The organism is Photobacterium damselae (genome assembly GCF_003026815.1).
Taxonomy (GTDB): Bacteria; Pseudomonadota; Gammaproteobacteria; order Enterobacterales; family Vibrionaceae; genus Photobacterium; species Photobacterium damselae.
This window is the reverse complement of sequence record NZ_PYOG01000001.1, coordinates 115,344-173,014: the sequence shown is the minus strand read 5'-3', so window position 1 is coordinate 173,014 and position 57,671 is coordinate 115,344. Positions and strand designations below refer to the sequence as shown.

Annotated in this window: 47 protein-coding genes, 1 pseudogene and 1 other annotated feature (2 of these 49 cut by a window edge); of the genes and pseudogenes, 20 read left to right on the top strand and 28 right to left on the bottom strand. The window is 40.9% G+C overall.

Features of this window, described 5'->3' with window-relative positions; all coding sequences use genetic code 11:
• Positions 1 to 1,105, bottom strand: the beginning of a protein-coding gene (ebgA, locus tag CTN07_RS00740) for a beta-galactosidase subunit alpha (RefSeq protein ID WP_005300038.1). The gene continues 1,997 nt to the left of window position 1, outside the view; only the first 1,105 of its 3,102 coding nucleotides appear in the window; it begins with the start codon at positions 1,103 to 1,105; its stop codon lies off the left edge, out of view.
• 309 nt (positions 1,106 to 1,414) lie between these two features.
• Entirely contained in the window at positions 1,415 to 2,401 is a 987-nt protein-coding gene (gene ebgR / locus CTN07_RS00735; protein ID WP_005300036.1) for a transcriptional regulator EbgR, read from the bottom strand.
• A 335-nt stretch (positions 2,402 to 2,736) separates the two neighbouring features.
• Here ebgR and CTN07_RS00730 point away from each other — a divergent pair, with 335 nt between their 5' ends.
• Positions 2,737 to 3,069: a tRNA-binding protein gene (locus CTN07_RS00730; RefSeq protein WP_005300034.1), complete on the top strand. Its 333-nt coding sequence runs from the start codon at positions 2,737 to 2,739 to the stop codon at positions 3,067 to 3,069.
• A 103-nt stretch (positions 3,070 to 3,172) separates the two neighbouring features.
• On the opposite strand, the gene CTN07_RS00725 is transcribed toward CTN07_RS00730, so the two are convergent.
• Positions 3,173 to 4,798 (bottom strand): methyl-accepting chemotaxis protein, encoded by a 1,626-nt coding sequence (locus CTN07_RS00725; RefSeq protein WP_005300032.1) that lies wholly within the window; start codon positions 4,796 to 4,798, stop codon positions 3,173 to 3,175.
• Positions 4,799 to 5,221: 423 nt separating this feature from the next.
• Here CTN07_RS00725 and yiaY point away from each other — a divergent pair, with 423 nt between their 5' ends.
• Positions 5,222 to 6,370 carry an L-threonine dehydrogenase gene (yiaY, locus tag CTN07_RS00720; protein ID WP_005300031.1) on the top strand — a complete coding sequence of 383 codons (1,149 nt, stop codon included), beginning with the start codon at positions 5,222 to 5,224 and terminating at the stop codon, positions 6,368 to 6,370.
• A gap of 98 nt (positions 6,371 to 6,468) precedes the next feature.
• Here the strand turns inward: yiaY and CTN07_RS00715 are convergent, their stop codons facing one another.
• The 4 genes from CTN07_RS00715 to cls all read right to left on the bottom strand — a co-directional run bounded on the left by CTN07_RS00715 (position 6,469) and on the right by cls (position 9,985).
• Positions 6,469 to 6,666: a hypothetical protein gene (locus CTN07_RS00715; protein ID WP_129382683.1), complete on the bottom strand. Its 198-nt coding sequence runs from the start codon at positions 6,664 to 6,666 to the stop codon at positions 6,469 to 6,471.
• Between the two features lie 51 nt (positions 6,667 to 6,717).
• A complete protein-coding gene (locus CTN07_RS00710) occupies positions 6,718 to 7,791 on the bottom strand; it encodes a GGDEF domain-containing protein (protein ID WP_050787769.1) in 1,074 nt (357 codons plus the stop codon).
• A gap of 50 nt (positions 7,792 to 7,841) precedes the next feature.
• Positions 7,842 to 8,333 (bottom strand): putative pterin-binding protein, encoded by a 492-nt coding sequence (locus CTN07_RS00705; RefSeq protein WP_036764096.1) that lies wholly within the window; start codon positions 8,331 to 8,333, stop codon positions 7,842 to 7,844.
• Between the two features lie 188 nt (positions 8,334 to 8,521).
• Positions 8,522 to 9,985, bottom strand: coding sequence for a cardiolipin synthase (gene cls, locus CTN07_RS00700; protein ID WP_005300027.1), 1,464 nt, complete (start codon positions 9,983 to 9,985; stop codon positions 8,522 to 8,524).
• Between the two features lie 513 nt (positions 9,986 to 10,498).
• Between cls and CTN07_RS00695 the strand changes: the two genes are divergently transcribed.
• From CTN07_RS00695 to CTN07_RS00680, 4 genes are all read left to right on the top strand, one after another.
• A complete protein-coding gene (locus CTN07_RS00695) occupies positions 10,499 to 11,833 on the top strand; it encodes a sodium-dependent transporter (protein WP_005300026.1) in 1,335 nt (444 codons plus the stop codon).
• A 150-nt stretch (positions 11,834 to 11,983) separates the two neighbouring features.
• Entirely contained in the window at positions 11,984 to 12,667 is a 684-nt protein-coding gene (locus CTN07_RS00690; RefSeq protein ID WP_036764094.1) for a TIGR01621 family pseudouridine synthase, read from the top strand.
• 197 nt (positions 12,668 to 12,864) lie between these two features.
• Positions 12,865 to 13,071: a hypothetical protein gene (locus tag CTN07_RS00685; protein ID WP_080551731.1), complete on the top strand. Its 207-nt coding sequence runs from the start codon at positions 12,865 to 12,867 to the stop codon at positions 13,069 to 13,071.
• Positions 13,072 to 13,196: 125 nt separating this feature from the next.
• Positions 13,197 to 14,135 (top strand): class I SAM-dependent methyltransferase, encoded by a 939-nt coding sequence (locus CTN07_RS00680; protein ID WP_005300023.1) that lies wholly within the window; start codon positions 13,197 to 13,199, stop codon positions 14,133 to 14,135.
• A 161-nt stretch (positions 14,136 to 14,296) separates the two neighbouring features.
• Here the strand turns inward: CTN07_RS00680 and gspS2 are convergent, their stop codons facing one another.
• From gspS2 to aroF, 11 genes are all read right to left on the bottom strand, one after another.
• Entirely contained in the window at positions 14,297 to 14,683 is a 387-nt protein-coding gene (gspS2, locus tag CTN07_RS00675) for a type II secretion system pilot lipoprotein GspS-beta (protein ID WP_036764092.1), read from the bottom strand.
• Positions 14,684 to 14,700: 17 nt separating this feature from the next.
• A complete protein-coding gene (locus CTN07_RS00670) occupies positions 14,701 to 15,000 on the bottom strand; it encodes a YciI family protein (RefSeq protein WP_005300022.1) in 300 nt (99 codons plus the stop codon).
• A 133-nt stretch (positions 15,001 to 15,133) separates the two neighbouring features.
• A complete protein-coding gene (gene yciA, locus CTN07_RS00665) occupies positions 15,134 to 15,532 on the bottom strand; it encodes an acyl-CoA thioester hydrolase YciA (protein WP_036764090.1) in 399 nt (132 codons plus the stop codon).
• A gap of 12 nt (positions 15,533 to 15,544) precedes the next feature.
• The gene (locus tag CTN07_RS00660) at positions 15,545 to 16,084 is read right to left on the bottom strand and encodes a septation protein A (protein WP_036764088.1); all 540 of its coding nucleotides are present in this window, start codon (positions 16,082 to 16,084) and stop codon (positions 15,545 to 15,547) included.
• Between the two features lie 114 nt (positions 16,085 to 16,198).
• On the bottom strand, positions 16,199 to 17,011 hold the full coding sequence (gene trpA, locus CTN07_RS00655; protein WP_005300020.1) for a tryptophan synthase subunit alpha: 813 nt from the start codon (positions 17,009 to 17,011) through the stop codon (positions 16,199 to 16,201).
• A complete protein-coding gene (gene trpB / locus CTN07_RS00650; protein WP_005300019.1) occupies positions 17,011 to 18,201 on the bottom strand; it encodes a tryptophan synthase subunit beta in 1,191 nt (396 codons plus the stop codon). The genes trpA and trpB overlap by 1 nt, the downstream gene beginning before the upstream one ends.
• Positions 18,194 to 19,603, bottom strand: a complete 1,410-nt coding sequence (trpCF, locus tag CTN07_RS00645) for a bifunctional indole-3-glycerol-phosphate synthase TrpC/phosphoribosylanthranilate isomerase TrpF (protein WP_036765087.1) — start codon at positions 19,601 to 19,603, stop codon at positions 18,194 to 18,196. The genes trpB and trpCF overlap by 8 nt, the downstream gene beginning before the upstream one ends.
• A gap of 9 nt (positions 19,604 to 19,612) precedes the next feature.
• Positions 19,613 to 20,620 carry an anthranilate phosphoribosyltransferase gene (gene trpD, locus CTN07_RS00640; protein WP_005300017.1) on the bottom strand — a complete coding sequence of 336 codons (1,008 nt, stop codon included), beginning with the start codon at positions 20,618 to 20,620 and terminating at the stop codon, positions 19,613 to 19,615.
• A 4-nt stretch (positions 20,621 to 20,624) separates the two neighbouring features.
• Positions 20,625 to 21,254, bottom strand: a complete 630-nt coding sequence (locus tag CTN07_RS00635; protein ID WP_005300016.1) for an aminodeoxychorismate/anthranilate synthase component II — start codon at positions 21,252 to 21,254, stop codon at positions 20,625 to 20,627.
• Complete coding sequence (locus CTN07_RS00630; protein ID WP_005300015.1) at positions 21,247 to 22,905, bottom strand: anthranilate synthase component 1; 1,659 nt, start codon at positions 22,903 to 22,905, stop codon at positions 21,247 to 21,249. The genes CTN07_RS00635 and CTN07_RS00630 overlap by 8 nt, the downstream gene beginning before the upstream one ends.
• Positions 22,905 to 23,918, bottom strand: coding sequence for a 3-deoxy-7-phosphoheptulonate synthase (gene aroF / locus CTN07_RS00625; RefSeq protein ID WP_005300014.1), 1,014 nt, complete (start codon positions 23,916 to 23,918; stop codon positions 22,905 to 22,907). The genes CTN07_RS00630 and aroF overlap by 1 nt, the downstream gene beginning before the upstream one ends.
• Before the next feature lie 71 nt (positions 23,919 to 23,989).
• Positions 23,990 to 24,077: a sequence feature (Trp leader region), on the bottom strand.
• Positions 24,078 to 24,213: 136 nt separating this feature from the next.
• On the opposite strand from aroF, the gene rnm reads away from it, so the two are divergent.
• The 3 genes from rnm (at position 24,214) to rluB (ending at position 27,243) form a co-directional block, all read left to right on the top strand.
• A complete protein-coding gene (gene rnm / locus CTN07_RS00620; RefSeq protein WP_005300013.1) occupies positions 24,214 to 25,083 on the top strand; it encodes an RNase RNM in 870 nt (289 codons plus the stop codon).
• Between the two features lie 19 nt (positions 25,084 to 25,102).
• Positions 25,103 to 25,726: an L-threonylcarbamoyladenylate synthase gene (locus tag CTN07_RS00615; protein ID WP_036764086.1), complete on the top strand. Its 624-nt coding sequence runs from the start codon at positions 25,103 to 25,105 to the stop codon at positions 25,724 to 25,726.
• Positions 25,727 to 26,085: 359 nt separating this feature from the next.
• On the top strand, positions 26,086 to 27,243 hold the full coding sequence (gene rluB / locus CTN07_RS00610; protein WP_005300008.1) for a 23S rRNA pseudouridine(2605) synthase RluB: 1,158 nt from the start codon (positions 26,086 to 26,088) through the stop codon (positions 27,241 to 27,243).
• Positions 27,244 to 27,326: 83 nt separating this feature from the next.
• Here the strand turns inward: rluB and CTN07_RS00605 are convergent, their stop codons facing one another.
• A complete protein-coding gene (locus CTN07_RS00605; RefSeq protein WP_005300005.1) occupies positions 27,327 to 28,088 on the bottom strand; it encodes a YciK family oxidoreductase in 762 nt (253 codons plus the stop codon).
• A 276-nt stretch (positions 28,089 to 28,364) separates the two neighbouring features.
• Here CTN07_RS00605 and sohB point away from each other — a divergent pair, with 276 nt between their 5' ends.
• Positions 28,365 to 29,426: a protease SohB gene (gene sohB, locus CTN07_RS00600; protein ID WP_036764084.1), complete on the top strand. Its 1,062-nt coding sequence runs from the start codon at positions 28,365 to 28,367 to the stop codon at positions 29,424 to 29,426.
• Positions 29,427 to 29,508: 82 nt separating this feature from the next.
• Here sohB and CTN07_RS00595 read toward each other — a convergent pair whose 3' ends face one another.
• Complete coding sequence (locus CTN07_RS00595) at positions 29,509 to 29,757, bottom strand: YciN family protein (RefSeq protein ID WP_036765086.1); 249 nt, start codon at positions 29,755 to 29,757, stop codon at positions 29,509 to 29,511.
• Positions 29,758 to 30,341: 584 nt separating this feature from the next.
• On the opposite strand from CTN07_RS00595, the gene topA reads away from it, so the two are divergent.
• A complete protein-coding gene (gene topA / locus CTN07_RS00590) occupies positions 30,342 to 32,990 on the top strand; it encodes a type I DNA topoisomerase (RefSeq protein ID WP_036764082.1) in 2,649 nt (882 codons plus the stop codon).
• Positions 32,991 to 33,098: 108 nt separating this feature from the next.
• Here the strand turns inward: topA and miaE are convergent, their stop codons facing one another.
• On the bottom strand, positions 33,099 to 33,884 hold the full coding sequence (gene miaE / locus CTN07_RS00585) for a tRNA isopentenyl-2-thiomethyl-A-37 hydroxylase MiaE (protein WP_005299996.1): 786 nt from the start codon (positions 33,882 to 33,884) through the stop codon (positions 33,099 to 33,101).
• A 75-nt stretch (positions 33,885 to 33,959) separates the two neighbouring features.
• On the bottom strand, positions 33,960 to 34,721 hold the full coding sequence (locus CTN07_RS00580; protein WP_005299994.1) for a hypothetical protein: 762 nt from the start codon (positions 34,719 to 34,721) through the stop codon (positions 33,960 to 33,962).
• A gap of 300 nt (positions 34,722 to 35,021) precedes the next feature.
• On the opposite strand from CTN07_RS00580, the gene cysB reads away from it, so the two are divergent.
• Both cysB and CTN07_RS00570 read left to right on the top strand, forming a co-directional pair.
• Positions 35,022 to 35,996: an HTH-type transcriptional regulator CysB gene (gene cysB, locus CTN07_RS00575; RefSeq protein WP_005299992.1), complete on the top strand. Its 975-nt coding sequence runs from the start codon at positions 35,022 to 35,024 to the stop codon at positions 35,994 to 35,996.
• A gap of 177 nt (positions 35,997 to 36,173) precedes the next feature.
• Positions 36,174 to 37,370 carry a methyltransferase gene (locus tag CTN07_RS00570; RefSeq protein ID WP_005299991.1) on the top strand — a complete coding sequence of 399 codons (1,197 nt, stop codon included), beginning with the start codon at positions 36,174 to 36,176 and terminating at the stop codon, positions 37,368 to 37,370.
• 141 nt (positions 37,371 to 37,511) lie between these two features.
• Here the strand turns inward: CTN07_RS00570 and CTN07_RS00565 are convergent, their stop codons facing one another.
• Positions 37,512 to 39,488 (bottom strand): putative bifunctional diguanylate cyclase/phosphodiesterase, encoded by a 1,977-nt coding sequence (locus CTN07_RS00565; RefSeq protein WP_005299989.1) that lies wholly within the window; start codon positions 39,486 to 39,488, stop codon positions 37,512 to 37,514.
• Between the two features lie 236 nt (positions 39,489 to 39,724).
• Positions 39,725 to 40,948 (bottom strand): annotated as a pseudogene (locus CTN07_RS00560) (aromatic amino acid transport family protein); the annotation flags it as partial.
• Positions 40,949 to 41,285: 337 nt separating this feature from the next.
• Between CTN07_RS00560 and CTN07_RS00555 the strand changes: the two are divergent.
• The 4 genes from CTN07_RS00555 to adiA all read left to right on the top strand — a co-directional run bounded on the left by CTN07_RS00555 (position 41,286) and on the right by adiA (position 47,662).
• The gene (locus CTN07_RS00555) at positions 41,286 to 42,500 is read left to right on the top strand and encodes a CinA family nicotinamide mononucleotide deamidase-related protein (RefSeq protein ID WP_005299986.1); all 1,215 of its coding nucleotides are present in this window, start codon (positions 41,286 to 41,288) and stop codon (positions 42,498 to 42,500) included.
• Positions 42,501 to 42,786: 286 nt separating this feature from the next.
• Positions 42,787 to 43,662: an META domain-containing protein gene (locus tag CTN07_RS00550; protein WP_005299984.1), complete on the top strand. Its 876-nt coding sequence runs from the start codon at positions 42,787 to 42,789 to the stop codon at positions 43,660 to 43,662.
• 297 nt (positions 43,663 to 43,959) lie between these two features.
• On the top strand, positions 43,960 to 45,300 hold the full coding sequence (potE, locus tag CTN07_RS00545; RefSeq protein WP_050787768.1) for a putrescine-ornithine antiporter: 1,341 nt from the start codon (positions 43,960 to 43,962) through the stop codon (positions 45,298 to 45,300).
• A gap of 70 nt (positions 45,301 to 45,370) precedes the next feature.
• Positions 45,371 to 47,662, top strand: coding sequence for an arginine decarboxylase (gene adiA, locus CTN07_RS00540; RefSeq protein ID WP_005299980.1), 2,292 nt, complete (start codon positions 45,371 to 45,373; stop codon positions 47,660 to 47,662).
• A 47-nt stretch (positions 47,663 to 47,709) separates the two neighbouring features.
• Here the strand turns inward: adiA and yfaE are convergent, their stop codons facing one another.
• From yfaE to ubiG, 4 genes are all read right to left on the bottom strand, one after another.
• Positions 47,710 to 48,000: a class I ribonucleotide reductase maintenance protein YfaE gene (gene yfaE / locus CTN07_RS00535; RefSeq protein WP_036764080.1), complete on the bottom strand. Its 291-nt coding sequence runs from the start codon at positions 47,998 to 48,000 to the stop codon at positions 47,710 to 47,712.
• Positions 47,997 to 49,130 carry a class Ia ribonucleoside-diphosphate reductase subunit beta gene (gene nrdB, locus CTN07_RS00530; protein ID WP_005299979.1) on the bottom strand — a complete coding sequence of 378 codons (1,134 nt, stop codon included), beginning with the start codon at positions 49,128 to 49,130 and terminating at the stop codon, positions 47,997 to 47,999. Before nrdB ends, yfaE begins: the two co-directional genes overlap by 4 nt.
• Positions 49,131 to 49,176: 46 nt before the next feature.
• Positions 49,177 to 51,444, bottom strand: coding sequence for a class 1a ribonucleoside-diphosphate reductase subunit alpha (gene nrdA, locus CTN07_RS00525; protein ID WP_005299977.1), 2,268 nt, complete (start codon positions 51,442 to 51,444; stop codon positions 49,177 to 49,179).
• A gap of 485 nt (positions 51,445 to 51,929) precedes the next feature.
• Positions 51,930 to 52,640, bottom strand: coding sequence for a bifunctional 2-polyprenyl-6-hydroxyphenol methylase/3-demethylubiquinol 3-O-methyltransferase UbiG (gene ubiG / locus CTN07_RS00520; RefSeq protein ID WP_005299976.1), 711 nt, complete (start codon positions 52,638 to 52,640; stop codon positions 51,930 to 51,932).
• 660 nt (positions 52,641 to 53,300) lie between these two features.
• Here ubiG and gyrA point away from each other — a divergent pair.
• The 3 genes from gyrA to CTN07_RS00505 all read left to right on the top strand — a co-directional run.
• Positions 53,301 to 55,922 carry a DNA topoisomerase (ATP-hydrolyzing) subunit A gene (gene gyrA / locus CTN07_RS00515; RefSeq protein ID WP_005299973.1) on the top strand — a complete coding sequence of 874 codons (2,622 nt, stop codon included), beginning with the start codon at positions 53,301 to 53,303 and terminating at the stop codon, positions 55,920 to 55,922.
• A 214-nt stretch (positions 55,923 to 56,136) separates the two neighbouring features.
• Complete coding sequence (gene serC, locus CTN07_RS00510; RefSeq protein ID WP_005299971.1) at positions 56,137 to 57,219, top strand: 3-phosphoserine/phosphohydroxythreonine transaminase; 1,083 nt, start codon at positions 56,137 to 56,139, stop codon at positions 57,217 to 57,219.
• A gap of 143 nt (positions 57,220 to 57,362) precedes the next feature.
• Positions 57,363 to 57,671 carry the start of an ABC transporter ATP-binding protein/permease gene (locus CTN07_RS00505; RefSeq protein ID WP_005299969.1) on the top strand. It continues 1,440 nt past the right edge of the window, so 309 of the gene's 1,749 nt are visible here — the first part of the coding sequence; it begins with the start codon at positions 57,363 to 57,365; its stop codon lies off the right edge, out of view.

Genomic DNA, 57,671 nt, shown 5'->3' with positions numbered 1-57,671 from the left:
TGTGCTGCTTCATCAAAATCAGATCTTTTTCAACGCGATCCATACCCACAGCACGACCTTTAAGATGATCGTTATCGTGGCGGTTTACACCGTGTAGCATGACGTATTGGTTGTTGATGTAGAACAGGCCATCACGAACTTTAATATCACGGAAACCAACACGTTGTGGAATCACTTCAAGGATTTGACCTTGGCTATTTTTAAGAGTGATAAACAACTGATACAGATATGGATTTTCTGCATTCCACTGCTGTGGGTTGTTCATATCAATGGCAAACTGTACTTGATGGTTAGCATCAATATCATCGATAGAGCAGTTACCTTGAGCCACTTCTACGCCGTTATCTTGTAAGCTGTACTCTAACTGGTAACCGGTTGCTACTGCATGGGTTAGGTTCTCAAGTTCAACAGAGCAAGATAGTGTGGCACTTTGGTAATCGTCAGCAAAATCTGTACGAACAGTGAAATCTTGTACGTGAACCGCTTCTTTACCAACTAGGTAAACATCACGGAAGATACCCGCAGTCCACCACATGTCCTGATCTTCAATATAGGTTGAGTCAGCCCACTGCATAACACGAACAGAAAGTAGGTTCTCACCCTGTTGAACATAAGCTGAGATATCAAATTCTGCTGTTAGACGGCTACCTTTGCTAAAGCCAACGTATTGACCATTAACATACAGCTCAAAATAGGTTTCAACACCATCAAATTTAATGATGGTTTGTTTGTCGTTCCACTGCTCACCCAAAGTAAAGGTACGTTGGTATGCGCCTGTTGGGTTATCGGTTGGAACAAAAGGTACATCGATTGGGAAAGGGAAGCCTTCATCTGTGTACTGAAGATCGCCATGACCTTCCATCTGCCACATGTTTGGCACTGTGATGTGACCCCAATCGGTCATTTTTTGTGAATAGAATTCTTCTGGTACTAACAAAGGGTTAGTGAAAAAGTTAAAAGTCCATTGACCGCTTAGGAGCATAAAACGGTTGCTGAGCTCGCGTTGGAATGATTTTGCGCTCTGAACTGAGTCGTATGAGAAAAAGTAAGCACGTGGTGCCATGCGGTTCTCATGTAGGTGAAGGAAGTTTTCCCAGTTGTTCACGTTTGTTCTCCCCTCGGCTTATTGGTGTGTCACCGTGCCGACGTACTATGAATAAAAACTTGATGTGTTATCTGAGGATAGATATTAGTAAAACTTTTACTAAAATAAACTAGTGAAAACGTTTTACTTTAACTTGGTCACGTTTTAAACGGGGGAACAATTTCAAGATGTGATCGCGGTAGAATTCTATTCGAAGTGAAAAAAACGTAGGAGATAAAACTCAGCGTTGTGGATTAATAAAGAAAAAGCACTGAAGAGTTTCAGTGCTTTATAAAATAAGGGGAAGTATTTAAATTCTTTACTTATTAACTACTTAGTTGTTCCTCGAAGTTTGAGTTTACTCGGTACAAAGACTTGTAATGGCAGTGCTCGACCATCGCGATATTTTTCAACTAGTAGATTAACGCCTTGGATTCCCATCATTTCTGAGTGAATGCGTACTGTCGATAGAGGAGGGAAGGTAAAACGTGCTGTGGGAATATCGTTTACACTGATCAAGGCAATATCATCAGGGATCGTGAGTTTGAACTCATGAATGGCGCGTAAAACACCAATGGCAATAGAGTCAGAAGCAATAAAGAGAGCTTTTGGGTAATTGCCTTTTTCCAGCATGTCTTTTGCTAAGTTGTAGCCCGACTGACTAGAAAAATCTCCTCGATAGATATCTTGCTCTGAGACCACACCTTTTAAGTTACCATATTCAACAAAAGCATTTTCACGGATATCGGGTGTATTAGGCTCATCATGTCCGCCGATAAAGCCGATACGTTCGTACCCTTGTTCAACAAAGAAATCGATGATCTGTTTACTGATTCGAACAAGATCGATATCAACACAATCATAACCACTATTATTATCGGTAAAATCGATATAACAGATATGGTCACTAAGACGTTTAGGTATTTTTTTGATGATGGAACCGTGCATGCGACCAACGAGAAGAACGCCTGTAACTTTGTTTAATTCGACGTCTATTTCGCTGTTATAACAATTGGTTAAGGTAACACCTAATTTATCACATTGGGTTTCAACGCCGTGGCGAATGGAAAGATAATAGGGGTCATTGACCTCTGCTTCTTGTTTGTAGTTATACAGAGCAAGAAAATGGTGGTTAATCTTTTTATCTAGGGTTGATTTTTTTGCACTACTGGTTCGGTATTCGAGCTTTTCTGCAATCTCAAAAATTCGGTGTTTAGTCTCTTCTTTAACACTTAAGGTTGGATCATCATTGAGCACGCGAGATACGGTTGCCAATGATACTCCAGCCTCTGTAGCGATATCTTTTAAAGTCGCCATGTTCTATTTCCCACTGGCAAAGTTCATAATTTCAAAATGTTAGCAGATATTGTAAACGCCAATCTATGTGCGAAACAAATTTTTAGTAAAACTTTGAGATCAGTGTTGGAAGTTAGCAACAAAGCTGATAATAAACTGTAAACAGAATGATGGCCTGAATAACCAGAATAAGGGGATTGATGAGTCTAAGTAACACACTATGCGTATAATTTATGTAGTTCAGACATGGCACACTATTAAGACATAAACTTGTTGTGTGAAATGAGATCTGGCGCACTTGTGTTTCTAATTCGCTACGCTTAACCTTTTAGTAAAATTTTACTAAGGTGATTATTGTGGAAACTATAGCGTATTCAGATTTTGCAAAACTTGATATCCGTGTGGGTAAAATCATTGAAGTTAAACGTCATGATAATGCAGATAAGCTTTATATTGTGCAGATTGATGTTGGTGAAAAAACACTGCAAACGGTAACAAGCCTTGTTCCTTATTACACAGAAGAGGAACTCATGGGTAAACAAGTTGTGGTGTTGTGTAATCTGGCAAAAGCGAAAATGCGTGGTGAGACTTCTGAGTGTATGCTGCTGTGTGCTGAAACAGAAGATGAATCCGAAAGTGTACTGCTAACACCTGAACGTTTAATGCCTGCTGGGGTTAAGATCGTTTAATTTGACCCATCGTCATTACTAGTATTAGCCATTATTTTAAAGGCCGCTAAATAAGCAATCATCTAGCGGCCTTTTAATATCTAAAGCTTTTGTCTTTTATGTTTTAGCTTTTGACCTTAAATTTATGAGCCCAAGTTTCCAGTTCATTCGCTAGAGTTGATAGCTTCTGTGTACTGTTATTGCTCTCATTAACCGCATGGTTTAGCTGATTGCTATTATCTTCAATCAGATGGATACGGTGCGCAATATCATTACTAACTTGAGTTTGCTCTGCTGCAGCCGTTGCGATCTGTTGGCTCATTGCTGAAATAGATTCAAGTGCAATGACTATCTGCTCTAACGCCACTGCTGCTGATTGGGATTCATCTTCGGTTTTACGACTGGTTTCTGCGCACATTCCCATGGTTTCAATTGCATTGCGAGAGCCATTTTGCAGATTAGTGATCATCTGTTGAATTTCAATGGTGCTATCTTTAGTTCGACCTGCCAGATTACGGACTTCATCGGCAACCACGGCAAAACCACGGCCTTGTTCACCCGCACGAGCCGCTTCAATGGCCGCATTGAGAGCCAGTAGATTTGTTTGCTCTGCAATGCCACCAATCACATCTAAGATCTTGACGATATTATTGACATCTTGATCCAGATCTTCAACGGCTTTACTCGCCATACCAAGTTGAGTTGCTAAGCCTTGAACATTTTCAACCGTGGCATAAAGAGTGTGTTGAGTCTGTTTGCTTTGGCTATCTGCTTCATCAGTATAACGTGCTGTGTCGCTGGCTGAATCAGAGACATTTTGCGCAGATGAAACCATTTCGGTGACCGCTGTTGCAATCATAGAGGTGGATTGCTGCTGCTCATTGGTGAGCTGATTAATACCATCGGAGAAACTTTCAACATCAGCCAACTCTTTACGTAGCCCAGAGATAGACTGCTCTAGGTTATTGACCAATTGTGCTAAAGAGAGACTCATATTTTGCACCGCATGGTAAATACTGCCTTGTGGAGCACTTTCAGCAAAATATGTCTGGATTTCACCATTTGCCACCGCTTGAACTGCGGCGCAAACTTCGACAGGTTCACCGCCAACTAAAGCAATAATACGACGTACTGAGAAGATTAGGAGAGCAAGGATACTGCCTGCAATGGCTAAACATAGGAGTAACTGAAACTGTGCTGTTGACCAGAAGCGGGCATTAACCTCATTAAACCCAATACCTGTACCGACAACCCAGCCCCAAACGTGTGTTTTTTCTGCAATAGACAGTTTCTCTTCTACAGAGCCATCGGGTTGGCGCTGATCCCAAGTGTACTCAATTAACTGACCAGTACGTCCTGCCAATTTCTGTTGGATCAATTGACCAACGCTATCCCCATCACTGGTTTTAAAATCGTTAAAACTGGTGCCATGAAGTTGAGGGTCAAGAGGGGCCGCAATAAAAATCATATTATTGTCAGCAACATAAACATATTCATTATCTTTATATATGTTATTACGCAGCATACGAGTTGCCATTTCCTTGGCCGTTGTTTCTGGTAATACGCCATCCTGAACCATTTTTTCAATTTCGGTCAGCATGTTATAGGTCGAGGTGAAAATCTCAGTAACACGCGACTTATTATCTAAATTACTGGCTACGCGAAGCGTCCATAATCCAGTTGCCGTAAGTGCTAAAAAGCCCACCAATGTAATGAGGGCTAAGACGTAAGCTTGTGTTTTTAATTTCATAGCAGTGCTTGTTATGTGATGAGCGATAACTTAATTCACGGCATGAAATAAAAAAACTTAAGGCGGTTGGATCAATAATGCGACAGGCTTCTCATTTTTTAAAGCCAGTAAAAAAAGCAAATTCAGATGGTTTTATGAACAAATTTTGCCTGATAAATAACAGTATGTTTCTGGTGGTAAACAATAATAAATATAAAATATGAAGAATAGTGATCTAATTCATATTTCCATTTCAAATTCATCAATCTTTTTTCATAACTTGTTTGAGATCAATTTGACGCACATTCACTTGGTGGTACAACTATGTTCGTTTGGAATAATCGCAAAAAAAGAAAACCCATTAACCTCTGCTTTTTATTGCCTCTTATTGTTAAGACTGAGAAAGTTTAGGTAATGAGTTTTTGAAAAATAAGGAAATATAGTATGGCTAGTGCATTTTTTATCCCTACAGTAAACTACATGGGTGCCGATTGTTTAACGGATGCGGCTGATGCTATTAAAGCACACGGTTTTAAGAAAGCCTTAATCGTTACTGATAAAATTCTTAGTCAAATTGGTATGGTGAAGCAAGTTGCTGATCTTTTGGCTGAGCGTGGCGTTGAATCTGTTGTTTTTGATGGTACACAACCAAACCCAACTATTGGCAACGTAGAAGCAGGTCTTGCGCTACTGAAAGACAACCAATGTGACTTTGTTATCTCTCTTGGTGGTGGTTCTCCACACGACTGCGCAAAAGGTATTGCACTAGTTGCGGCTAATGGTGGTCAAGTTGCTGACTACGAAGGTGTTGACCGTTCTGAAAAACCTCAGATGCCACTGATTGCGATTAATACAACTGCGGGTACGGCATCTGAAATGACCCGTTTTTGCATTATTACAGACGAAGCGCGTCACATTAAGATGGCGATTGTAGATAAGCACACTACGCCACTTATGTCTGTTAACGATCCAAAGCTTATGTTAGCTAAGCCTGCTTCATTAACTGCTGCAACAGGTATGGACGCACTGACTCACGCTATCGAAGCGTACGTATCTATTGCTGCAACACCAGTAACAGATGCTGTTGCAATTAAAGCTATTGAGTTAATTCAAGAGAATCTTCGCACTGCAGTTAAAGACGGCCAAAACCTGCATGCTCGTGAACAAATGGCCTATGCTCAGTTTATGGCTGGTATGGCATTTAACAACGCATCATTAGGTTATGTACACGCGATGGCACACCAGCTAGGTGGCTTCTATGATTTACCTCATGGTGTATGTAACGCTATTCTATTACCACATGTTCAGCGTTATAACGCACAAGTTAGTGCTGATCGTCTACGCGATGTGGCAAAAGCGATGGGCGTAAATGTAGAAGGCATGACAGCAGAGCAGGGTGCTGAAGCTGCGATTGAAGCGATTGTTACTCTTGCAAAAGATGTTGGTATCCCAGCGGGTATTAAAGAATTGGGCGCAAAAGCAGAAGACGTAGCAATTCTTGCTGATAACGCTCTAAAAGATGCTTGTGGTTTTACTAACCCTAAACAAGCAACACATGAAGAGATCTGTGAAATCTTCATGGCAGCAATGTAAGACGACTTTACCTAGTGAAATCCGTTAATACTTAAGTCATTTTGTATCTTGAAATGACTTGAGTAGATAGGTAAAGAAAATTAAAGCGATACTGTTGATTAGTATCGCTTTTTTATTTGAAGTAATTCATCATAAAGCAAATCAAACTGATCTTGGTACTGAGCCAATTCAGAATACAAAGCATCCAATTTTTCTGTATGTTCGTCGGTAATGGCATATCGTATTTGTTGCAGTATATGATTAAGTTGTGCTCTTTTCTGATCTAATCGCTGCTCTATATCCATCTGTCTACTCACATCGTCACCTGATATAACAAGATTTAGTTGATATTTTTAGTGCTGATGCAATTACTGCTCCATTTTGTGAGTCGATGGGGTATTTTTTGTTTGGCTGCTCTGTTCTGTTGCAAAAAAAATGTTATTTTTACCCTTTTGTTTAGCTTCATACATCGCAAAATCTGCTTGTTGCAGTAAGTCATAGATTGTATTGCTTTGCTGCGGATAATCACTAACACCGACACTTCCAGCAATATGACAAAACCCGTGCTGATATTGGACTGGTTTACTTATACAGTTAATAATCTGTTGATTTAAGTATTTATTATTATCTGATTGAGTAGAGATAAGGCAAAACTCATCACCTCCCATTCTGGCAACAAAACAGGATTTTCCTTCTAACTGTTGTAAGCGCTTAGCAACCGTTTTTAATACAATATCGCCAACCTGATGCCCTAACGAATCATTAATTTTTTTAAAGCCATCAAGATCAATTAAATAAAATCGAAAAGGCTGTTTTTTCTGTGCCATGCTAGCTAATTGTTTATTTAACCATAACCGGTTATTGATTTCGGTTAATGCGTCTTGCATTGCTAATTGATGATGATAAAGACTTTCATAGTAGAGTAGAACAATAACAATTAGGCAGAGTAGAAAAGTGACAACAAGCAATACTTGAAAGTGGTTTTGTAGCGTATTAATTTCATCTAATTGTTTATCGATGGTTCCTTCATGAAGTTGTAGAGTTTGACTAAAGGTTTTTTGTAGTCGCTCATAATCATTTTTTAATGCGCGTGTTAGTTGAGTTGGATTATCAATATGATCCGGTGTGATCCGTGAATCAACACTTTGTAGAAAGCTAAAATGGTGCTCTAATTCATGAAGTAATGCTGCCAGATTATTATGGTAATTAATTTTACTGTTACTGAGTATCGCACTATATCGACTCCACAAAACTTCATATTGCAGGGCGATTTGTTGGCTTTCTATTTGGTTTAATTCAAATTTTTGTAACAAATAAATTATTTCACCATATTCTTTATTGAGTTCAAGAATGTACCAAATAGCTTCATTCTGTTGTCGTGAAATATTTTCTGACGTGAGTTTAAAATGATTTGCGCTGATAAAAATGGCAAAAACTAACACAGTAATTATGCCATACAATAACCGCTTAAAATTTATGACAAAATGTCCCATTATTTTTCAACCTGTATTGTTTTTATCTGCCATATCATACGAGCATGATATTTTGGCGTGTTGAGTTCTGGATACTTAGACATGGGGTAAATTAACCAATAAGGGCCATAATTTCGAATTTTTAATGGCTTTTGGTTTTGGGTAATAGCAATAATTGGGTTGTAGCGATAAATATCTAAATAGGGAATCGTAACGCTATAATCATTGAGAGCCGTTAAATGAACCTGACTACCAAATAGTTGGTAATGGCTTAATATATCTTTTAATCTGGCTCCTGAAAAAGTTGCATAATTATTTATCCAGGGTAATTCTGTGGTTATTTTGTACGTGGGAAATTGGGTTTTAATCTCATTAGGATTGAGTTCGATCGAGATAAATTTTTGTTCAGCAGTGTGCCCTTTAATCGTGAGATTTGGGGTGAGCACATCAGCATAAGCTTGAAGGCTAAATAGAAGAGGAAATAGACTGAGCCAGAGAGAAATTTTATTCATTTATGCAAATCCTTTGCTATTTCTTATTTATATACAATTAGCTCAAATAATTGACATGTCAAATAAATGTCGGATTTGTACAGAATGATAGACGAATTATGATAATGTGCTGAATATAATAAAAAAGAATAGAAAAACCCTAAGCTACTTTGTGCATAGCTTAGGGTGAATGGTCTTGGTTGGATTATTTAAAGTAAAGGGCTGAACATATAGAAAAACTGTTCGATAAGTTTATGGGTCATTGGACGCCGTTCCCATTCTCTACGATCAATTTGTTCTGAGTCAGCAATATATTGTTGCTGTAGCCAACTCAACTGTTTGGTGAACTCTAAATTATCGACCGCCATAGTGACTTCAAAATTAAGCCATAGACTGCGCATATCAAGGTTTACTGTGCCGATCAGACAGTGCGTATCATCAATTACTACAGATTTAGTATGGAGTAAACCACCATGGAAACGGTGGATTCTTACCCCAGAGTCAAGCAATTCATTAAAGAAAGAGCGACTTGCCCATTCAACCATAGTGGAGTCATTTTTATTAGGAATTACGATATGAACGGCAATTCCTCGTTCCGCTGCACCTTTTAATGCATGGAGCAGATGTTCACTTGGTACAAAATAAGGCGTGGTAATAACCACACTCTCTTTGGCTTGATAGATACTCAGTAGTAGCACTTGATGGATAATATCATCGGGCATACCAGGACCTGATGGAATAACCTGAACGGTATCTACTTCATGGTTTGGTATCTGAGGTGGTATTGCACAAACCGGTAAAGGAGGGAGGTGACGTTCCCCTGTTTCTACTTCCCAATCCCACGACTGAATACAGTTAAGTAAAGGAACTGTCGGTCCGGTAATTCGAACCATAACATCGACCCATTGACCGACCCCGGCATCTTGTTTGAAAAAGGCAGGATCAACCAAGTTCATTGAACCGGTATAAGCAACGAGATTATCGATAACCACAATTTTACGATGCAAACGCAAATCTAAGCGTCGGAAGAACATTCGAAATGGCGAAACAGCTAAGGCTTCGACCACATCGATTCCTGAATTACGCATCAGCTTTGGCCAGTGAGAACGGAAAAATCGCATACTACCGGCAGAATCAAGTAGCAATTTTACTTTGACGCCACGTTTGGCAGCCTGAACCATAGCAACAGCAACTTCATCTGCCATGCCTCCTGGATTCCAGATGTAAAACTCCATGTGAATTGCATGCTCAGCATGATTAATATCATCAATAATAGAGCGCAATATGGTCTGCGGTGAGTTTTGCAATGATAGAGAGTTTTCCGTTAAGCCTGGAATACCCAAACGGTTTTCACACAGATCAGAAATGGGGCGTGCGTTACTACTCATATTCTGAGGCTGGTGGCCTGGACAATCATTGAGACGCTGGAACCATTCGGCAAAAGGGTCGAGCATTTCTTTGGCGCGCTCTGCTCGCTTACTGCCAAGGTTGAGCTCACCAAATAAAATGTAAGCGAAGACACCACCAATTGGGATGATGTAAATGATCATTAGCCATGCTAGAGCGACACCAACTGCACGACGTTTAAAAATTACACGTACAGTTACACCAGCAATGATGAGCCAATAGAGGAAAACGCCAAGCCAAGCGAGTATTTGATAAAATTGTTCCATGTATTTGACTTAACTAAATAGAGTTTAAAAATATATAAAAAACGTTAACAAAAAAGAATCATAACGTATTTAGTGAGTGAGATGGGGCGGTCGTTCTCTTTTGTTTACATGAGTATGTAAAATTGTGAACAAGCCAAAGGTTTATCTACTTTTCTCTAATATTCAGCTTGTTATTCACGGTTTTACTATAGTGTTTTTTTTCTAAAAAGGAATCTAAATATTGCTTTTTAGGATAAGAAATCACGACCTCAGTCAGTATTAATTGATAGTTTATGAAAATTAAGCCGCTTTGATTATGGCTATCACTTATGGTTTAAACGTAGAGCCTAGCTAGTAATGGTTTTTGTTGACAAAAGGTTAAAAAATGGTTGTTATTGTAATGTTTTACAATGTAACAGCAAAGTTTATTCTTTATTGCAACCTTTGGCTATCACATCATGTTGAATACTTTCTGTCACAATTGTAATTAAATCTTTACATTAACAATAACGAACGACAAGGAAGCGTAACGTTATGGCAGGACAATCTCGTGCTCAATTTAGCTCCCGTCTTGGATTTATCTTAGCCGCTGCAGGTTCCGCAGTTGGGTTAGGTAATATTTGGGGGTTTCCAACTCAAGCAGCCAGTAATGGTGGAGCTGTATTTCTCTTAGTTTATTTAGTGATGGTTTTTGCTCTGGCTTACCCTTTATTAGTCGCAGAGCTCACTATTGGCCGTTATGGTCACGCAAATCCGATTAAGTCCATTCGAGCTATCTGGCCTAAACAACCTGTGATTGCCGCTGTTCTCGGTATTGCTGGGATGGTTGCGGTATCCATGATTCTCAGTTTCTACGCCATCGTTGCTGGATGGTTATTTGGGTATCTTGTTGGGCCAATAGCCAATTATGTCGGGCTCACCAGTGTCGGTGATTGGTTAGAGAACTTCAGCACATCTCGTAATTTAGTGTTGATGATACTCTTTATGCTGCTGACTATTTTGGTTGTACGAAATGGTGTTGCTGATGGCATTGAACGTTGGTCGACTCGTTTAATGCCTGTGCTGTTTGTCTTATTTTTGCTGTTGGTTGGGTATATATTTACTCAACATGGCGCAATGGAAGGGCTTAAGATGTATCTGGTTCCCGATATGTCTCACTTTAGTTCCGATCTGGTAGTGAGTGCGATGGGACAGGCATTTTTCTCATTGTCATTAGGTGTTTGTTCTATGATGGTGTATGGCTCTTATCTGAAAAAAGAGGTGAATCTGCCAAAAACTGCCGCCCAAGTTGCTTTGTTAGATACATCGGTTGCTTTTGTGGCTGGACTTCTTATTCTGCCCGCGATGTTTGTGGCATCAAATAATGGTGTAGAAATTTATAATGATGCCGGTGAATTATTAAGTTCTGATACGTTGGTTTTTAGCGTGCTGCCGGCAATGTTCGATACCATGGGGACGGTCGGTTTTATTGTTGGTATTTTATTTTTTGTCTTAATGGTTATTGCGGCACTAACATCATCTATTTCTATGCTTGAAGTTCCTGTTTCCTGTGCCACAGAGGAGCTTAAACAAGACCGTCATATTGCAGTATGGTGGATAGGCGGTTTAATTACCTTATTCTCCGCGATTATTGTGTTTAATTTTGGTGACTTGTTTGGTTTAGTTATTTCGCTGACCACAGAATACGCACAACCGATTCTAGGGATGCTATTTGCTCTGCTTGTAGGATGGGTCTGGAAACGCGACCAAGTTTTGCAAGAGATTAAATCCGGTTACCCAGACCTAGAACACAGCCTATTTTGGAAAATCTGGCCATGGTATGTTCGGGTTGTCTGCCCATTATTGATGTTGTGGGTCTTTTTTGCCTAATTAAATAATAAGGTCATTATCTGGTGACCTTATTTTTTATTTTCCGCTTAAGGGAGTATATACTCCGCCTCCTGTATTTTTATACTAACTTGCGCTGTTGATAGGTTGAGTTTGTTGGTGCGAGTTAGTTTTATCACATTGAGAAAGCCCATGTTTACTTTAGTCCATGAACATCCTGACTTTATTCTTATTCATAAACATCCAGGAGTGAGTGTTCATAAAGATGATAATGACCAACCACTGTTGGCGGCGGTTGCGGCACAAACTGGTGATGAGAAACTCTATTTGATCCATCGTTTGGATAAAATGACATCAGGACTATTGTTACTTGGACGAAATAAAGAGGCGGCGGCTGAACTTTCAGGCAATTTTGCTAATCGAGTGGTTGAAAAATTCTATGTGGCGATCGGTTCTAAAAAGCCTAAGAAAAAACAAGGTATTGTTATTGGTGATATGACTCGTTCTCGCCGCAGTAGCTGGAAATTAGAAAGCAGTAAACACAATCCAGCGATTACACAATTTTTTTCTACCGCAGCAGGTAATGGACGTCGACTGTTTCTTTGTAAACCGCATACAGGAAAAACGCATCAGATCCGTGTTGCGCTTAAAAGTGTAGGGTCTGGCATTACTGGCGATGATATTTACGGTAATGAGGCTGCAGATCGTGGCTATCTTCATGCGTATGCGTTGAGTTTTCCTTATCAAGGTGAGCAGTATCGTTTCCTTTGTGTGCCAACTTTTGGTCAATTATGGCAAGAGGCTGATACGGTGGCAGGTCTAGAACAATGGCAACAACCTTGGCTATTAGATTGGCCTAAAATAGGTTCTAAATAGATTTGTTCCTATTTGAATTGAATCTGTGATTGCAATCTACCTTCTTCCTTTTGTGATTATTGGGATAGATATGCATAAACTTGCCTGAATTGCTGATAATTCGGGCAAAAAAATCGATTGTTTGCGGATCAATTCGCATCTAAATCAAGAGTTGCGTATACTAGCCGCCTAGGATTTCACCCTAGATGAGGATTACCATGCGCCATACCCGTAGTGCTGCATTTCGTATGCGATTAAAGAAGAAAAAGAGTGTAACTCGATTTTGGGGACTGGCATCACATCGACGTAATCGACTGAAAATAAAATCTCATCTTAAACGCCGCCGCCAAATCCGTATTACTGCTGAATACGTCCTCCTTGCTGATTCCCGCAAAAATGAACCCGAATTAAAACTTGTCGCTTAATAGTTAAAGCATCTTGCTATCTAAAGTCTCTTAAGGTTACTTAGGTATATCAATATTGCCTATTTTCTGTCAGTCGCGATTTAGGTTAAAATTTCTATCCAGTTTAGTAAAAGTTGAATAAAAATATGGAAACCAGTGCTCTACCTAGCTTAGAAGCTCATTTATTATCATCCTTAGCAACACCACCATCAGAGGTTCGTCGTCTCTTTCATGGCCGTGGTCGTTGTTGGCAGGGGTTAGAGCAAATCACCGTTGACTACCTACAAGGTCAAGTTTTGGTGTCATTATTTAAAGAGCCTGAACCTGAGTTTCTGCAAGGCCTTTATGCGATGCTTGAAAATCTAGTATCACAACCACAATGGCAGCAAAGTGGCGCAACCTCTTTACTACTGCAACATCGAGACCGTCAAGGTTCACCGCTAGAAGTGATCTGGGGTGATCTGCGTGAATATCAAGATGTAATCGAAAGTGGTTTAACCTATAAACTCGATCTAGGACGTAATCAGAATAACGGCCTGTTTTTGGATATGCGTTATGGTCGTGATTGGGTTCGTGAACAAGCCAATGGTAAACGTGTACTCAATTTGTTTGCCTATACTTGTGGCTTTTCGGTTGCTGCGATTGCAGGTGGTGCCGAGCATGTGGTGAATCTAGATATGGCAAAGTCGGCATTAAGTCGAGGTCGTGATAATCATCATTTAAACCAACACGACTTAAAGAAGGTCTCTTTTTTAGGTCATGAGTTGTTTAAATCTTGGGGTAAGGTGCGTAAATTGGGGCCTTATGACTTGATCATTATCGATCCACCATCATTCCAAAAGGGCAGTTTTGCACTTACGAAAGATTATCAAAAAATTCTCCGCCGTTTGCCTGAATTGCTGACTGAGAAGGGGACTGTTTTGGCGTGTGTGAATGACCCATCTATTTCATCTCAGTTTTTAATTGATGGCATGGCTCAAGAAGCCCCAAGCCTACAGTTTATTGAGCGTCTTGATAATCCACCTGAGTTTAAGGATATTGATCCAGAAGGCGGTCTGAAGGCGTTAGTATTTAAATCAGCGTAATAGCACATGACTCTGATGGCCAAATAACTATACCCAAGTAACTATCCCCAAGTAATCTCACATCTTGAAGCCTTTTGGGTATATAAATGAGTATATAAGTTAGCGACCATAAAGAAACCCCAGCATCTTGAATTAACTATCAAGCCGGCTGGGGTTTTTTATTAAAGTGTCTGTTGCTTACAATAAGCTTCTGAAATTGGTTGCTGGACAAGTTTGCGGCCCTGCATGTCCATGATCGCGATATTGTAATTAACGCCTTGGGCAAAAAATGGCGTTAGCTCATCATTATTACAATAACTTCTTGCGGCACTCTTTGCAGCCTGCGTTGGGCTAATCGTACTGTTGCCTCCATACAGAATGGTGATTTCAACTGTATGGCCTTTAGCTTGTGCTCGTACGATTTGGTAAGCATCTATTTTAGGGTAAGGCGCTTTACTATTGATGCTTGCAGCGCGACTCTTTGCCATCGCATTAGCCACATCAGCATCAGAGGATGCACACCCCCCAAGAATCAATAACGCACCGACAGCAATAACTTTCTTTAACATGACTGACTCGTTATTGGTTATGGCAGAACTTTCTTAAATGGTTTTACGATAACTTTTTCGTAAACACCTGCATCAATGTATGGGTCAGCATCAGCCCACGCTTGAGCATCTTCCAGAGAGGCAAAATCTGCAATGACAGTTGATCCTGTAAAGCCCGCTTCACCTGGATTTTCATCATCGATCGCTGGCATTGGCCCGGCAACAAGTAAACGACCTTCGTTTTGTAGATCTTTAAGGCGCGCAAGGTGTTTTTCGCGAACGCTCATACGGCGCTCTAAGCTGTTCTCAACATCCTGAGAAAAAATCACATACCACATGTAAGGACTCCCTTGTTGTTATCATGATGATGTTATCCCCAAATCATATCAGGGGGAGATACCATAACCAATAAAAAAAGCACCCACCAGAGGAGAGTGCTTTTTCTTCGAATTTTGACCGATTTTTAACGTATTATGCTTTTTTGATCGGACGAGGGCGACCTTCAGAGTTGATCGCAACATAGTTAAAGGTCGCTTGACACACACGGTAGCGTTCGCCTACTTCTTCTTGAGCAACAGGCTTAACCCACACTTCCAGTGCAACACTCATCGATGTGTTACCGATACGTTTGCATTCACCGTAACAACACACAACGTCACCCACACCAACCGGTGCTTTAAATTCAATACTTTCTACAGAGACAGTAACAACACGGCCTCCTGAGATTTCTTTGGCTAAAATGGCACCAGCTAGATCAAGTTGAGACATGATCCATCCACCAAAGATGTCACCATTGGCATTGGTATCGGCAGGCATGGCAAGCGTACGAAGCAGTAGCTGTCCGCAAGGGATATTGTTGTCAGGGTTCATCGAGTTTTGCATCTATTCTGAGTCGGTTGTTTTAGGAATATGGCGGTAGATATAACCACCAGTGAGAGCGGTAAAGAGCAAAGTTAAGATCAGTAAACCAAAGACTTTGAAATCTACCCATACTTCCAGCGGTAATGTGAAAGCAATATAGACGTTTAAAACGGCAAGGACAACAAAAAACAGGCTCCAAGCCAAATTGATTCTTTTCCAGACCGGTTCTGGCAGGGTTAATTCTTTACCAAGCATACTTTTAATTAGGGGCTTGCCCATCATTTGACTGATAGCAAGGCCAGCAGCAAAGAGCACATAGATGATAGTCACTTTCCATTTTATGAAATTTTCATCGTGCATAAACAGGGTTAAGCTGCCGAAAATTAATACCATAAAGAAGGTCGCAAGCTGCATTTTTTCGACCTTTTTATACATAAACCAAGTCACCGCAAGTTGAATTGTTGTTGCGATGATTAAAGCGCCTGTTGCCACAAAGATGTCAAACATTTTGAATAAGACGAAAAAGACGACAAGTGGGATAAAATCAAGAATTTGTTTCATTGAATGTGCTCAATCAATACTGATACTGGCGCTAGTATACCTTGTTGGCCCGATGAAACCAAAAATCCTCCAGAGACGGAGGACTTTTGATGTTATTCCCAAGCAGAGTCTGTGCTATTGACTGTTTTTAGTCGCCGCTTTCATGGTTTGAATAAAGTGGCTCATTGCCTTGAGTAATTCCTCTGGTTGCTCTAAATGGGTTTCAATAATTTTTACAACGGCAGAGCCAGATATCGCACCAGCAGACCCTGCTTTTATTGCATCGGAAACTTGTTCTGGACTGGAGATGCCAAAGCCAAGTAAAGCCGGTGGCGCATGGTGATCTTTTAAGCTTTTTAGTAGATGGTCAACGGGCATTCCGGCTTTGGTTTCTGCTCCTGTTACCCCCGCCCGTGAGAGTAAATAGGTATAACCAGAACCGTACTCTGCCACCATTTTTAATGTTTCTTCATCAGCATTGGGTGGGGCAATGAAAATAGCATCGATGCCATGTTTCTTTGCTGCCTGACGAAATTCTGCTGAGGCGTGTAGCGGTACATCTGCAATTAAAACGGAGTCAATTCCAGCTTCTGCGCACTGATGATAGAAATTATCTAGGCCTGCCGCAAAAACTAAGTTGGCATACATTAAGAGACCAATTGGCAGTTCTGGATATTTAAGACGAATTTGTTTTAGCGATTCAAAACAGACAGGTGGTGTTGTACCCGCAGTAAGTGCTCGAATTGTAGCGCCTTGAATTGTAGGACCGTCTGCAAGTGGATCGGAAAAAGGAATGCCTAACTCCAGAGCATCAGCACCAGATTCAACCAAAGTATCGATAATCTGAAGAGATAAAGTTGGATTTGGATCGCCAATGGTAACAAAAGGAACAAAAGCGCCTTCGTTGCGAGCACCTAATCGGTCAAATAAAAGAGAATAACGATCCATTATAGCGCTCCTTGTGCTGTTAAGATGTCGTGAACGGTGAAGATATCTTTATCACCACGGCCAGATAAGTTCACCACCAACAATTGTTCTTTGTCTGGATTTTCCTGAATCAGTTTAAGTGCATAGGCAAGGGCATGGGCCGATTCAAGAGCTGGAATAATACCTTCATTTCGAGCCAGTAATTGAAACGCTTCAAGGGCTTCATCATCGGTAACAGAGCCATATTCAGCACGACCAATTGCATTTAAATGAGCGTGTTGAGGACCAACGGATGGAAAATCTAGGCCAGCAGAAACAGAATAAGATTCTTCGACTTGACCGTATTGATCTTGCATTAGCGGGGCTTTCATACCAAAGAAAATGCCGAGTTTGCCATGTTTAAGTGGTGCGCCGTGCATATTGGTATCAAGACCTTTACCAGCAGGCTCAACACCAATGAGTCCGACACTGGTTTCTTCGATAAAATCAGCAAACATACCTATTGCATTAGAGCCGCCGCCAACACATGCGATTACTGCATCGGGTAGGCGACCTTCTTTGGCTAATATTTGGGCTTTTGTCTCTTCGCCAATAACACGTTGAAACTCTCTTACTATGGTTGGAAATGGATGTGGACCTGCAGCGGTACCAAGCAAGTAGTGTGCTTTATCATAGCTAGCAGACCAATCACGCATCGCTTCATTACAGGCATCTTTAAGTGTGGCAGATCCCGAATGAACTGGAATTACCGTTGCGCCCATCAGCTTCATTCGAAAGACGTTTGGGCTTTGGCGCTCGACATCTTTTGCCCCCATGTAAATACGGCATTTCAGCCCAAGCAGCGCACAGGCAAGAGCGGTTGCGACCCCATGTTGTCCAGCCCCTGTTTCTGCAATAATTTCAGCTTTACCCATGCGTTTTGCAAGTAGTGCCTGACCTAATACTTGATTGGTTTTATGGGCTCCACCATGAAGGAGATCTTCTCGCTTAAGATAGAGCTTTGTTTTACTCCCTTTAGTGAGGTTTTGGCATAAAGTCAGTGCCGTTGGACGACCAGCATATTCTTTTAGTAACTCAATAAATTGTTGTGAAAACTCAGGATCTTGTTGGGCATCAATAAAGGCTTGCTCAAGTTGATCTAAAGCAGGAACGAGGATCTGCGGCACATATTGACCACCAAATTCTCCGAAGTAGGGATCTAATTTACTCATAATGACGGTTTTCCTTAATTTGTCTGATTGCCGCAAATGCTGCTTGTAATTTTTGAGGATCTTTCTGTCCCGGTTTGATCTCAACGCCTGAGTTAAGATCTAAGCCAGCACAGTGAATCTGAATTGCTATAAAAGCATTACTTGGGTTGATACCACCTGCGATCATTAACTGGGATTTTTGTTGTTCGGATAATGAATCTAGTAATGACCAGTCAAATCGCTGTCCAGTACCACCCAGTTGCTGGCCGACTTTACAATCGAGTAAATGGCGATCAACATCAGGAAGAAAGTCTGGAAGTTGCTCTCCTGCGATGCCATAGGCTTTCCATAGTTGACAAGTAATCTGGCTTTCTTGCAGCTGTTTGGTTAGCTCAGCAATATAAGCGGTATCTTCTTGCCCATGCAGCTGTACGCCATAAAGACCCAGAGCTTTAACAGTCTGAACAATTTCTTCACTAGTTTGGTTTTGGAATACCCCGATATACTTAAGAGGGGCACCACTTATCACCATTCTTGCTTGTTCATTACTGATGGCACGAGGTGATGCTTTCGCAAAAATTAAGCCACCATAATAAGCGCCTGATTGGTACGCATAACTGGCATCATCAGAGTGGGTTAGACCACATACTTTGTTTTCGCCTAAGATGACCTTTCGCACGGCCAGTTCCAGATCGTTTTCAGCCATTAAAGCGCTACCAATTAAAAAGCCATCGGCATACTGGGCCAGTTCTCGTACTTGCTGATTATTGTAAATTCCCGATTCTGAAATGACGGTGACACCATTAGGTAGCTTTGGCGCAAGTTGTTTAGTGCGATTTAGATCAATAGAAAGATCGCGCAAATTACGATTATTGATCCCAACTACGGTCGCTTTTAAATCGATGGCTCTTTGTAACTCATCTTCTGTACTGACTTCGGTTAATACGCCCATACCCAGTTGATGAGCTAGGGTTGATAATTGTTGGTACGTTTCATCATCAAGGACTGACAGCATCAATAAAATCGCATCGGCTTGATAATAGCGAGCTAAGTAGACTTGATAGGGATCGATCATAAAGTCTTTGCAAAGTACAGGCTGTTCAACTTGCTCTCTGACGTGAGTGATAAATTCAAATTGGCCTTGGAAATACTTTTCATCAGTAAGGACTGAAATCGCACTGGCATAACGGCGGTAAACTTTTGCGATAGCATCAAGATTAAAATCAGCACGAATTAATCCCTTTGATGGTGATGCTTTTTTGCATTCGAGAATAAAGGCTACGGGCTGCTGTTTTAATGCTTGATAAAAACTGCGATCAGAGGTTTTAACTGCCGACTTAAAGCCAGTAAGCGGCTGCAATTTTTTTCGTGCTTCTACCCATAGACGTTTATCGGCAACGATTTTTTGTAATACGGTTTCCATTGTCATGGGTTATTTTCCCCTTGCAGCCAGTTGTTCTACTAGATGGTAGGCAACACCGGTTTTCATAATTGTCAGCGCTTTTTCTGTGTTAGCTTTTAGATCTTCGTGACCAAAGAGACGAAGCAGTAAAGCAACATTAACGGCGACAGCGGCCTCCTGAGCTGGAGTGCCTTTACCAGTTAAAATATGTTGGATGATGGTTCGATTTTCCTCTGGGCTACCACCTTTTATCGCTTCAAGAGGGTAGGTATCCAAACCAAAATCTGCTGGCGTTACCGTGTATTGTTTAATTTCACCGTTAATAATTTCAGCGACTAAGGTTTCACCATGAATGGCAACTTCATCCAAACCTGAGCCATGGACAACGGCAGCGCGTTTAAAACCTAATGTTGCAATGGTTTTGGCGATAGGAAGAACCAATTCTGGTGAGTAGACCCCCATTAATTCAATGGTCGGCTTAGCGGGGTTAATTAAGGGGCCAAGCAAATTGAAGATGGTACGAGTTTTTAAACTTTGACGCACGGGCATCGCATGACGTACGCCTTGATGATATTGCGGGGCAAACAAGAAACAGATCCCCAATTCATCGAGCGCTTTACGAGCCTCTTGTGCCGTCATGGCTAAATCAATACCAAATTTATCCAGTAGATCAGATGAACCTGACTGACTCGAAACGCCGCGGTTACCATGCTTGGCTACTTTTACGCCACAAGCACTGGCTACAAAGGCTGCTGTGGTTGAAATATTAATGGTATTTGCGCCATCGCCTCCGGTACCAACAATATCGGCAAAATCATAATCTGGGGTTGGAAAATTGTTGGCATTGTCTTGAAGTGCGCTCGCAGCTCCTGCTATTTCACTTGGGGTTTCCCCTTTAATTTTGAGTGCGGTTAAAACAGCAGATAACACCACAGGCTCAACTTCGCCTTTAATGATCGCATCAAACAGCTGATAACTTTCTGTTTGATCGAGTGATTCTTGTTGTAACAGTTTATTGGTCAGTTCATGTACCGTCATAATATCATCCTTGATTCTGTGCTGGTGTGGTCAGATCGAGTGGTGTTGTAGGGCGTGATATCCAATCAAGCGTCTGCGCTAACAGTTGAGCTCCTTGAGTGGTGAGAATTGACTCAGGATGAAATTGAAATCCGCACACTTTATCTTGCTCATGAACAACCGCCATAATGAGTTGATTGGCTTTTGCAATAACATGCAATGGTTCAACAACTTGGGTTGCAACCAATGAGTGGTAACGAGCAATGGGAAAAGAAGAGGGCAGATCGCCAAAAATCCTATGACCATTATGCTCAAGCATATCAGCCTTACCATGCATGATTTCACCCGCGCCTGCTACAGTGCCACCATAAGATTCAACGATTGCCTGATGCCCAAGGCAGATCCCTAAAATCGGCACTTTTCCTTTCATTAACTCAATTAGGTGTGGCATGCATCCCGCATCATTTGGCGCTCCTGGTCCTGGGGATAAAACCAATACGGCATTAGGGAATGCTTGAATATGTTGTGCGAGTCGGTAAGCATCAGCACTGTTGCGAAATACGGTAACCGAGTGGCCAAGCGAGCGAAATTGGTCGACTAGGTTGTAAGTGAAAGAGTCATAGTTATCGAGTAAAACAATGTGAGTATTATTCATTATGTGACTCCTTTGAGTTTTGACTCCTCAAGCTGTTTGCCGAAGTTGAATGGGCCTGCTGTATGGCTCTGATCACAGCTTGCGCTTTGGCTCGTGTTTCATCGGCTTCAGCCTGAGGTATGGAGTCGTACACGACTCCTGCGCCCGCTTGAACCGTTGCCACCTCGTTTTCTACATAGGCAGAGCGGATCACGATGCAAGTATCCATGTCTCCTGTGCCAGTAAGGTAGCCGACTGCACCGCCATAGCTACCTCTTCTTTGCTGCTCGACTTGGCGGATCAGTTGCATGGCTCGAATTTTTGGTGCCCCTGTCAGCGTGCCCATATTCATACAAGCTTGATAGGCGTGAAGAGCATCAAGGTCGCTTCTTAACTGGCCGACAACTCTTGAGACTAAATGCATCACGTGACTATAACGGTCGACTTTAAGTAAATCAGCAACATAACGAGAGCCTGGTTCACTGATTCTGGCAACGTCATTGCGTGCTAAATCGACCAGCATCATGTGTTCAGCTTTTTCTTTTACATCGCAGCGAAGTTCCAGTTCAATACGCCCATCTAGGTCTAAATTAATTGAACCATCACGGTTTTTACCTCGAGGTCGGGTTCCTGCTATGGGGTAAATCTCAACTTGATTGGTTGCTTTGCTGTATTTCAATGCACTTTCAGGAGATGCGCCAAATAAGGTGAAATCTTGATCGCGCAAATAAAACATATAAGGACTCGGATTACCCTGCTTTAGGGCTCGATAAGCTGCCAACGGGTCGGGGCATGGCAGAGTAAATTGGCGCGATGGCACGACTTGGAAAATATCACCTGCAATCACATGTTGTTTAAGAAAGTTGACCTGTTGACAGAATTGCTCATCACTAACATTTGTTGTGGGTGCTAAGTCGGTCATCACAGGGGCTGGTGGTACAGTGATCTTAGTTAAACATTGCTCTTTGATTGCCTGAATACGACGACTTAATTCATGGTAGTTGTGTGCATAGTGAGAGCTATCGCTTGGTGAATCCTCTGATGATTGGTGGCTAAACAATGACGCTTGCAGTTTGCTTTTACGTTTTTGGTGATCCATAACCAATAACGTTTCTGCCACATAAAACACATAATCAGGGCATTGAGTTTTAGCATCTACCTCTGGCAAGGGTTCAAATGCAGCCACAAGATCGTAGGCAAAGAGTCCGGCTAAAAATAGGGCATCATGGGGTAAAGCCGTGGTTGGATACAGTTGCTGTACAGCACGTAGGGCATCGAAATTAGATGCTTGACGTAAGCGGCTATCTTCATCTAATTCGGTGTCTTGATGATGTGAGAGATAGCTTAAGGTGAGTGTTTTGCGTGATTGTTGTGTAATCAGGGATGGATCAAGGCTATCAACCAAACTGGCTAATACATTTTCACCATTTAAGGTCAGAGCTTCAAAATCGACTTGATGACCTCGACAGACAATACGCACCGCAGCATCAATCAGCATCAGGCTTTTTAAATTCTGTTTGGAATCTACTTCAGCCGATTCCAAGAGAAGACTATTCGTACTTTGCCCACACAGAGCATAGTAGAGCTCTGTTGGGTCAGCAACATAAGGGACTTCTAGTGCCAACACTTCAAGCTGAGCAGAGGCTTGTGGCGTACTATCCTTATACGTCATTACAGCGTTCTCCCCGCCGCCTCAACAAACGGCGTTATTTCATCCATAAGTTGCGCAAACATTGGGCCTGTTAGTGCTTGATGACCATCAGATAGTGCTTGGCATGGATTGAGATGTGTCTCCACAATAATGCCATCAGCACCAACGGCAACTGCAGCTCGTGACAGTGGAATCACTAACTCACGGACGCCAGTTCCATGGCTCGGGTCAACAACAACAGGCAAATGGCTGCGCTGTTTTAAATAAGCAACGGCGTTTAAGTCCAGAGTATTACGCGTTGCGGTTTCAAAGGTTCGAATACCTCGTTCACATAAAATAATATTAGGGTTACCGGCGTCATAGATATATTCAGCAGCAAGCAGCAGCTCTTCAATAGTTGCAGCAAGGCCTCGCTTAAGTAATACCGGTTTACCGCTTTCGCCAACGGCTTTAAGTAAACCGTAATTTTGCATATTTCTTGCGCCAATTTGTAAACAATCAACGTATTGGCACATAATGTCAAGTTGGCTGATATCCATTACTTCAGAAACCGTTGGTAACCCCAGCTGTTGATTTGCTTGTTGAAGAAGCTGAAGTCCTGTTTCGCCAAGTCCTTGAAAATCATAGGGGCTAGTTCGGGGTTTATAAGCACCACCACGTAAAGCGATAGCACCATATTGTTTTACCATTTCAGCCACCGACAACAATTGCTGCTCCGATTCTACGGAACATGGCCCTGCAATGACGGCAAACTTGTCTCCACCTATAACCGCATTACCAAATCTAACCTGAGTGTCGTGTGCTTGAACTTCACGACTTACCATTTTGTATTTAGTCAAAATAGGTTTGACGTTTTCGACAAAGGGATACGCTTCAAAATTCATTGTTTGTAATTTACGTTCATCACCTAATGCGCCTAAGACAATACGTTCAACCCCTGGCATATACAGTGGTTTTAGCCCAGCAGATTCAATTTTTGCTAATAATTCTTTGGCTTGTTTTTCAGTAGCTTGAGGTTTTAATACAATAATCATTGTCAGTTCCTTGTTATCTTGTCGCGCTGAATATGTGGTATCAAGAATCAAGTAATGGGCTACATTTAGGTATGAAAAAGCCCACACTCAGCGGGCTTTATGAATTTATGTTAGGTACAGAAACTCACACCACCCTGGTAGGGAAGTGCCACCACCAAGAGGTGAATAAAGTTCGGTTTTGTAAGTGAAATTGCTGTACCATGTTAAAAAATCCTAAGAGATGTAGTGCAAACGTGTATTAGGTATCTGTGTACTAGTAAACTAGTATGTAAATGCAAAGTCAAGATGTAAATGTATGTTATTTGATCTCCATACGCACACGACGGCTTCTGATGGTCGCTTAACCCCAGAAGAATTGGTTAAGCGAGCGGTAGAGAGACGCGTTGATGTGCTTGCTATTACTGACCACGACACTGTGGCAGCGTTGCCTATCGCACAAGATGTGATTGACCAACAAAATTTGCCAATAACTTTGATTAATGGCATAGAAATATCAACGGTTTGGCAAAATTTTGATATACATATAGTTGGACTTAATATTGATCCGATGCATCCAGCTATGACGCAACTTATTGCTGAGCAAGCTGAGCGCCGTCATAAGCGAGCGCAAGAAATTGGTGAGCGCCTTGCCAAAAACCGTATTGAAGGGGCATTTGAAGGAGCTTCTCAATTAGCGAATGGTGAAACAATCACTCGTGCTCATTTTGCACAATGGTTGGTTGAGCAAGAGCACGCTAAAACGATGCAGGCGGTATTTAAGAAATTCTTAACTCGTGGTAATCCCGGTTATGTGCCACCCAATTGGTGTACGATTGCCGAGGCAGTTACTGCGATTCATGCCTCTGGGGGTAAAGCGGTTATTGCCCACCCAGGTCGTTACAAGATGACAGCAAAATGGCTTAAGCGCCTGATTGCCTGTTTTATAGAAGCAAAAGGTGATGCTATTGAAGTAGCACAACCTCAGCAAGGACCGCAGGAGCGTCGTACCTTAGGGGATTACGCGATCACGTATCATTTATTAGCTTCTCAAGGCTCTGATTTTCATTATCAATCTCCATGGACAGAGCTTGGCCGTAACTTATGGCTGCCTAAAGATGTTGTACCGATTTGGCACGATTGGACGGTAGAGAAAAAACGAGAAGATGTTGAGCAACCTCACGTCTAATCTCGTGATTGGAGGAAATATGAGTCAGTTTTTTTATGTTCATCCAGAAAACCCACAAACGCGTTTAATCAATCAAGCGGTTGAAATTATTCGTAATGGTGGCGTTATTGTTTACCCGACAGATTCCGGTTATGCCCTTGGTTGCCAATTAGAAAATAAATCGGCGCTAGAGCGTATCTGCCAAATTCGTCGTTTAAATGATAAGCATAATTTTACGCTGTTATGTCGCGATCTTTCTGAAATTTCGCTTTATGCTCGTGTGGATAATGCAGCGTTTCGTTTATTACGTAACAACACACCTGGTGCTTACACCTTTATTTTTAAAGGAACGAAAGACGTACCTCGCCGCTTAATGAATCCAAAACGTAAAACCATTGGTATTCGTGTACCAGATAATCAAATTGCCTTGGATTTATTGGCAGCACTTGGTGAGCCTATGATGTCAACCAGCTTGATTTTACCGAACCATGAGATGACTGAGTCTGATCCTGATGAGATCCGCGATAAGTTAGAGCATGCGGTCGATTTGATTATTCATGGCGGTTATTTAGGCGAGCAGCCAACAACGGTTATCGATTTTAGTAATGATGATATTGAAATTGTTCGTGTTGGTGCCGGTGATCCCGCGCCTTTTGAAGGTTAAGAGACCTTAACTAGGCTGAGTTCAGATTGATTTTGAGATAGCGGCGGTAGCATATTGTCTGGTTAGGACAAGTTCTATTGACCGCTATCTTTTTTATAGCTTGCACATGGGATTTTTGGCATAATAGCGAGCTAATTTGTTGTTAAGATAGTTTGAAAAAACATCTTGGCGATCCCTAAAAATGTAAATGGTACAATAAACTAGATTTTCAATATTAAAACAATGACTTATGGCTTTGACTATCATCAAGCGATTGTCGCTGTATTGGCATCAGATTAAGCAAAATTATTTTTGTTTAATGTTTATAGTTTATTGATAAAGATTTCGACGCCTGTGAAGGCGACAAGGTTTGTCTGAAAATGAGTGAAAAATTACAGAAGGTGCTAGCACGTGCTGGCCAAGGTTCTCGTCGTGAAATTGAATTAATGATTCAAAACGGTCGAGTAAGTGTTGACGGCGATGTAGCTAAACTGGGCGACCGTCTAGAAGATATGACTGCTTCTGTGCGAATTGACGGACGTCGCATTGAACTTGTCGCATCAACTGACGAAGTATGCCGTGTTTTAGCATATAACAAGCCAGAAGGTGAACTGTGTACACGTCACGATCCAGAAGGTCGTCGTACAGTATTTGATCGCTTACCTCGCTTAAATAATGGTCGTTGGGTATCAGTTGGTCGTCTTGATGCAAATACATCGGGTATGTTGCTGTTCACTACAGATGGTGAATTAGCAAACCGTTTGATGCACCCAAGCCATAGCGTTCAACGTGAATATATGGTTCGTGTCTTTGGTGAAATCTCTGAAGATATGGTTCGTAACCTTGTTCGTGGTGTTGAACTAGAAGATGGTATGGCACGTTTTGAAGACGTTGTTTATGCTGGTGGCGAAGGTATGAACCACACATTTTATGTGGTAATTACTGAAGGCCGTAACCGCGAAGTTCGTCGTCTATGGGCTTCTCAAGGCGTAACAGTAAGCCGTCTAAAGCGTGTACGATACGGTGATATCTACTTGAGCAAAGAACTGCCTCGCGGTGGTTGGATGGAGCTTGAGCTTAACGATGTTAACTACCTACGTGAATTAGTAGGCTTACAACCAGAGACTGAAACTGAATTAACAGTGGAAGGTCAAAAACGTAAGCGTAATGTTCGTCAAATTCGTCGTGCAGTTCGTCGTTTTGAAGAGCGTGCAGATAATACGAATTCTCGTCGTCGTAATGATCGTCGTTCAACTACTCGCAATAGTGATGTAGAAAAAGCAGGTAATGATAAACCACGCCGTCCATCAACGCGTAGCAGCGATGTGGATAAGGCTGGTAATCAGAAGCCTCGTCGTCCTTCTACACGTAATTCTGGTGCGGACAAAGCTGAAAACAATAAGCCACGTCGTCAGCCTCGTCAAAATGACGCTGATAACAAAGGCGGTAATAAGGCTCGCAAGCCAGCAGGTAACGGTGCAAATCGCCGTAACCCTCTAGCTTCTAAGCCAACGAATAAGCCTCGTACTCGTAAATAATCATTTTGAGTATGTTGATATAATAAGAAGGCCGCTCTGAATTTACAGAGCGGCCTTTTTAATACAGAAAAATTATTTGAATATTAGCTTGCTGCACCTGGTTGGCGTTTAGGTTGTGCATCAATACATTCACCGTGAATATGACCGCCTTCTGGTGCCATCAAATAAAGATACAGGGGCATAATGTCTTTAGGGGTTTTTAATTGATTAGGATCCTCAGCAGGGAAGGCTTGAGCGCGCATGCCAGTACGAGTACCTCCTGGATTAATCGCATTAACTTTCACGTTCGTATTTGTTAGTTCATCAGCTAAAACTTGCATCATCCCTTCGGTTGCAAACTTGGAAATCGCATAACTGCCCCAAAATGCTCGGCCAATATGGCCAACTGTCGATGAGGTAAAGATAATACGGCCATCAGATGCTTGTTTTAGTAAAGGTAGGAGCGCTTGAGTCATTAAAAACTGCGCTTTAACGTTTACTTTCATCACATCATCAAAGCTGGCTTCATCAATTTGGTCAAAAGGGCTGAGAACCCCAAGTAGACCTGCGCTATGCAATACACCATCTAAACGACCAAACTGTTGTTTTATAGTATCAGCCATATCCTGATAATTTTGCTTTGTTGCGCCAAGCAGATCCATCGGTATGATTGCCGGAGTTGGAAAGCCTTGCTGCTCAATTTCATCATAAACCGCTTCCAGTTTAGCGACTGTACGGCCCAGTAAAATGACAGTAGCACCGTGAGCGGCATACTGCATAGCAGCTTCTCGTCCAATACCATCGCCAGCTCCTGTCACTAAGATTACGCGATCTTTGAGGGCATCTTGAGCAATTGAGTAATTCACGTTCGTATTCCTTTTTAATAAATTGGCTGCAAATTGCCGATATTGTCGACACTTACCTAAATTTTCTGCAACAAATCGCTATTATTGCGAACTTTTATCATTTATATAGTCAAACAATATCAAAGATTGTGGTAGTTTTCTTGAGTGTAGCTCTGTTTTTTTCGGCAAATGTTGAGAAAAATGGCGCAATTTTGTAATTGGATGATGATTAATACTGTCACATGGTTACAATAGTGAGAGTTATGCTTACTTGCTGATTTTAAAGAGGGTTATACCTTGGAATTTATTTTAGAGTACGGATTATTTTTAGCTAAGATTGCAACTGTTGTGGTTGCGGTTGTGGCTATTTTATTAGTAGTTAAAGGTATTAAAGGTCATGGTGGTTCACAAAAAGGTGAATTAGAAGTAACTGACCTAACAGAGCAATATAAAGAAACAGTTAGCCAACTAGAAGAGCATCTATTTGATAAGTCTCTGCTAAAAGCTCGTGATAAAGCAGAGAAAAAAGCCGATAAAGAGCAAGAAAAAGCACGTCAAAATGAAGTGAAAAAGGCGGCAAAAGAGGGTGAGCTTGATTTCTCTCGTGACTCTCGTCTTTTTGTGATCGACTTTAAAGGCGGTATTGATGCTCGCGAAGTTTCCGCGCTTCGTCAAGAAGTTACTGCTATCTTAGCCGTTGCTCAAGAAGGTGATGAAGTGCTGTTACGTCTAGAGACTGGCGGCGGTATGGTTCATGATTACGGCCTTGCATCATCGCAACTTGATCGTCTTAAAGCGGCAGGCTTAAAGCTAACAATTTCTGTCGATAAAGTCGCGGCAAGTGGCGGTTATATGATGGCGTGTGTGGCAGATAAAATTATCTCCGCACCTTTTGCGATTGTTGGTTCAATTGGCGTGATTGCTCAAATTCCTAACTTCAATAAAGTATTGAAGAAAAATGATATTGAGTTTGAACAAATTACAGCAGGTGAGTTTAAGCGTACATTAACCATGTTTGGTGAAAATACCGATAAAGCTCGCGAGAAATTTAAGCTTGAGATTGAAGAAACACATGGCTTATTTAAAGATTTCATCGCAAATCATCGCCCTGAATTGGATTTAAATAAAGTAGCAACAGGTGAACACTGGTTTGGTCAACAAGCTTTTGAACTTGGTTTGGTTGATGCTATTGGCACCAGTGATGATTTTATTACTGCAGCTTGCAAAGAGCGCAAAGTGCTGGGTGTGAAATACGTACAACGTAAGAAGCTGGCAGAAAAACTTGCGGGTGCGACTGCTGAAGCGACAGACAGTTTATTATTAAAGTGGGTAGGACGAGGTCAGCGCCCATTTATGTAATAAGCAGCGAGTTGTTGCGTAAATAACAAATGAGAAACCCGTGTTGATTATATCGCACGGGTTTTTTCTTATAAGACTAGAATTAATCAGCTAAAGTAAATTCTGGTGATAATTGATGTGCTAGAAACTTAAACATATTAAATACATGGGTCGTATTTTCTGTTGGTAGTCCTTCATCATCTAAAAAGTACTCCCCTTTAAATACGAGAACGCCCATTTTTTCTTCAACAGATGTTGCACGCATACCTGGGATATAATCATCATGATCTTGGATTAGCTGGTTAGCAATCATTAATAAGTCACTGGTAGAGATACTTTTTTTATCGCTCATGGTTTTGCCTTTAGGGTATTTCTGAGAGGCTAAGTGTATTGCGAGTTGAAGAAGATGACAAATATTCTTTGAATCTTGTTTCTTGGTAAAACTGTTTAAACAAAAGGCAGTCATCTATTAATCAGTAAAAATATTGTGAACCAATACATAAAAATATGCGCTTTGATAGTCAAAACTAATATGAAGTGGTAAATGTGCTCTCAGTTCTTTTTACTGATAGTTATTGGCAAAAATTTTCTTTATTTGATTCATTTTTTAGCAAAAAAAACTGAAGTTACATATTGTTAACAACTGTAGACTCGGCAACCAAACAGTCTTATTTTGTAAAAAAGCAGTTGACCTTCTGGATTTGTAGCCCAATATGTAAATAGGAATTTACGCTAGATAGTTTGAAAATTGCTGGAAAATTGACAACATTTAGGCACAATACACGCTTTTGTTGACCATCGTATTAAGCCACTGATCCTAAATTTAAAGATGAGTGCCTTAATACGATTGAGAAGCGTGACGTGCTATTTGATTGCGCATGCAACTATCTAACCGATTTAAAAATTAAGCGAGCACGAGGACGTAATAGAGTCACTATGGGTAAATCTCTCGTTATTGTGGAGTCCCCGGCCAAGGCAAAAACAATTAATAAGTACTTGGGTAAGGATTTCATTGTAAAATCTAGTGTGGGTCACGTTCGTGATCTACCAACCGGTGCACGTGCTGCTACGGGTAAAAAAGCTCCGGCAACTTCAACGAAAGGGTTGAGTGCCGAAGAGAAAGCACGAGTTAAAAAAGAGAAAGATCGTAATTCTCTCATCAAGAAAATGGGTGTCGACCCGTATCATGATTGGGCGGCAAATTACGAAATCTTACCGGGCAAAGAAAAAGTTGTCAGTGAGCTACAGAAGCTGGCTGAAGAGGCAGAATATGTCTATCTCGCAACCGATCTAGACCGCGAGGGGGAAGCTATTGCGTGGCACCTTCGTGAGATCATCGGTGGTGATGATGCACGCTATAAGCGAGTAGTATTTAACGAAATTACGAAAAATGCTATTCAACAAGCTTTCGAGCAACCAGGCGAATTGAATATGGACGGCGTTAATGCTCAGCAAGCACGTCGTTTCCTTGATCGCGTGGTGGGCTTTATGGTTTCGCCTCTATTATGGAAGAAAATTGCTCGTGGTTTATCCGCTGGTCGTGTTCAGTCTGTTGCAGTAAAACTGATCGTTGAACGCGAACGTGAGATTAAAGCCTTTGTACCTGAAGAGTTTTGGGATATTCATGCCAATACGCTAACTGCAGGTAAAGATGAGCTACGTTTGTTGGTTGCACAGCAGGCAGGTAAAGCGTTCCGACCTGTTAATGAAACTGAAACCATGGCAGCGAAGGCTCTGCTAGATAAAGCCGCTTATGAGGTTATTGATCGCGAAGATCGACCAACAAGCAGCAAGCCTTCTGCACCTTTCATTACATCAACACTGCAACAAGCGGCAAGTACTCGTTTGGGTTACGGTGTTAAGCGTACGATGGGATTGGCTCAGCGTCTGTACGAAGCAGGTTATATTACCTATATGCGTACCGACTCGACAAACCTATCAAAAGAAGCGGTTGAAGCTGCTCGTGAGTTTATTTCTGGTGAGTATGGTGATGAATACTTACCGGGTAAGCCAAATGTTTACGGCAGTAAAGAAAATGCACAGGAAGCGCACGAAGCGATTCGTCCTTCAAGTGTTACCGTTCGAGCTGAAGACCTTGATGGTATGGAGCAAGATGCGGTTAAGCTGTACGATCTTATCTGGCGTCAGTTTGTTGCGTGTCAGATGGTACCTGCTCAATATGACTCAAGCACAATCACAGTTCGTGCTGCTGACTTTACGCTAAAAGCAAAAGGTCGCACATTACGTTTTGCTGGTTGGACTAAAGTTCAGCGCCCATCTGGTAAAAATGAAGATATGACACTGCCTATGGTGAGTGTAGGCGATAAGTTAGAGCTTTCTGACGTTGAGCCTAAGCAACACTTCACTAAGCCACCAGCGCGCTTTACAGAAGCTGCATTGGTTAAAGAACTTGAAAAGCGTGGTATTGGTCGACCATCAACTTATGCATCGATCATCTCTACCATTCAAGATCGTGGTTATGTTCGAGTTGATCAACGCCGTTTCTATGCTGAAAAAATGGGTGAAATCGTATCTGACCGTCTGGATGATAGCTTCCCAGATCTTATGGATTTCGATTTTACTGCTCGTATGGAAGGCAATCTTGACCAGATCGCTGAAGGTGAGAAAAACTGGAAAGCGGTACTGGATAATTTCTTCAGTGATTTCACAACAGAGCTTGAAAAAGCCGAGTTGGATGAAACTGAAGGTGGCATGAAGCCAAACAATATTGTATTGACCGATATTGAGTGTCCAACATGTTCACGTCCTATGGGTATTCGTACCGCATCAACCGGTGTGTTCTTAGGTTGTTCTGGCTATGCATTGCCACCAAAAGAGCGTTGTAAAACAACCATCAACCTAGGCAGTGAAGATGGCATTGTTAACGTACTAGAAGAAGACGTTGAAACAGCAGCATTGCGTGCGAAGAAACGTTGTCCTAAGTGCGGTACAGCAATGGATGCGTATCTGATTGATCAGACTCGTAAACTGCATGTTTGTGGTAATAACCCAAGCTGTGATGGTTATATCGTAGAAAAAGGTGAATTTAAGCTAAAAGGCTACGATGGCCCTGTAATTGAATGCGACAAATGTGGTTCTGATATGGAACTGAAAAATGGTCGTTTCGGTAAGTACATGGGTTGTACCAACGAAAACTGTAAGAATACTCGTAAGATTCTAAAGAACGGTGAGATTGCACCACCAAAAGAAGAACCTGTACATCTACCTGAGCTACCTTGTACTCAAGATCCAGATGCTTACTTTGTACTTCGTGATGGTGCATCGGGTCTATTTATGGCGGCAAGTACCTTCCCTAAATCGCGTGAGACTCGTGCTCCGCTAGTGGAAGAGTTGGTTCGCTTTAAAGATCGTTTATCGCCTAAGTTCTTATACCTAACTGATGCTCCTGTTGCAGACCCAGACGGTTTGCCGACAGTGGTTCGTTTTGCTCGTAAGACTAAAGAGAACTATGTACGTTCAGAAATCGATGGTAAGCCATCAGGTTGGACGGCACTCTTTGTTGATGGCAAGTGGGTGATTACCGATAAGCGTAAAAAACCAAAGAAAGAAAAAGCTGAAAAGTAATTCTTAACTGAATAATAAAAACCGCCATGAGCTATGCTGATGGCGGTTTTTTTGTTCTCAACTTTTCTTAGTTAATAGATAAGTTGAAAAAACGAAATAGATAGCGTTTTAAATAGGAATACCACTATGGAAACGGAATTCGTGGTCTGGACTCATGATCATTTCTGCTTCACGTGCACCGATAACTAAAATTCGATCGCTGATATCTTTACCTGCAATTTTCTCCGCTAAGGTCAGATAATCACGATAGTGACGTGCTTCTGAACGCAATAGCGAGATATAGAATTTCTTTAAATCTTCATCAAGATAAGGAGCTAGTTTGGCAAAGCGTTCACATGAGCGAGCTTCAATGTAGGCACCTATGATCAACTTATCAATCAAGGTTGCTGGCTCATAAGTACGAACTACTTTCATTAAACCTTTGGCATAACGTCCTGCACCAATGTGGCAATAGGGGATATCACGTTTATGCATGATCTCTAGCACTTGCTCAAAGTGATGAAATTCTTCTTTAATTAAGCGAACCATTTTATCGATCAGCTCTTCACCAAATTCAAAATCTGCTCGTGGTGTCAGTTTGGTTGAAAGGGCATTTTTCTTGCTATGGAAACCGGCAATATCATGATTTTGACTGTAGACAAAATTTTCATAGGGCTTTGCCCACTCTAAAAGAGCAGTCGCACTTTGCTCATCAACAGCATATTTACGAGTCATGTAAATAGCGGTTTGGCTTGCTTTAAGTTCACAGTTACAGTGATCGACTAGGAGTGTGACTAAGTTCTCTGGTTTTAGCGCCTCGGCAATCCATTCATCTGGTGTTTCACACTGTAGAAACTGTTTAACCGGAGTAAGCAGTTCATCCATCATTGTTTGAGTTGCGGTATCAACGGTCATGGTGTTGAGTCTTATAATTGATTTTTAAATGAAAAAGGCCGCACAATGCGACCTCTTATTGGCTTTCGTTTTATTTTACCATTTGCGTTTAGGCTGGAATAGTACATCAAGCTCATCTTGCTCTTTTGCGATCATCTGTTGACGTTCATCGGCTTGATTTTTTGATTGGCTATTGCTGATATCACTTAGCATCGCTTGCAGTCTTTCTCGCGTTTGGTTGGAGTAATTATCATTTCGAGCATCTAATACATCGATGGCTTTTTTCAGTAGCTGTTGAGCGGTACCGAATTGTTGTTTCAGCCTAGCCTCATTAGCACGCTTAATGACGTTTTCCATATTAATACGCAGTTGCATTGCTTCTAATCGAGCATTTTCGGTTACAAACACTTGGGTGGCGATGCGGCCTTTACTGTGTTCATTTTTCACAATCGTTTTTAAGCGCTTAACCAGTTGCAGCATACCAATTGCTTGGCGATCTGTTGTTGGCACTTTAAACGGTGTGATTTCGGTATCAGAAAAATGATTTTGCAGCGATTCTATTTGTTGGCCAACATCTTCGATACGTTGAGCCAGTTTTTTATCGTTTGGATCAATATCAGCCATACTTTTCAGAGCGTTAAGAATTCGCTTATTTAGGCAAAGTAATAATTCCTTGCTGTATGGGATATGGTGAGCATGGCCGATAAGTTCTTCAGTTGCATCAATAATGGCAATATATTGACCTAGTTCTTGCTGTTTAGCGCTTTGAATACGCAGACGGTATTGAACCGTCACATTGTAACCAATGATGAGAGCCAAAAGTAATGCAACTAAGCCTATAATTAGAGGTATGCTCATAGTAACTATCTGTATTTTATCCACTAAATGAGCATATAAGATACACCAACTTCCTTAATTCTGATAGCAATCATAATAAATTAGCTCTGTAATTTTAATAAAAAAATCCGTTCTAATAGAATTACCAGTAATCAGTCGTTCTGACCGTAGATTAGAAAGAAATACTATGAAAAACGAAAAATTCCAGATATAACAATAGAATTATGCGATTAAATATGATGCTATGTAATAGAAAGGGTATGGAAGCCCGTAAATTGCAGTAGATGGTAGTCAGATAACGGATTATAAGTAGGCAAATGCATGAAATTACAACAACTCAGATATATTGTTGAGGTGGTAAATCACAATCTCAATGTATCTTCTACCGCGGAAAGTTTGTATACCTCTCAACCTGGGATCAGTAAACAAGTCCGACTGTTAGAAGATGAACTAGGCATTCAAATTTTTGAACGTAGTGGTAAACATCTCACTAAAGTGACACCTGCAGGAGAGGAGATCGTTCGTATTGCACGTGATATTCTTTCTCGGGTTGAAAGCATTAAATCTGTTGCTGGTGAACATACCCATCCTGAAGTCGGTACATTAAACATTGCGACTACTCATACTCAAGCAAGGTATGCATTACCTGATGTGATCCAAGGATTTACCGCTCGTTTCCCTAAAGTTTCGCTGCACATGCATCAAGGAACACCGTCACAGATTGCTGATGCGGTAGCGAAAGGGACGACAGATTTTGCGATTGCAACCGAAGCACTGCATCTTTATCAAGATATGATTATGTTGCCTTGTTATCACTGGAATCGCTCTATAGTGGTACGTTCAGATCACCCGCTGGCGAAAAAAGAGAAGATCAGCATTCATGATTTAGCCAATTATTCTCTTGTAACTTATGTCTTTGGTTTCACCGGACGTTCTGAACTAGACAGTGCTTTTAATCGAGCGGGACTCACCCCTAAAATTGTTTTCACAGCAACGGATGCTGATGTGATAAAAACCTATGTAAGATTGGGTATTGGGGTTGGAGTGATTGCAAGTATGGCAATGGATGATGAGCGAGATCAAGACTTAGTTGCGATTGATGCCAGCCATATTTTTGCTGCGAGCACCACGAAAATTGGGTTTAAAAAAGGCTCTTTCCTTCGTACTTATATGTATGATTTTATGGAAAGATTCGCGCCGCATTTAACTCGAAATGTGGTTGATCAAGCCATAGCCTTAAAATCAAATGCAGAAATTGAAGAAATGTTCTCGACCATGGAATTACCAGTTCGTTAACCAACGGCAGAGCGTTATTAGTTAAGCCTTATCAAAAAGAATCGCCGCTATCTAAATTATTCTCTTTGAACCTCGCATCTTGAGGTTACTTGGATATACAGGTATCGGCGATTTTTATTTAATAGCATCTTGAAGTCAGTTAGGTATAGAATACGCACCTTATTTTTTGGGGGCAGTATGGCTAACTATTTTGATTCTTTTTCACATCTAGATGAACTATTAACCCAAAGCCGTTGTTTTTGGCAGTTTATGCCATTTTCTCAATTGGATTATCAGTGGCGAGAAACTTATCCAGAGTTGTGTGAATGGTTAGAAAATCTATCTGAAGCACAATTAGCTGAATATCAAAATAATGCTGAGTTATTAGCCCATACTCTTAAAAAATGGATCCCGCCAAGTGTCGAGCTATTTAATGCAACCTCATTAGCATTTTTACCGCAAAAAGAAACCGAGTTACCTCGTGGTAGTGATACGGGGATTCCTGGTCGTAAATGGCAGCAAATTACAGCATTTACCAGTGCGCTACCTAAATTAGGTTTACCGTGGCTAGAGTGGTGTGCTGGTAAAGGTCATTTAGGTCGTGTACTTGCTCTTTCTCACCAGCAACCAGTCGTCAGTCTTGAGTGGCAAGATCAGCTATGTATTGATGGCGAGGCAATGGCGCAGCATTTAAATTTGCCGATAACTTTTGTCCAAGCTGATGCATTTGCTAAAGAGAGCCAACAGCATATTAAAACAGAACAACATGCTGTTGCGCTTCATGCATGTGGTGATTTACACACCTCACTATTGCAACATTGTGCCGCAAAACAAGCCGCAGCCGTTTCAATTTCGCCATGTTGTTATCATCTAATTCGTAGTGATTTTTACCAAATGTTGTCTGAATATGGTAAGAAGACCCAACTGCAATTATCTAAGCACGATTTACGTCTGCCATTGCAAGAGACGGTTACTGCAGGCCAACGAGTTCAAGCTCTGCGTGAGACAGAAGTAAGTTTTCGATTAGGCTTTGATGCACTGCAGCGACATGTTCGAGATGTGGATGAATATTTATCGGTTCCCAATACCCAAAAGGCACTTTTTAATCAGGGGTTTTCTGCTTTCTGTCATTGGGCGGCGGAGAAAAAATCAATCAATTTAGCCGGACTTGATATTGATTATGATTATTGGCTGGCAGAAGGGAAGCGTCGTTTTCAGATTTCAGAGCGAATGGAGTTAGTTCGCCAACTGTTTCGTCGTCCACTTGAAATGTGGCTGGTGTTAGATCGTGCGTGTTTTATGGTAGAACAGGGTTATCAGGTTGAGATTGGGCTCTTTTGTGAAAAGCCAATGACGCCACGAAATATTTTGATTAATGCGTATATATCAAAATAATGTCAGTATCTGAACTATCCATATATAACACTGTAATTCTAAATGCTTAGCGACAAATTCGCAGTTATAAAGATTTGAGTTAGATTATGCGGGACAGAGCATCCCGCATCATGAAGTACGATATATTTCGATAAGAAAAGTTTAATGAATGGTCGGGTTATTGATATCCAAATCGTGACACAGTGAAAATTGGCGCTCTTCAATTGTCTGCGGTGGCATTGGATGACCCAGATAATAGCCCTGACAGTAGTCAAAGTTACATTGACGCAAATAATCCAATTGCTGCTCCGTTTCAACACCTTCTGCTACAACTTTTAAATCCAATTTCTCACAGATTGCTTGAGTAGCTTCAATGATGGCTTGGCTTCCTTTGTGTTCGCCTTGTACAAAACTACGATCCAGTTTTACTGTGCTGATCGGAAGATCTTGCAGTTGCGATAATGATGAATAACCCGTACCAAAATCATCCAGATAAAGCTCAATACCTAATTCAGCTAATTCGGTTAAACATTGTTTCGCATCTGAATAATCTTGCAGCATGGTTGATTCTGTTAATTCTAAAGCCAGCTGTTTAGGATCGATCTGGTAAGCGTCAAGGCAAGCTTTAACTGACTGTACTAAGCCAGTTTGAAGTTGAGCTCGCGACAAGTTAACACTCATAATGAACGAGTGATCGTATTTTTTCTTCCATTCAGCCAGTTGCCGACACGCTGTTTTTAATATCCATTGACCCAGTGGAACAATTTGCCCAGTCTCTTCTGCTAAAGGGATAAATTCAGCCGGGGATATTTGGCCTAAGTCATCGTCGTTCCAGCGAATTAATGCTTCAAAGCCCTTTAGTTTCGCTTTTTTAAGGTCAACAATTGGCTGGTAATAAAGCTCAAAGGCATTGGCATTTAAAGCCAGAGTGAGATGGTGGCGTAAGATCATTTTTCGATAAAGCGCATCTGCCATATCGGGTGAAAAATGGTGGCAGCAGTTACGGCCGCGTAATTTCGCCCGGTGCATTGCCATATCAGCTTGAGTAACAAGAGTATCGATATCTTGTGCATCTTCTGGATAATTGGTCGTGCCTACTGTGCAACCAATAGAGAGTTCGCCAACTTCTTTAAGATGAAAGGGCTTGTTGAGTGCCGTAATGACTTCTTTAGCAAATGCACAAGGTGTTGTAATGTTACGTCGTTCGACATGAATCAGAAACTCATCACCACCAAATCGAGCCAGCAAACCGCGATGCTGAATAACTTGACGTAGACGAATTGAAACCGCTCGAAGTAACCGATCTCCCACTGCGTGACCATAAGTATCATTAATCATTTTGAATCCATCAAGATCCAAAAATAATAGGCTATACGGTTGTTTTGTATGGTGAGAAATTTTTATGGCACTAGAGATCCCGCGTCGATTCATCAACCCGGTTAAAAAATCATGCTCTGAGTTATATTTAGCTTGGCGTAGCTTTTCCCGTTCAGGGCTGATATTGGTTAGCTGTAATAGCAGTTGTTGTTGCTCTTCAAGCCATTTGCCTTCGATATGAAACCAGAGATGTCGTTGACCTGTCCAACACAGTAATTTTTGGTCTACGATTCTATTTTGTTGTGCGTTCTCAAGAAGTTGTCTAGCTTGTGCAATATCACCAAGAAAAGAGGCTAAATCATTAACACATTCCCCAAATTGGTGGCTAAAGGCTGCGTTGGTACTAACTAGTTGACCTGATTGATTAAACAGTAAGGCAAGATTTGAACATTCAGAAAAGGCGAGATCTCGGCGAAGTGTCGTTTCGTTAGCTAGAACTTCAACTAACATACCAATACGACCATCTGAAAGGGGAATGCCAGAAAAGATACAAAGATATTTTTTTAGGACTTCATGAGGGGTAAAGCTCCACCATGTTTTGATGGTTTTACCTCTGGCAAAGGTAGCTTTGTAATCGACTAAAGTTGCTTCAACGGCTGCTGACATGTCAAAACTTAGGTCGCGGCTTGTCAGCTCACTTAATGACTTGGCTTCCCACAGTGGTAATGATTTTTCATTGGCCCAAATAATCTTTTTATTATCAATATCAAAAATCCATACAGGACACTGAAGATTATTAAAAAGTGTGTATTCTTGGTTCATTACCGAGATCTTGCTGTTTATATACGGTTTGCAGAGAGTAACGCAAAAAAAATGAGATATATATCAAAAATTAAGAAAAGCGTGACATTAATTCCTTTTTTAAAAAAAGTTAAATTAACATCTTTAATTAAGCCATAAATAGTGGAAAAGATTGAATGTTTTAAGCAATTACACCGTTCAAAATAGTGTAATTGCTTATTTTTACATTTGTTTGGTGGTTATTAGTACAGTGATACTTAACCTAACTTCGGAATTATGCCAACTATTTGAAGAAGTTGCGATAGGATTATTATTACACCAATTACAATAACGGTGATTAATGAAAGTTTGCCTCCCATTACTTGATAATCCGAAGTATTTTCTTGAGTTGAGGTCGCTTTTTGTTTTCTCTGTTGCCACACCATCGCTACAGGTAAAAATATCGCTAATATCACCAGAGCAATAGCAGCATAGCCTAGTGCCATAATGAAGCCCTGCGGGTAAAACAGAGCAAAAGCTAGTGGTGGAATAAAGGTAACGCAAGCTGTTTGGACTCGCCCTGCTAATGTTGCTTTACGACGTAGAGTATCCGCTAAAAAGTCAAATAATCCTAAGCTAACACCTAAAAACGAAGTGGCTAAAGCAAGATCTGCAAATAGTGATACTGACTGACCAACAAGTGGATTATGTAGGCGTTGACTTAGCGCATTAATAAATTGAGTAAGATCAGTATTCGCTAAAAGTTCGCTTTGGCTCAAGATGCCTTGTGTCGCCAGTTGCCATAATAGGTAAACAATTAGAGGTAGGGCAGAACCAAAAATCATCACTTTTTTTAGATTTGGGATATTTAAACCTAAGTAGCGAACAATGGAAGGAATGCTGCCATGGAAACCAAACGAAGTGAACACTACTGGCAGAGCTGAAATAATAAGTCCTTGTTGCATTGGCATCTCAAGTAAATTATGACTTTTAACTTGAGGGAGTAGAAGTGCAAGCATGACCGCCATTGCAATGATCTTTGCGGTAAACAGTACTCGGTTAACGATATCGACTGAATGTGTGCCAATTGCGACTACACTTGCAATCACAAAAGTAAAAACAACAGTAGCTATTTGTGGTGCAATATCAACATGCAAACTCTGTATTTTTTGATGCAGCTGTGCACCACCGCCTGCAATGTATGCCGCACATAAAGCATAGAATAAAAATAGCATTGCACCACTGGCAATGACTTGACCTTTGCGACCTAATAATTTGTAAGCTAGAGTGTGTAAAGTCGCTGATTTATCGGCATATTGGTGAACTTCTAACATGAGAAGTGCGGTGTAGGACATTAATGCCCACATACCAATCATAATAAGTATGGATGTAGTAAAACCTAAGCCTGCAGAGGCAAGAGGAAGAGCAAGCATACCTGCACCAATAGTTGTGCCGGCAATAATCAGCATGCTGCCAAATGTTTTATTAAAAGACATGAAAAATTTCTCCCAGAAAAATTGAGTTGTTTGGGAGGTGTGGTATCAATATATGCATATACACCTGTGGTCGCTCCCTATCGAATGACAGTCTGGCCACAATGGCGTAATCGAGATGAGTGTTAAGAAATGTTTACACCTGATTAGCCATCGTGGCTATCGATAGTAGGTGTTAAAAATAGAAATGTTCACTGATGGTATTCTCATAGTTATGAATGATTTTTTATCGAAAAGGTCATTATTTCCGAATAAGAAACACATTAACGGTAGAATATTTTACTGTCAACCCGTGTTTTATTGATGTAAATAATTATTTACACGTAAAAATATAGAAGGATTTAAGATGACAAAGATTGCGATGATCAGTACTGGTGAAGAAGTGCTGTATGGGGATATTGTGGATACGAATGCCAGTTGGTTATCGCACCATTTATGTCAATTAGGCTTTACAATGGCGTATCGGTCAACAGTTGGTGATAATCTTGAATCCATTTGCGAAGAAATTAAACGCATCAGTAAGCTTGTGGATGTTGTTATCGTTAATGGGGGATTAGGGCCAACAACGGATGACCTAAGCGCTCAAGCGGCAGCTAAAGCTTTGGGAGTACAGTTAGAGTTAAATGAAGCTTGGGTAGAGCAGATGCATCTTAAATTCCAACAGATGCAATGTGATATGCCAAAGAGTAACCTCAAGCAAGCAATGTTACCCTTAGGGGCAGAGCTGATTGATAATCCAGTGGGTACGGCTTGTGGTTTTTGTATCGAGTTAAATCATGCTCGTGTGTACTTTACTCCTGGAGTGCCCCGTGAGTTTAAGCATATGGTTGAAACTCAAATTGTTCCTAAGTTGCAACGTTTTTATTCCTCGGCGGAAGCTAAACAAGTCGAGCGTATTTATACTTTTGGCTTAACGGAATCTGGTATCAGTGATGTTCTGGATCATTGGAATTTACCAGAAGGGTGTGAGCTTGGATATCGTTCAGCCTTACCTTTTATTGAAATTAAGCTATTCCATCGCAATAACAAAACAGAACAAATCACAGCTTTTAAAGATGCCATTATTGATAAATTTCAAGCCAATGTTGTCTCTGTTGACCAATCTCTGCTGGATGCTTTATCTGAGCAATTAACTAAGAAAAAACAGACGCTGAATGTGTCAGAAGTCGGCATAATGGGGACATTGGCGTACCAATTTTCTCAACACGAAGGCATTGCAAATCTTCTGATAAATAGCCGTTGTTCATACCACTTAGTGGCACCAGTAGAGCTCTCTGTATTAGTGCAACAGTTACAAAAAGAGGTGTCAGAGCAATTAGAGGATATCGGTCTTTATATTTATGCAAATAATGATAAATCTTATACTTTGGCTCTTATTACACATCAATATCAGAAATTAATTAGGGTAAAACCGTATCGTCAATACAATATAAAGAACCAATCGATATTAATAGCTACATTAGTACAAATTATGTTGCTGAATTATTTATTAGGCAACGGTGATATTGATGAATATTTAAATTTCGAATATTTGGGCGTTTTTGAAACTGAAATAGATTAAAAGACTATTTTGGTATTGTTGATGCTTTTGGGGAATTTTATAACGTTATGATTTATAAAGTGGTTATTGGCTTTTTATCTTTGTATTGTCAGGGTGGTGTTAAATTAAATATTTTTTCATTTTAAGCTTGAAAACAGTGTTCGAATGCTAGAAAGTATATAGCAAATGCACTTCGTATTCGTATTTATATGATATGGTACAAAGAATAACACACAGGTTTAGCCATCATGGTCTAGCTAGTTGATAATAGAAGTGCAGAACTAATTTATCCGTAAAGGGAAATGCTATGACATTTAAAATGAAAAAAATTGCACTAGCTTCTTCAGTTGCTCTATCCGCTCTATTTCTACAAGCATGTAACGATGCAAAAGCTCCTGAGCAACCGACATCGGTAGAACAACCTGCTGCAGTTTCTCAAGCTGTAGACACAACAGCTAAGGCGCAAGCAATGAAAACTCTAGATGTGAATGTAATTTACTTAGATCGTCGTATGCTACCACCAGGTGCGGAACTGACAGTTGTACTCGAAGACGTGTCAAAAGCTGATGCGCCTGCTGACGTGATGGCTACCGAGTCAATGAAGCCTGCTGGTGCGCCTCCGTACGCTGTAGCACTAAAATATGATGCTAATAAGCTTGCAGAAAAGCACCGTTATAATGTGCGTGCAACAATTAAGATGAAAGATCAGTTAATCATGACTTCAACTGAAGCACTAGATCCATTTGCTGCTGATGTTAAACAACCAGTTGAAGTGAAATTAACTCGTGTAACGCCGGCTCATAACTCAGTAGAGAAAGCTGCGGAGCAAAAGGCGAATGCATCATTTACTAATACTTATTGGAAACTGATGACACTCGACGGTAAAGAAGCTCAGCTTGGTGCTGGTGACAAAGAGCTGTTTGTTCAATTTAATGATGATGGCCTAAAAGGTTTCTCTGGCTGTAATAGCTTTATGGGTACATACCAAGCTAAAGAAGGCAAGTTAACTCTAGGTCCTGTTGCTGCTACACAAAAAATGTGTGTGAAGGGTATGGAGCAAGAAGGTACATATCTAAAAGCAATCAACGAGATGGCAAGTTACTCTGTGACTGGTGAAACACTGACTGTTAAAAATAATAAAGGTCACGTTGTTGCAACATTTGAATCTCGCTACATGAACTAATAGATTTATTGAATTCTTATTAAAAAGAGTCAGTTTTTACTGGCTCTTTTTTTTATTTAAACCTTACTAATAATGTGTGTATTAAATTTAATACATTTAAGTTATTAAGATATTTGCGCAATATAAAACCGCCATCTAAGCTTTAAATCAATCTTAAAAATTTAACATATATGAAACATGTTTTTAGCATTAATTTGTTTTGATTGTTTAAATTTTAAGGGGATTTAATTATCGATTTGTTCATGAGTCAGTTCTGTAAAAATCTTTCTTTTGACAAACATTATTTGGTAGGTATTTATGAGTTCACAAGGTAACAAGATGGGCCTAATAGGGCTTACTACTATTGTGACCGTTAATATGATGGGATCCGGTATAATATTACTGCCATCAAGTCTAGCGGAAACGGGTGGTATTGCATTATTAGCCTGGGGTGTCACTGCCATTGGTGCATTATGTATTGCGTATGCATTTGCAAAATGTGGAATGTATTGTACTGAAGATGGCGGTATGTCTGCTTATTCACAACGAGCACATGGTAAATCCAGTTTTTTTATTGCCTCTTATACTTATTATGTGTGTCTTGTTATTAGTGCAGTTGCAATTGCAGTCTCCACCGTTGGGTATTTAGAAACCTTTATTCCATGGTTAAAAGAAACGCCAATACACACTTTTGTTGGTGTCGTGGTGGTGCTTGTTGTGACTATGCTTGCTAATGTGCGCGGTGCAAAAATAACAGGTAGTATTTCATCGGTTACGGTGTGGGGTATTATCATCCCAGTGCTTGGACTTTCTGTGATTGGTTGGTTCTGGTTCGATCCTAAGCTATTTGCTGAGGCTTGGAATCCTCATGATGTTACGACCATGACAGCAATAGAATCTGGCATCTCATTGACTTTGTGGGCATTTCTTGGGATTGAGTCGGCAGGGGCTAACTCTGGTACAGTTGAAAATCCTAAGCGAAATGTTCCTCTTGCTTGTATGCTTGCAACACTCTTTTCTGCCATTACCTATATTGCTTCAACAACGGTGATACAAGGTATTGTTCCTAATGCTGAACTTGCAAAATCTGATGCACCATTTGGTTTGGTATTTGCCATGATGTTTGATTCAACAGTAGGCAATATTATTACGTTAATGGCTATTATTGCTTGTGCAGGTTCATTATTGGGCTGGCAATTTACTAATGCTCAGGTATCTAAAGCTGCAGCAGATATGCGTTTATTCCCTAAAGTATTTGGTGAAGTTAATAAACATGACGCGCCAATTAAAGGCATGATGATTATGCTGGTTTTGGAACTAGTATTAGCCGTTATGACTATTTCTCCAACGCTGCTAAAACAATTTAACGTGCTGGTCGACTTAGCTGTATTTATTAATATGGTTCCATACATTCTATCGTTAACTGCTCTTGGTATTATTTTGCGTCAGGCAAATGTTGGGGCGAAAGAATATAGCACAAGTATGATATTTGGCTTTGTTGCGGTGGTTTACAGTATATATGGTGCGTACGGAACAGGTAAAGAAGCCGTATTTTATGGAACCATCATTACTTTATTTGGTTATCTATTCTATGGCTTTATTGCTAGCCGAGATGAATATGAAAAACATCAACATCAGGCAACTCAGTCTAATAATTAAGTAACTGTCTAGTTTTCTATTACTTAATTTAATTGTGGTTTTAATTCAAGGTAAGAATTAGGAATCGATTATGGGAAATTATGGTAAACAAAAACACGTACTTATATTTAACGATAATCTTAAAACTGGTGTAATTGAAAATGCATTACATCGATTATTAGATGAGTTTGCTACGGAAGGGGTGAAAGTTTCTGTAGCCACCTCTTTTGATGATTGTTACTCAATGCTTAATGCCAATATTGCCATTGATTGTTTTATGTTGACTTCGCAAATGACAGGGCAGCAAGCAGAAGAGAATGAAAAGTTCTTCCAGTTAATTGATAAACTCAATCGTCGTCAACAAGGTGTTCCTGTATTTCTTTTAGCGGAAAGGAAAAAAATCACCTTGTCAGTCAGTCGTGAGTTGATGTCTCGGGTTGATGAGTTTGCGTGGATTTTAGAAGATACCGCTGATTTTATTGTAGGTCGTGCTGTTGCTGCTATGGAGCGTTATCGTGATCAATTGTTGCCTCCGTTAATGGCTGCGATGATGAAGTACGATGATGTTCATGAATATTCATGGGCAGCCCCTGGGCATCAAGGCGGTGTTGGTTTTACTAAAACACCAGCAGGCCAACGTTTTTACAGCTATTACGGTGAAGGTATTTTTCGTACCGATATGGGGATAGAGCGGGGCTCGCTAGGTTCTTTACTTGATCACACGGGGTATTTTGGTGACAGTGAAGCCTACGCTGCTGAGGTATTTGGTGCTCATCGCTCGTATTCTTTAGTAACGGGCACATCTGGTGCTAACCGAACAATCATGCAGATCTGTATGAAAGAGAACAGCCTTGCCATTTGTGATCGTAACTGTCATAAGTCGATTGAGCAGGGATTGATGCTATCGGGAGCATTGCCAGTCTATATGGTTCCTACTCGAAATCGTTATGGCATTATTGGTCCCATTTACCCTGAACAAATGACAAAAGCTGCGATACAGAAAACAGCAAAAGAGAGTCAACTTACCAAAGATCATGCCGATCAAGCGGCAACATATGCGGTCATTACTAACTGTACCTATGATGGCTTGTGTTATAACGCAAAGCGAGCGCAAGATATTTTAGGTGAGAGTAGTAATCGCCTCCACTTTGATGAAGCATGGTACGGCTACGCACGATTTAATCCTATTTATGAAAATCATTTTGCGATGCGTGGCGATCCTGTTGAATCAGACAATGAACCTACCGTCTTTGCCACACACTCAACTCATAAGTTGTTAAATGCATTGTCACAAGCGTCATGGCTTCATGTTAGACATGGTAAAGACAGTATTGATTTCCAGCGCTTTAACCAAGCCTATATGATGCATGCGACAACATCACCCCTCTATGCGATTAGTGCTTCAAACGATATTGCTGTATCACAGATGGCAGGAAATCGAGGCTATTCTCTAACTCAAGAAGTTATCCGTGAAGCTGTTGATTATCGTCAGGCAATGGGACGTTTATATCGAGAGTTTGAAGCCGATGGTGATTGGTTCTTTAAACCTTGGAATGCTGAAACAGTCACTGACCCTGAAACGGGCAAGACGATTGCTTTTGAAGACGCCGCTCCAAATCTGCTCGCTGAGTCTCAAGATTTCTGGGTAATGAAACCTGGAGATAATTGGCATGGTTTTGAGGATATGCCTGCTGATTGGTGCATGCTAGATCCTATTAAGGTCAGTATTCTAGCCCCTGGGATGGGAGATGATGGTAAGTTACTTGATACAGGCGTACCTGCGGCATTAGTTACGCAATACCTTACACGTTTTGGCATAGTTCCTACGCGTACCACGGATTTTCAGGTGATGTTCTTATTCTCGATGGGGATCACCAAAGGTAAGTGGGCAACACTGGTGAATACGTTACTAAGCTTTAAAAAGCACTATGACAATAACACACCTCTTAAATCGGTTTTACCTCAATTAGCCAATGATCATCCTGAAGTTTATGGGCATATGGGCCTTAAAGATTTGGGAGATAAGATGTTTAAATATCTTAAAGATCATGTGCCATCAGAAAAACTCAATGCTGCTTATTCAACCTTACCTGAGGCGGTCGTGACTCCTCGCGCTGCATTTGCTGAAATCATTGATAATAATGTTGAAATGGTTCCATCTCATGACTTAGCTGGCCGTGTTGCTGCTAATGCTGTGATTCCATATCCACCGGGTATTCCGATGTTAATGTCAGGAGAGAGTTTTGGTGATGCAAGTAGCCCACAAATCGGTTATCTGCGCAGTCTTGAAGTGTGGGATAAAGAGTTCCCAGGTTTTGAGCATGAAACAGAAGGAACCGAAGTAGAAGACGGTGTCTATCATGTGATGTGTATTAAGAAGTAAGAGATAAGCTTAATCGTTAGCTTGTGCTTCAACATCAAAAAGACCGCTTATTCTGCGGTCTTTTTGATTTCTGTAAAAGTGAGCTGATAGTCAAATTCAATCTCAATATGGCTTTTGGGTTTTGAACAACAAGATAAAATCTCATTAGGTCCAATAAATGCCATGCTGTCTTGTTGATCTACTGCTCCAGATTTGAGTTTGCAACGGCAAGCGCCACACATTCCATTTCGGCATTGGTATTCTGGTTGTAGCCCGGCTTGTTCTAATTGCACGAGCAACGGTTCACGACTGTTGCCGTGAACCTCAATACCATTAACCTTAATGGTCAGTGAACTCATAGTTCAAAGTCACCTAGATCGTCAACACTTACATCATTATCGATCTGACCAACAAGATAAGAACTGATTTCTGCTTCTTGTGGCGCAACTTGGACATTATCTGATGATAACCAAGAGTTGATCCATGGGATTGGGTTTTGAGTCGCGCCAGTGTATGCGTGCTCAAGGCCAACTGCGTTCATACGTAAGTTAGTAATATATTCTACGTATTGGCAAAGAATATCTTTATTAAGACCAATCATTGAACCGTCTTTAAATAGGTATTCTGCCCATTCTTTTTCTTGTTCTGCTGCGCGCTTAAAGATATCAAAGCATTCTGCTTCACTCTCTTTAGCAATTTCAGCCATTTCTGGGTCATCATGACCATTGCGTAGCAAGTTAAGAATATGCTGAGTACCTGTTAGATGAAGCGCTTCATCACGGGCAATAAGCTTAATGATTTTCGCATTACCTTCCATTAACTCGCGCTCTGCAAAGGCAAAAGAACAAGCAAAACTCACATAGAAACGAATAGCTTCTAGTGCGTTAACGGACATAATGCATAGATATAGCTTTTTCTTTAGATCGCGTAGATTGATGGTGATTGTTTTACCATCAACCGTGTGCGTACCTTCACCTAAGCGGTGGTAGTCGTTTGTTGCGCTGATCAATTCATCATAATATCTTGAGATATCACCGGCACGTTTGATGATGTATTCGTTAGATACAATATCATCAAATACAATCGCAGGATCATTAACGATATTACGAATAATATGCGTGTAAGAGCGAGAGTGGATAGTTTCTGAAAATGACCAAGTTTCAATCCAAGTTTCAAGCTCTGGTAGAGAAACAATAGGAAGCAGAGCTACGTTTGGACTGCGGCCTTGGATTGAATCTAGTAGCGTCTGATATTTTAAGTTACTGATGAAAATGTGTTTTTCGTGATCGGGCAGATTATTGTAATCGATGCGGTCACCCGATACGTCCACTTCTTCTGGACGCCAAAAGAAGGAAAGCTGTTTTTCAATTAATTTTTCGAAAATCTCAAACTTTTGTTGATCGTAGCGAGCAACGTTTACTGGCTGACCAAAGAACATTGGCTCTTTTAGCTGATCATTATGAGTTTGACAAAAAGTGCTGTATGCCATCATTTCCTCGGAAATCAAAGGGGAGCTGAACGCTCCCTCTTAATAATTAGATTTTACAACTAGTGCAATCGTCTGCACCCATGTCGCCTTGGCTATCTGATGCACCATCACGAGTGTTATGGTAGTACAGAGTCTTAACACCGAGTTTATACGCTGTTAATAGGTCTTTTAGCAAGAGTTTCATTGGAACTTTACCACCAGGCTGACGAGATGGGTCATAGTTGGTGTTGGCTGAAATAGCCTGATCAATGAACTTTTGCATAATACCGACTAGTTGTAAGTAGCCATCATTGCCGCCGATGTTCCAAAGAAGTTCATAGTTGTCTTTGTACTTAGTGTACTCAGGAACTACTTGCTTCAAGATACCGTCTTTTGATGCTTTTACTGAAACGTAGCCTCGTGGTGGTTCAATACCATTGGTTGCGTTCGAGATCTGAGAGGATGTCTCAGATGGCATTAAAGCTGACAATGTTGAGTTACGTAGACCGTGAGTTTTAATTTCTTCACGTAGGGTTTCCCAGTCGTAACGTAATTCTGCACTGCAGATCTTATCGATATCTTTCTTATAAGTATCAATTGGAAGAATGCCTTGCGCGTATGTTGTTTCGTTAAACGCAGGACAAGCACCTTGTTCTTTTGCTAAACCAAGAGAAGCTTTTAGCAAGTAGTATTGAATTGCTTCAAATGCTTCATGAGTCAGGTTGTTCGCACTGCCATCTGAATAACGGACACCATTCTTCGCTAAGTAATAAGCAAAGTTAATAACACCAACACCAAGTGTACGACGATTCATGGTTGAACGACGAGCTGCTGGTAGCGGGTAGTCCTGGTAATCTAATAGAGCATCAAGGGCACGAACGGTCAGTTCTGCGAGCTCTTCCAGATCGTCTAGTGAATCAATTGCACCTAGGTTAAATGCCGATAGCGTACATAGTGCAATTTCACCATTTTCATCTTCAACATTGTTTAGTGGTTTTGTTGGTAGTGCAATTTCAAGACACAGGTTAGATTGGCGAATCGGTGCTACTGATGGGTCAAACGGACTGTGTGTATTACAGTGGTCAACGTTTTGCACATAAATTCGGCCAGTTGAAGCTCGCTCTTGCATCAATAGAGAGAATAGATCAATCGCTTTAACAGATTGCTTCTTAATACTCTCATCTTGTTCATATTGGGTATATAGACGCTCAAACTCAACTTGATCAGCAAAGAATGCATCGTATAGCCCTGGAACATCAGATGGTGAAAATAGCGAGATGTTTTCGCCTTTAATTAGACGGGTATACATCAACTTGTTGATCTGAACACCATAGTCCATATGACGAACACGGTTTTCTTCAACACCACGGTTATTTTTTAGTACCAGTAATGACTCAACTTCACGGTGCCATAAAGGATAGAACAGTGTTGCTGCACCACCACGTACGCCGCCTTGAGAACAGCATTTAACCGCAGTTTGGAAATATTTGTAAAATGGAATACAACCAGTGTGGAATGCTTCACCACCGCGGATTTCAGAACCCAATGCGCGAATACGGCCAGCATTAATACCAATACCTGCGCGCTGAGAGACGTAACGAACGATCGAACTTGCCGTTGCGTTAATTGAGTCTAGGCTATCATCACATTCAATCAATACACATGAACTGAATTGGCGGGTAGGGGTACGTACACCAGACATAATTGGTGTCGGTAGTGAAATCTTAAATGTTGATGCCGCATCATAGAAACGTTTAATGTAGTCAAGACGAGTCTCTTTTGGATATTTTGCAAAGAGACACGCAGCGATTAATACATATAAGAACTGTGCGCTTTCAAAGATTTCGCCAGATACGCGGTTTTGAACTAGGTATTTACCTTCTAGCTGTTTAACGGCAGCATAAGAAAAGTTCATATCGCGCCAGTGATCAATAAAAGTATCAATCACCGCAAATTCTTCTTCGGTATAGTCTTCAAGCAGATGTTTATCGTACTTGCCTTGCTCTACAAGGTGAGATACGTGCTTATAAAGTGTTGGTGGCTCGAATTGACCATACGCTTTTTTACGTAGGTGGAAAATGGCAAGGCGTGCTGCCATGTATTGGTAGTCAGGGGTTTCTTCAGAGATGAGATCAGCCGCTGCTTTAATGATGGTTTCATGAATATCTTCAGTACGCATGCCATCATAAAACTGAATGTGAGATTTCAGTTCAACTTGTGATACAGAGACATTTTCAAGTCCTTCTGCTGCCCAATCTAGAACTCGGTGAATTTTGTCTAGATCAAGTGTTTCTGTTCGTCCATCACGCTTAGTAACAGTTAGCTGTTGAGTCATTTTTAGTCTTATTCCCAGAAAATCCCATATACCGGTATATTTTGCAAAAATGCGATAAAAGTTAGTGAAAGATGTGATCTTTGTTACAAAAGCACACTTTTACAAAAACACTATATATAGGGGTGTTGAGCTTATTTGATTACAAGATAGTGTTGAAAATGGGTTTTGGCAAGATGGTATTTTTTGACCGCTTGTGGATAAGTTGGGGATTGGGGCAAAATAGTTAGTACCTACTGACTGATGTCCTCAGAGCTGTCAGTAACATAGAAAAATGCAACCATTAATTCAGCATCTTAGAGAGAAAAAAAATTTTTTTATATTGATTTTTCTGTTCTTTGTATTACTAGCCTAATTGCTTAATTATTGACTTTGTAAGGGGATTAACCAGTAACAACATGAATAATAAGAATCTGTATTTTTTAACCTAGGGCTTCGCCAATATTTGAAGCCCTATGATTACTGCATACCAGTCAGTTTAGTTCATTTTAAACTTGCTTAATCGTATGGACAATGTAGTTCACATCAACGTTAGTACCCAAACGATAGGTATTAGTTAAAGGGTTATAATGCAAGCCTGTGATGTGCTTATCTTGTAGCTCTGTTCGATCTATCATTGCCATCATTTCTGAAGGGCGAATGAATTTTTCGTGATGGTGAGTGCCTTTAGGAACAATTTTTAGCAGATGTTCTGCGCCAACAATCGCAAAAAGATAGGATTTGATATTACGATTTAGGGTTGAGAAGAAGACATGACCACCAGGTTTAACCATTTTTGCACATGCAGCAATAACCGAGGCTGGATCCGGGACATGCTCTAACATTTCCATACAGGTGACCACATCATAAGCTTGTGGGTTTTCTTCTGCGTGTTCTTCAGCGGTTGCTTGGACGTACTCAAGTTTTACGCCAGTTTCAAGAGCATGTAAACGTGCGACTGTGAGCGGTTCTTTACCCATATCTAGACCGGTAACATCTGCGCCTTCTACCGCCATACTTTCTGCGAGAATACCCCCACCGCAGCCGACATCGAGAACCTTTTTGCCAAATAAACCATCGGCTTTGTCGATAACAAAATTAAGACGAAGAGGGTTGATTTGATGAAGAGGCTTAAATTCGCCTTCAGGATCCCACCAGCGTGATGCCATATCTTCAAATTTACTGATCTCAGCGGGATCGACATTTAACTGCTTGGTCATGTTTATGCGCCATTTTTCCTTAAATAATGGCGCATTATGCGAAAATTAAACGCTGTTGCAAAGTAGATTGCACTTAGTTGTTCTCAGCCAGTTGTAATACTGCGATCTCGGGATTAAAAGAACCTGAGAAGACGGTTAACGCTGTAAGAATGAGAATTAGGATATATTTGCCGCCAAGTATGCATAAACCTAGGGTATTAATGATTGTGCTAAACATAATAACCTCACCAAATTAAGACAGTAAAAGGAGGGGTGAAAGTTAGTTCAACCGCTAAATGAAGTAACCAGACTCAGTATAGGGTTTTTATATAAAATAAGAGTGATGAAGCTCGTATTCGTATGAAATGCAAACATATTGATGCTTTATCATTAAGAACTTGAGTTACAATCGCATTTTTACAAATGGTTATAACTTTTGTACAGTGTTGTGACAAAGTGAGTAATTAGCTGTAATAAAATGGCTTTTGGATGTTTTTTGAACAAGCTATGTCAAAGTTTTCACAGAAGTGTCCTCAATTACTTGGGTTTTTTTAGATTTTCGCTAAATTACTCACAACATAAATCGTGAAAGGTGTGCCTATTGAGGCCGAAATATGCTATATTTTCGAACCTTAAACGTATCAAAAATACGATAGAAATTACCTGAGGGATATTGGCTCCATGAGCGATCTTGCAAAAGAGATCACGCCCGTAAACATTGAAGAGGAGCTGAAAGGCTCATACCTCGACTATGCGATGTCAGTTATCGTTGGTCGTGCTCTTCCTGATGTGCGTGATGGCCTAAAGCCAGTACACCGCCGCGTTTTATTCGCGATGAATGTACTGGGCAATGACTGGAATAAAGCTTACAAAAAATCTGCCCGTGTGGTCGGTGACGTAATCGGTAAATATCACCCTCATGGTGATAGTGCTGTTTATGACACTATCGTACGTATGGCACAACCGTTCTCACTTCGTTATATGCTGGTGGATGGTCAGGGTAACTTCGGTTCTATCGATGGTGACTCGGCTGCGGCAATGCGTTATACCGAAGTTCGTATGTCAAAAATTGCTCACGAGCTGCTTGCTGACCTTGAAAAAGACACGGTTGATTATGTACCTAACTATGACGGTACCGAGCACATTCCAGCAGTACTACCAACGAAAATTCCAAACCTGCTGGTAAATGGTTCATCTGGTATCGCCGTTGGTATGGCAACTAACATTCCGCCTCATAACCTAGGTGAAGTCATCGATGGTTGTTTGGCTTATATCGATAATGAAGAAATCACTATCGATCAGTTAATGGAATACATTCCTGGTCCTGACTTCCCAACTGCGGCAATGATCAGTGGTCGTAAAGGTATCATCGATGCCTATAAGACTGGTCGCGGTAAGATCTACATGCGTTCAAAAGCTGAGATCGAAGCAGACAAGAATGGTAGAGAAACCATTATCGTTACAGAAATCCCATATCAGGTGAACAAAGCTCGCTTGATTGAAAAGATTGCTGAACTGGTTAAAGAAAAGAAAGTTGAAGGCATCAGTGCACTACGTGATGAGTCAGATAAAGACGGTATGCGTATTGTTATTGAATGTAAGCGTGATGCTGTGGGTGAGGTGGTTCTAAACAACCTTTATGCACAAACTCAGCTACAAACAACGTTCGGCATCAACATGGTTGCACTGGACAATGGCCAGCCTAAACTGTTCAACCTAAAAGAGATGCTTAAGTGCTTCGTTAACCACCGTCGTGAAGTGGTGACTCGTCGTACTATTTTCGAACTTCGTAAAGCTCGTGACCGTGCTCATATCTTAGAAGGTTTGGCTCTTGCTCTGGCAAATATCGATGAAATCATCGAGCTTATTCGCCGTGCGCCAACACCAGCTGAAGCTAAAGCAGGCCTTGTTGCTCGTGGTTGGGAGCTAGGTAACGTTGCTGCAATGCTTGAACGTGCTGGAACTGATGCTGCTCGCCCTGATTGGCTTGCTGAAGAGTTTGGTATTCGTGACAATCTGTATTATTTAACAGAGCAACAAGCACAAGCGATTCTTGATCTTCGTCTGCACAAGCTAACAGGTCTTGAGCACGAAAAGATTCTTGATGAATACAAAACTCTATTAGAAGAAATCGCTGAATTACTGCATATCCTGTCAAGTGCCGAGCGCTTAATGGAAGTAATTCGTGAAGAGTTAGAGCTAGTTAAAGAGCAGTTTAATGATGCTCGCCGTACTGAGATCACAGCGGCAACTCACGATATCGATTTGGAAGATTTGATCAACCAAGAAGATGTTGTAGTGACTTTATCTCATGAAGGCTATGTTAAGTACCAAGTACTAACCGATTACGAAGCTCAACGTCGTGGTGGTAAAGGTAAAGCAGCAACTCGAATGAAGGATGAAGACTTCATTGAACGTCTGCTGGTTGCTAATACTCACGATACTATTTTGTGCTTCTCGACTCGCGGTCGTATGTACTGGCTGAAAGTGTACCAGTTACCATTAGCAAGTCGTACTGCGCGTGGTAAGCCGATTGTTAATATTCTTCCTCTTGAAGAGAATGAGCGTATTACCGCAATTCTTCCAGTTAAAGAATACGAAGCAGATAAGTTTGTCTTCATGGCAACGGCTGATGGTACAGTTAAGAAGACTCCTCTAACTGACTTTAGCCGTCCTCGTAGTGCTGGTATTATCGCGGTTAACCTTCGTGATGAAGATACACTGATTGGTGTTGATATCACAGATGGTAACAATGACATTATGCTGTTCTCTAAAGCAGGTAAGGTTGTTCGATTCAACGAAGGCCAAGTACGTGCTATGGGCCGTACAGCTGCGGGTGTTCGCGGTATCAAGCTGGCAGAGAGCGACAATGTAGTATCTCTGATTGTTCCTCACAATGATGGTGATGTATTAACTGTGACTGAAAATGGTTACGGTAAGCGTACAGAGCTTGAGGAATACCCAGCGAAGAGCCGTGCAACTCAAGGTGTTGTATCCATCAAAGTTTCTGAGCGTAATGGTTCAGTTGTTGGTGCGGTACAGGTACTTGAGGGTGACGAATTTATGATGATCACCAATGGTGGTACTCTGGTTCGTACTCGCGTAGCCGAAGTAAGCCGTGTGGGTCGTAATACTCAAGGTGTCACTCTGATCCGTACTACAGAAGATGAAAAAGTAGTTGGTCTACAACGTATTGATGAGCCGGATGAAGATGATATCATCGAAGACGCAGAAATCACCGAAGTAGAAAATACAGAAACACCAGCTGCAGATTCTGAGCAGGGCGATTCATCTGAAGAATAACGACTAACTTAGTATTATTCTCTAAATTAAACGCAGTCTTTGGGCTGCGTTTTTTTATATCTCTACTTTTAGCCCTGACTGTATAAAGAAAAACCTTTTCAGATCAAGTTGAAAGGTGTAAAAAGTGATAAAGAAGATCACAGTCACAGTTTATTTCTACTTCTGTGCTAGTGCAGTTTTATATTTATTTTGATAGCAGGAGCATATCTACATCATGGATAAGGTTTATAACTTTAGTGCTGGCCCTGCAATGATGCCAGCAGACGTTATTAAAAAAGCCCAAGCAGAATTGGTTGATTGGAATGGCTTGGGTACTTCTGTGATGGAAGTGAGTCACCGTGGCAAACCATTTTTAGAAATCGCCGCTCAATCAGAAAAAGATCTGCGTGATTTACTGTCTATTCCTGATAATTATCACGTACTGTTTATGCATGGTGGCGCTCGAGGCCAATTTGCGGCGGTTCCACTTAACTTGCTAGGTGATGCAACAACTGCTGATTATATGGATGGTGGTTTTTGGGCTCACAGTGCGGTCGAAGAAGCGAGTAAGTACTGCCAGCCTAATGCGGTTGATATTACCTGTGAACGCGACGGTAAGCGCGCTATTTTACCCGCAAACCAATGGCCTTTATCAGACGATGCTGCTTTTGTGCATTTTTGTCCGAATGAAACTATCGATGGTATTGAGATCCGCGATTTACCTGTGACGGATAAACCGATTATTGCAGATATGTCGTCAGTGATTTTATCTCGCCAAATTGATGTTTCAAAATACGGGGTTATTTACGCAGGCGCTCAGAAAAATATTGGTCCAGCGGGTTTGACTATCGTGATCGTTCGTGATGATTTATTGGGCCAAGCAAAACAGATCTTACCAAGTATTCTTGATTACACAGTAGCCGTTGATAAAGAGTCGATGTTTAATACGCCACCGACTTTTGCATGGTATTTAGCTGGTGAAGTTTTCAAGTGGCTGAAAAGTATTGGCGGCGTGGCTGAGATTCAAAAGCGCAATGAAGTAAAAGCTAAGTTGCTTTATGATGCTATTGATCATTCAGATTTCTATCAAAATAATGTTCATCCTGATAACCGTTCTGCGATGAATGTGCCGTTTCAATTAAAAAATCCAGAATTAGACGAGCTATTCTTAAAAGAAGCCGATGCAGCTGGCTTGAGAGCACTGAAAGGCCATCGTGCTGTAGGTGGTATGCGCGCGTCTATTTATAATGCAATGCCTTATGAGGGCGTTGAAGCTCTTGTTCGTTTTATGGCAGAGTTTGAGAAAAAACACGCCTAGAATTGTGAATATATACGCACAAAACCGCTTGATTCATTGGATTAGGCGGTTTTTTTATGTCTCAAGCGTATTAATGCGAACTTTGTTTTGTGCCGCTGCTCTAACTTCTCAGTCTTTGAGAGTATTTAGGGTAGAGGAGTATTATGAAATTGACTGATTCAGTCCAACTGAGTTCCCGTCACTTTTTAGGTAAAGTGTGGCAGTTAGCAAAACCGTATTGGCAATCTGAAGAAAAATGGATTGCTCGCGGTTTATTATTTGCCATTGTCATTCTCAATTTAGGTATGGTCTATATGTCTGTCATCCTAAATAAATGGAATGCAGACTTCTATAATGCCCTTCAGCAGATAGATAAAGCGGCTTTTACCCACCTATTAATTAAGTTTTCATTAATAGCGGCAGGTTTTATCATTATTGCTATCTATCGCATTTACCTCAATATGATGCTTCAG

Bases quoted from the DNA above. Each gene is read 5' to 3' on its own strand.
- ebgR (WP_005300036.1), bottom strand. From the start codon at position 2,401: ATGGCGACTTTAAAAGATATCGCTACAGAGGCTGGAGTATCATTGGCA.
- CTN07_RS00725 (WP_005300032.1), bottom strand. From the start codon at position 4,798: ATGAAATTAAAAACACAAGCTTACGTCTTAGCCCTCATTACATTGGTG.
- yiaY (WP_005300031.1), top strand. From the start codon at position 5,222: ATGGCTAGTGCATTTTTTATCCCTACAGTAAACTACATGGGTGCCGAT.
- CTN07_RS00705 (WP_036764096.1), bottom strand. From the start codon at position 8,333: ATGAATAAAATTTCTCTCTGGCTCAGTCTATTTCCTCTTCTATTTAGC.
- cls (WP_005300027.1), bottom strand. From the start codon at position 9,985: ATGGAACAATTTTATCAAATACTCGCTTGGCTTGGCGTTTTCCTCTAT.
- CTN07_RS00695 (WP_005300026.1), top strand. From the start codon at position 10,499: ATGGCAGGACAATCTCGTGCTCAATTTAGCTCCCGTCTTGGATTTATC.
- CTN07_RS00690 (WP_036764094.1), top strand. From the start codon at position 11,984: ATGTTTACTTTAGTCCATGAACATCCTGACTTTATTCTTATTCATAAA.
- CTN07_RS00685 (WP_080551731.1), top strand. From the start codon at position 12,865: ATGCGCCATACCCGTAGTGCTGCATTTCGTATGCGATTAAAGAAGAAA.
- CTN07_RS00680 (WP_005300023.1), top strand. From the start codon at position 13,197: ATGGAAACCAGTGCTCTACCTAGCTTAGAAGCTCATTTATTATCATCC.
- gspS2 (WP_036764092.1), bottom strand. From the start codon at position 14,683: ATGTTAAAGAAAGTTATTGCTGTCGGTGCGTTATTGATTCTTGGGGGG.
- CTN07_RS00670 (WP_005300022.1), bottom strand. From the start codon at position 15,000: ATGTGGTATGTGATTTTTTCTCAGGATGTTGAGAACAGCTTAGAGCGC.
- yciA (WP_036764090.1), bottom strand. From the start codon at position 15,532: ATGAACCCTGACAACAATATCCCTTGCGGACAGCTACTGCTTCGTACG.
- CTN07_RS00660 (WP_036764088.1), bottom strand. From the start codon at position 16,084: ATGAAACAAATTCTTGATTTTATCCCACTTGTCGTCTTTTTCGTCTTA.
- trpA (WP_005300020.1), bottom strand. From the start codon at position 17,011: ATGGATCGTTATTCTCTTTTATTTGACCGATTAGGTGCTCGCAACGAA.
- trpB (WP_005300019.1), bottom strand. From the start codon at position 18,201: ATGAGTAAATTAGATCCCTACTTCGGAGAATTTGGTGGTCAATATGTG.
- trpCF (WP_036765087.1), bottom strand. From the start codon at position 19,603: ATGGAAACCGTATTACAAAAAATCGTTGCCGATAAACGTCTATGGGTA.
- trpD (WP_005300017.1), bottom strand. From the start codon at position 20,620: ATGACGGTACATGAACTGACCAATAAACTGTTACAACAAGAATCACTC.
- CTN07_RS00635 (WP_005300016.1), bottom strand. From the start codon at position 21,254: ATGAATAATACTCACATTGTTTTACTCGATAACTATGACTCTTTCACT.
- CTN07_RS00630 (WP_005300015.1), bottom strand. From the start codon at position 22,905: ATGACGTATAAGGATAGTACGCCACAAGCCTCTGCTCAGCTTGAAGTG.
- aroF (WP_005300014.1), bottom strand. From the start codon at position 23,918: ATGATTATTGTATTAAAACCTCAAGCTACTGAAAAACAAGCCAAAGAA.
- rnm (WP_005300013.1), top strand. From the start codon at position 24,214: ATGTTATTTGATCTCCATACGCACACGACGGCTTCTGATGGTCGCTTA.
- CTN07_RS00615 (WP_036764086.1), top strand. From the start codon at position 25,103: ATGAGTCAGTTTTTTTATGTTCATCCAGAAAACCCACAAACGCGTTTA.
- rluB (WP_005300008.1), top strand. From the start codon at position 26,086: ATGAGTGAAAAATTACAGAAGGTGCTAGCACGTGCTGGCCAAGGTTCT.
- CTN07_RS00595 (WP_036765086.1), bottom strand. From the start codon at position 29,757: ATGAGCGATAAAAAAAGTATCTCTACCAGTGACTTATTAATGATTGCT.
- topA (WP_036764082.1), top strand. From the start codon at position 30,342: ATGGGTAAATCTCTCGTTATTGTGGAGTCCCCGGCCAAGGCAAAAACA.
- miaE (WP_005299996.1), bottom strand. From the start codon at position 33,884: ATGACCGTTGATACCGCAACTCAAACAATGATGGATGAACTGCTTACT.
- CTN07_RS00580 (WP_005299994.1), bottom strand. From the start codon at position 34,721: ATGAGCATACCTCTAATTATAGGCTTAGTTGCATTACTTTTGGCTCTC.
- cysB (WP_005299992.1), top strand. From the start codon at position 35,022: ATGAAATTACAACAACTCAGATATATTGTTGAGGTGGTAAATCACAAT.
- CTN07_RS00570 (WP_005299991.1), top strand. From the start codon at position 36,174: ATGGCTAACTATTTTGATTCTTTTTCACATCTAGATGAACTATTAACC.
- CTN07_RS00565 (WP_005299989.1), bottom strand. From the start codon at position 39,488: ATGAACCAAGAATACACACTTTTTAATAATCTTCAGTGTCCTGTATGG.
- CTN07_RS00555 (WP_005299986.1), top strand. From the start codon at position 41,286: ATGACAAAGATTGCGATGATCAGTACTGGTGAAGAAGTGCTGTATGGG.
- CTN07_RS00550 (WP_005299984.1), top strand. From the start codon at position 42,787: ATGACATTTAAAATGAAAAAAATTGCACTAGCTTCTTCAGTTGCTCTA.
- potE (WP_050787768.1), top strand. From the start codon at position 43,960: ATGAGTTCACAAGGTAACAAGATGGGCCTAATAGGGCTTACTACTATT.
- adiA (WP_005299980.1), top strand. From the start codon at position 45,371: ATGGGAAATTATGGTAAACAAAAACACGTACTTATATTTAACGATAAT.
- yfaE (WP_036764080.1), bottom strand. From the start codon at position 48,000: ATGAGTTCACTGACCATTAAGGTTAATGGTATTGAGGTTCACGGCAAC.
- nrdB (WP_005299979.1), bottom strand. From the start codon at position 49,130: ATGGCATACAGCACTTTTTGTCAAACTCATAATGATCAGCTAAAAGAG.
- nrdA (WP_005299977.1), bottom strand. From the start codon at position 51,444: ATGACTCAACAGCTAACTGTTACTAAGCGTGATGGACGAACAGAAACA.
- ubiG (WP_005299976.1), bottom strand. From the start codon at position 52,640: ATGACCAAGCAGTTAAATGTCGATCCCGCTGAGATCAGTAAATTTGAA.
- gyrA (WP_005299973.1), top strand. From the start codon at position 53,301: ATGAGCGATCTTGCAAAAGAGATCACGCCCGTAAACATTGAAGAGGAG.
- serC (WP_005299971.1), top strand. From the start codon at position 56,137: ATGGATAAGGTTTATAACTTTAGTGCTGGCCCTGCAATGATGCCAGCA.